The organism is Kribbella polygonati, from assembly GCF_050320105.1.
Taxonomy (GTDB): Bacteria; Actinomycetota; Actinomycetes; order Propionibacteriales; family Kribbellaceae; genus Kribbella.
Genome location: NZ_CP190129.1, coordinates 6254436 through 6309748 on the forward strand (window position 1 = coordinate 6254436; position 55313 = coordinate 6309748).

56 protein-coding genes and 1 pseudogene (2 of these 57 cut by a window edge) are annotated in these 55313 nt (G+C 69.3%); 28 read left to right on the forward strand and 29 right to left on the reverse strand.

Features of this window, described 5'->3' with window-relative positions; all coding sequences use genetic code 11:
- Positions 1-623, forward strand: the 3' portion of a protein-coding gene (locus tag ACQHIV_RS29635) for an alpha/beta hydrolase family protein (RefSeq protein WP_427887144.1). It extends 193 nt beyond the left edge of the window; the window shows 623 of its 816 coding nt (coding positions 194-816); its start codon lies beyond the left edge, outside the window; its stop codon occupies positions 621-623.
- Here the strand turns inward: ACQHIV_RS29635 and ACQHIV_RS29640 are convergent.
- From ACQHIV_RS29640 to ACQHIV_RS29650, 3 genes are all read right to left on the reverse strand, one after another.
- Positions 595-1500 carry a S66 peptidase family protein gene (locus tag ACQHIV_RS29640; RefSeq protein ID WP_427887145.1) on the reverse strand — a complete coding sequence of 302 codons (906 nt, stop codon included), beginning with the start codon at positions 1498-1500 and terminating at the stop codon, positions 595-597. The two genes, ACQHIV_RS29635 and ACQHIV_RS29640, sit on opposite strands and share 29 nt — an antisense overlap.
- Positions 1501-1510: 10 nt before the next feature.
- On the reverse strand, positions 1511-4840 hold the full coding sequence (locus ACQHIV_RS29645) for a phosphodiester glycosidase family protein (RefSeq protein WP_427887146.1): 3330 nt from the start codon (positions 4838-4840) through the stop codon (positions 1511-1513).
- Positions 4841-4975: 135 nt separating this feature from the next.
- Positions 4976-5299, reverse strand: coding sequence for a rhodanese-like domain-containing protein (locus ACQHIV_RS29650; RefSeq protein ID WP_427887147.1), 324 nt, complete (start codon positions 5297-5299; stop codon positions 4976-4978).
- Positions 5300-5429: 130 nt separating this feature from the next.
- On the opposite strand from ACQHIV_RS29650, the gene ACQHIV_RS29655 reads away from it, so the two are divergent.
- Both ACQHIV_RS29655 and ACQHIV_RS29660 read left to right on the forward strand, forming a co-directional pair.
- On the forward strand, positions 5430-6263 hold the full coding sequence (locus ACQHIV_RS29655; RefSeq protein ID WP_427887148.1) for a hypothetical protein: 834 nt from the start codon (positions 5430-5432) through the stop codon (positions 6261-6263).
- A 72-nt stretch (positions 6264-6335) separates the two neighbouring features.
- The gene (locus ACQHIV_RS29660; RefSeq protein ID WP_427887149.1) at positions 6336-7286 is read left to right on the forward strand and encodes a trypsin-like serine peptidase; all 951 of its coding nucleotides are present in this window, start codon (positions 6336-6338) and stop codon (positions 7284-7286) included.
- Here ACQHIV_RS29660 and ACQHIV_RS29665 read toward each other — a convergent pair.
- Entirely contained in the window at positions 7255-7704 is a 450-nt protein-coding gene (locus tag ACQHIV_RS29665; RefSeq protein WP_427887150.1) for a DUF2871 domain-containing protein, read from the reverse strand. The two genes, ACQHIV_RS29660 and ACQHIV_RS29665, sit on opposite strands and share 32 nt — an antisense overlap.
- A gap of 11 nt (positions 7705-7715) precedes the next feature.
- Positions 7716-8573, reverse strand: coding sequence for a DNA-formamidopyrimidine glycosylase family protein (locus tag ACQHIV_RS29670; protein ID WP_427887151.1), 858 nt, complete (start codon positions 8571-8573; stop codon positions 7716-7718).
- Positions 8574-8675: 102 nt separating this feature from the next.
- Between ACQHIV_RS29670 and ACQHIV_RS29675 the strand changes: the two genes are divergently transcribed.
- Entirely contained in the window at positions 8676-8816 is a 141-nt protein-coding gene (locus ACQHIV_RS29675; protein WP_344188875.1) for a hypothetical protein, read from the forward strand.
- Between the two features lie 62 nt (positions 8817-8878).
- On the opposite strand, the gene ACQHIV_RS29680 is transcribed toward ACQHIV_RS29675, so the two are convergent.
- A complete protein-coding gene (locus tag ACQHIV_RS29680) occupies positions 8879-9631 on the reverse strand; it encodes a class I SAM-dependent methyltransferase (RefSeq protein ID WP_427887152.1) in 753 nt (250 codons plus the stop codon).
- Positions 9632-9741: 110 nt separating this feature from the next.
- Between ACQHIV_RS29680 and ACQHIV_RS29685 the strand changes: the two genes are divergently transcribed.
- Positions 9742-10848 (forward strand): DUF418 domain-containing protein, encoded by a 1107-nt coding sequence (locus ACQHIV_RS29685; RefSeq protein ID WP_427887153.1) that lies wholly within the window; start codon positions 9742-9744, stop codon positions 10846-10848.
- Here ACQHIV_RS29685 and ACQHIV_RS29690 read toward each other — a convergent pair.
- Entirely contained in the window at positions 10836-11099 is a 264-nt protein-coding gene (locus ACQHIV_RS29690) for a hypothetical protein (RefSeq protein WP_427887154.1), read from the reverse strand. The two genes, ACQHIV_RS29685 and ACQHIV_RS29690, sit on opposite strands and share 13 nt — an antisense overlap.
- Positions 11100-11170: 71 nt before the next feature.
- Between ACQHIV_RS29690 and ACQHIV_RS29695 the strand changes: the two genes are divergently transcribed.
- From ACQHIV_RS29695 to ACQHIV_RS29720, 6 genes are all read left to right on the forward strand, one after another.
- Positions 11171-12124: a GlxA family transcriptional regulator gene (locus ACQHIV_RS29695; RefSeq protein WP_427887155.1), complete on the forward strand. Its 954-nt coding sequence runs from the start codon at positions 11171-11173 to the stop codon at positions 12122-12124.
- Positions 12124-12402, forward strand: a complete 279-nt coding sequence (locus ACQHIV_RS29700; RefSeq protein ID WP_427887156.1) for a hypothetical protein — start codon at positions 12124-12126, stop codon at positions 12400-12402. The genes ACQHIV_RS29695 and ACQHIV_RS29700 overlap by 1 nt, the downstream gene beginning before the upstream one ends.
- 149 nt (positions 12403-12551) lie before the next feature.
- Positions 12552-13568, forward strand: coding sequence for an acyltransferase family protein (locus ACQHIV_RS29705; protein WP_427887157.1), 1017 nt, complete (start codon positions 12552-12554; stop codon positions 13566-13568).
- A 57-nt stretch (positions 13569-13625) separates the two neighbouring features.
- Positions 13626-14321, forward strand: coding sequence for a PadR family transcriptional regulator (locus tag ACQHIV_RS29710; RefSeq protein ID WP_427887158.1), 696 nt, complete (start codon positions 13626-13628; stop codon positions 14319-14321).
- Between the two features lie 147 nt (positions 14322-14468).
- Positions 14469-15443 (forward strand): ATP-binding cassette domain-containing protein, encoded by a 975-nt coding sequence (locus ACQHIV_RS29715; RefSeq protein WP_427887159.1) that lies wholly within the window; start codon positions 14469-14471, stop codon positions 15441-15443.
- Entirely contained in the window at positions 15440-16207 is a 768-nt protein-coding gene (locus ACQHIV_RS29720; protein WP_427887160.1) for an ABC transporter permease, read from the forward strand. Before ACQHIV_RS29715 ends, ACQHIV_RS29720 begins: the two co-directional genes overlap by 4 nt.
- Here ACQHIV_RS29720 and ACQHIV_RS29725 read toward each other — a convergent pair.
- Positions 16199-17269 (reverse strand): adenosine deaminase, encoded by a 1071-nt coding sequence (locus ACQHIV_RS29725; RefSeq protein ID WP_427887161.1) that lies wholly within the window; start codon positions 17267-17269, stop codon positions 16199-16201. The genes ACQHIV_RS29720 and ACQHIV_RS29725 overlap by 9 nt on opposite strands.
- Between ACQHIV_RS29725 and ACQHIV_RS29730 the strand changes: the two genes are divergently transcribed.
- The 4 genes from ACQHIV_RS29730 to ACQHIV_RS29745 are packed head-to-tail and all read left to right on the forward strand — an operon-like array spanning position 17268 to position 21962.
- The gene (locus ACQHIV_RS29730; protein ID WP_427887162.1) at positions 17268-17438 is read left to right on the forward strand and encodes a hypothetical protein; all 171 of its coding nucleotides are present in this window, start codon (positions 17268-17270) and stop codon (positions 17436-17438) included. The genes ACQHIV_RS29725 and ACQHIV_RS29730 overlap by 2 nt on opposite strands.
- Positions 17439-17450: 12 nt before the next feature.
- A complete protein-coding gene (locus ACQHIV_RS29735) occupies positions 17451-18296 on the forward strand; it encodes a PDDEXK nuclease domain-containing protein (protein ID WP_427896591.1) in 846 nt (281 codons plus the stop codon).
- A gap of 50 nt (positions 18297-18346) precedes the next feature.
- On the forward strand, positions 18347-20188 hold the full coding sequence (locus ACQHIV_RS29740) for an ABC transporter ATP-binding protein (protein ID WP_427887163.1): 1842 nt from the start codon (positions 18347-18349) through the stop codon (positions 20186-20188).
- Positions 20175-21962, forward strand: coding sequence for an ABC transporter ATP-binding protein (locus ACQHIV_RS29745; RefSeq protein ID WP_427887164.1), 1788 nt, complete (start codon positions 20175-20177; stop codon positions 21960-21962). The genes ACQHIV_RS29740 and ACQHIV_RS29745 overlap by 14 nt, the downstream gene beginning before the upstream one ends.
- On the opposite strand, the gene ACQHIV_RS29750 is transcribed toward ACQHIV_RS29745, so the two are convergent.
- Positions 21959-22426, reverse strand: a complete 468-nt coding sequence (locus ACQHIV_RS29750) for a nitroreductase family deazaflavin-dependent oxidoreductase (RefSeq protein ID WP_427887165.1) — start codon at positions 22424-22426, stop codon at positions 21959-21961. The genes ACQHIV_RS29745 and ACQHIV_RS29750 overlap by 4 nt on opposite strands.
- A gap of 112 nt (positions 22427-22538) precedes the next feature.
- Between ACQHIV_RS29750 and ACQHIV_RS29755 the strand changes: the two genes are divergently transcribed.
- A complete protein-coding gene (locus ACQHIV_RS29755) occupies positions 22539-23225 on the forward strand; it encodes a TetR/AcrR family transcriptional regulator (RefSeq protein WP_427887166.1) in 687 nt (228 codons plus the stop codon).
- On the opposite strand, the gene aat is transcribed toward ACQHIV_RS29755, so the two are convergent.
- Positions 23218-23883, reverse strand: a complete 666-nt coding sequence (aat, locus tag ACQHIV_RS29760; RefSeq protein ID WP_427887167.1) for a leucyl/phenylalanyl-tRNA--protein transferase — start codon at positions 23881-23883, stop codon at positions 23218-23220. The two genes, ACQHIV_RS29755 and aat, sit on opposite strands and share 8 nt — an antisense overlap.
- 218 nt (positions 23884-24101) lie before the next feature.
- On the opposite strand from aat, the gene ACQHIV_RS29765 reads away from it, so the two are divergent.
- Complete coding sequence (locus ACQHIV_RS29765) at positions 24102-24797, forward strand: EcsC family protein (protein ID WP_427887168.1); 696 nt, start codon at positions 24102-24104, stop codon at positions 24795-24797.
- Complete coding sequence (locus tag ACQHIV_RS29770; RefSeq protein ID WP_427887169.1) at positions 24794-25180, forward strand: VOC family protein; 387 nt, start codon at positions 24794-24796, stop codon at positions 25178-25180. The genes ACQHIV_RS29765 and ACQHIV_RS29770 overlap by 4 nt, the downstream gene beginning before the upstream one ends.
- Here ACQHIV_RS29770 and ACQHIV_RS29775 read toward each other — a convergent pair.
- Together ACQHIV_RS29775 and ACQHIV_RS29780 are read right to left on the reverse strand one after the other, a co-directional pair.
- Positions 25172-26011, reverse strand: coding sequence for a helix-turn-helix transcriptional regulator (locus ACQHIV_RS29775; protein WP_427887170.1), 840 nt, complete (start codon positions 26009-26011; stop codon positions 25172-25174). The genes ACQHIV_RS29770 and ACQHIV_RS29775 overlap by 9 nt on opposite strands.
- 31 nt (positions 26012-26042) lie before the next feature.
- The gene (locus tag ACQHIV_RS29780) at positions 26043-26969 is read right to left on the reverse strand and encodes a hydroxymethylglutaryl-CoA lyase (protein WP_427887171.1); all 927 of its coding nucleotides are present in this window, start codon (positions 26967-26969) and stop codon (positions 26043-26045) included.
- Between the two features lie 56 nt (positions 26970-27025).
- Between ACQHIV_RS29780 and ACQHIV_RS29785 the strand changes: the two genes are divergently transcribed.
- Positions 27026-27670, forward strand: a complete 645-nt coding sequence (locus ACQHIV_RS29785; RefSeq protein ID WP_427887172.1) for a GNAT family N-acetyltransferase — start codon at positions 27026-27028, stop codon at positions 27668-27670.
- A 63-nt stretch (positions 27671-27733) separates the two neighbouring features.
- Here the strand turns inward: ACQHIV_RS29785 and ACQHIV_RS29790 are convergent, their stop codons facing one another.
- From ACQHIV_RS29790 to ACQHIV_RS29810, 5 genes and pseudogenes are all read right to left on the reverse strand, one after another.
- Positions 27734-29053 (reverse strand): hypothetical protein, encoded by a 1320-nt coding sequence (locus ACQHIV_RS29790; protein WP_427887173.1) that lies wholly within the window; start codon positions 29051-29053, stop codon positions 27734-27736.
- Complete coding sequence (locus tag ACQHIV_RS29795) at positions 29053-29886, reverse strand: hypothetical protein (protein ID WP_427887174.1); 834 nt, start codon at positions 29884-29886, stop codon at positions 29053-29055. Before ACQHIV_RS29795 ends, ACQHIV_RS29790 begins: the two co-directional genes overlap by 1 nt.
- A 92-nt stretch (positions 29887-29978) precedes the next feature.
- Positions 29979-30644, reverse strand: a pseudogene (locus tag ACQHIV_RS29800) (ABC transporter permease); the annotation flags it as partial.
- A 134-nt stretch (positions 30645-30778) separates the two neighbouring features.
- Positions 30779-31594: an ABC transporter permease gene (locus ACQHIV_RS29805; RefSeq protein WP_427887175.1), complete on the reverse strand. Its 816-nt coding sequence runs from the start codon at positions 31592-31594 to the stop codon at positions 30779-30781.
- Between the two features lie 102 nt (positions 31595-31696).
- Positions 31697-32713 (reverse strand): ABC transporter ATP-binding protein, encoded by a 1017-nt coding sequence (locus ACQHIV_RS29810; protein WP_427887176.1) that lies wholly within the window; start codon positions 32711-32713, stop codon positions 31697-31699.
- Between the two features lie 196 nt (positions 32714-32909).
- On the opposite strand from ACQHIV_RS29810, the gene ACQHIV_RS29815 reads away from it, so the two are divergent.
- Positions 32910-33461, forward strand: coding sequence for a MarR family winged helix-turn-helix transcriptional regulator (locus tag ACQHIV_RS29815; protein ID WP_427887177.1), 552 nt, complete (start codon positions 32910-32912; stop codon positions 33459-33461).
- 428 nt (positions 33462-33889) lie between these two features.
- Positions 33890-35359, forward strand: a complete 1470-nt coding sequence (locus tag ACQHIV_RS29820) for a molybdopterin-dependent oxidoreductase (protein ID WP_427896592.1) — start codon at positions 33890-33892, stop codon at positions 35357-35359.
- On the opposite strand, the gene ACQHIV_RS29825 is transcribed toward ACQHIV_RS29820, so the two are convergent.
- A complete protein-coding gene (locus ACQHIV_RS29825; RefSeq protein WP_427887178.1) occupies positions 35340-35951 on the reverse strand; it encodes a TetR/AcrR family transcriptional regulator in 612 nt (203 codons plus the stop codon). The genes ACQHIV_RS29820 and ACQHIV_RS29825 overlap by 20 nt on opposite strands.
- 56 nt (positions 35952-36007) lie before the next feature.
- Here ACQHIV_RS29825 and ACQHIV_RS29830 point away from each other — a divergent pair, with 56 nt between their 5' ends.
- From ACQHIV_RS29830 to ACQHIV_RS29845, 4 genes are all read left to right on the forward strand, one after another.
- Positions 36008-36712: a hypothetical protein gene (locus ACQHIV_RS29830; protein ID WP_380190216.1), complete on the forward strand. Its 705-nt coding sequence runs from the start codon at positions 36008-36010 to the stop codon at positions 36710-36712.
- Positions 36709-38772: a YhgE/Pip family protein gene (locus tag ACQHIV_RS29835; RefSeq protein WP_427887179.1), complete on the forward strand. Its 2064-nt coding sequence runs from the start codon at positions 36709-36711 to the stop codon at positions 38770-38772. Before ACQHIV_RS29830 ends, ACQHIV_RS29835 begins: the two co-directional genes overlap by 4 nt.
- 61 nt (positions 38773-38833) lie before the next feature.
- Positions 38834-40228, forward strand: coding sequence for a ricin-type beta-trefoil lectin domain protein (locus ACQHIV_RS29840; RefSeq protein WP_427887180.1), 1395 nt, complete (start codon positions 38834-38836; stop codon positions 40226-40228).
- Between the two features lie 9 nt (positions 40229-40237).
- Positions 40238-40726 carry a DinB family protein gene (locus tag ACQHIV_RS29845; RefSeq protein ID WP_427887181.1) on the forward strand — a complete coding sequence of 163 codons (489 nt, stop codon included), beginning with the start codon at positions 40238-40240 and terminating at the stop codon, positions 40724-40726.
- Here the strand turns inward: ACQHIV_RS29845 and ACQHIV_RS29850 are convergent.
- Positions 40713-41189 carry a YbaK/EbsC family protein gene (locus tag ACQHIV_RS29850; protein ID WP_427887182.1) on the reverse strand — a complete coding sequence of 159 codons (477 nt, stop codon included), beginning with the start codon at positions 41187-41189 and terminating at the stop codon, positions 40713-40715. The genes ACQHIV_RS29845 and ACQHIV_RS29850 overlap by 14 nt on opposite strands.
- On the reverse strand, positions 41165-42022 hold the full coding sequence (locus tag ACQHIV_RS29855) for a DMT family transporter (RefSeq protein ID WP_427887183.1): 858 nt from the start codon (positions 42020-42022) through the stop codon (positions 41165-41167). Before ACQHIV_RS29855 ends, ACQHIV_RS29850 begins: the two co-directional genes overlap by 25 nt.
- Positions 42023-42103: 81 nt before the next feature.
- On the opposite strand from ACQHIV_RS29855, the gene ACQHIV_RS29860 reads away from it, so the two are divergent.
- Both ACQHIV_RS29860 and ACQHIV_RS29865 read left to right on the forward strand, forming a co-directional pair.
- On the forward strand, positions 42104-42994 hold the full coding sequence (locus ACQHIV_RS29860; RefSeq protein WP_427887184.1) for a LysR family transcriptional regulator: 891 nt from the start codon (positions 42104-42106) through the stop codon (positions 42992-42994).
- 79 nt (positions 42995-43073) lie between these two features.
- Positions 43074-43745 (forward strand): hypothetical protein, encoded by a 672-nt coding sequence (locus ACQHIV_RS29865; protein ID WP_427887185.1) that lies wholly within the window; start codon positions 43074-43076, stop codon positions 43743-43745.
- 135 nt (positions 43746-43880) lie between these two features.
- Here ACQHIV_RS29865 and ACQHIV_RS29870 read toward each other — a convergent pair whose 3' ends face one another.
- The 8 genes from ACQHIV_RS29870 to ACQHIV_RS29905 all read right to left on the reverse strand — a co-directional run bounded on the left by ACQHIV_RS29870 (position 43881) and on the right by ACQHIV_RS29905 (position 53648).
- Positions 43881-44309 (reverse strand): hypothetical protein, encoded by a 429-nt coding sequence (locus ACQHIV_RS29870; RefSeq protein ID WP_427887186.1) that lies wholly within the window; start codon positions 44307-44309, stop codon positions 43881-43883.
- Between the two features lie 376 nt (positions 44310-44685).
- Complete coding sequence (locus ACQHIV_RS29875) at positions 44686-45927, reverse strand: hypothetical protein (RefSeq protein WP_427887187.1); 1242 nt, start codon at positions 45925-45927, stop codon at positions 44686-44688.
- Positions 45924-46820, reverse strand: coding sequence for a carbohydrate ABC transporter permease (locus ACQHIV_RS29880; RefSeq protein ID WP_427887188.1), 897 nt, complete (start codon positions 46818-46820; stop codon positions 45924-45926). The genes ACQHIV_RS29875 and ACQHIV_RS29880 overlap by 4 nt, the downstream gene beginning before the upstream one ends.
- 9 nt (positions 46821-46829) lie before the next feature.
- Complete coding sequence (locus tag ACQHIV_RS29885) at positions 46830-47720, reverse strand: carbohydrate ABC transporter permease (protein ID WP_427887189.1); 891 nt, start codon at positions 47718-47720, stop codon at positions 46830-46832.
- Complete coding sequence (gene ngcE / locus ACQHIV_RS29890) at positions 47720-49087, reverse strand: N-acetylglucosamine/diacetylchitobiose ABC transporter substrate-binding protein (protein ID WP_427887190.1); 1368 nt, start codon at positions 49085-49087, stop codon at positions 47720-47722. The genes ACQHIV_RS29885 and ngcE overlap by 1 nt, the downstream gene beginning before the upstream one ends.
- Before the next feature lie 90 nt (positions 49088-49177).
- Positions 49178-49846, reverse strand: a complete 669-nt coding sequence (locus ACQHIV_RS29895; RefSeq protein ID WP_427887191.1) for an N-acetylmannosamine-6-phosphate 2-epimerase — start codon at positions 49844-49846, stop codon at positions 49178-49180.
- Positions 49843-50730, reverse strand: coding sequence for an N-acetylglucosamine kinase (locus ACQHIV_RS29900; RefSeq protein WP_427887192.1), 888 nt, complete (start codon positions 50728-50730; stop codon positions 49843-49845). The genes ACQHIV_RS29895 and ACQHIV_RS29900 overlap by 4 nt, the downstream gene beginning before the upstream one ends.
- On the reverse strand, positions 50727-53648 hold the full coding sequence (locus ACQHIV_RS29905; RefSeq protein WP_427887193.1) for a hypothetical protein: 2922 nt from the start codon (positions 53646-53648) through the stop codon (positions 50727-50729). The genes ACQHIV_RS29900 and ACQHIV_RS29905 overlap by 4 nt, the downstream gene beginning before the upstream one ends.
- A gap of 127 nt (positions 53649-53775) precedes the next feature.
- Here ACQHIV_RS29905 and ACQHIV_RS29910 point away from each other — a divergent pair, with 127 nt between their 5' ends.
- On the forward strand, positions 53776-54861 hold the full coding sequence (locus tag ACQHIV_RS29910) for a glycoside hydrolase family 172 protein (protein WP_427887194.1): 1086 nt from the start codon (positions 53776-53778) through the stop codon (positions 54859-54861).
- Here ACQHIV_RS29910 and ACQHIV_RS29915 read toward each other — a convergent pair.
- Positions 54781-55313: the 3' portion of a hypothetical protein gene (locus ACQHIV_RS29915; RefSeq protein ID WP_427887195.1), read on the reverse strand. 139 nt of this gene lie beyond the right edge of the window; only the last 533 of its 672 coding nucleotides appear in the window; the start codon falls outside the window, past its right edge; it ends in the stop codon at positions 54781-54783. The genes ACQHIV_RS29910 and ACQHIV_RS29915 overlap by 81 nt on opposite strands.

Consider the following 55313-nt stretch of genomic DNA (forward strand, 5'->3'; position numbering starts at 1 on the left):
GGAGCCCGATCGTCTCGTCGCTGGCCGGCGAGGGGCACACGGTCGTCGTACCGAACGTCCGCGGCTCGGCCGGCTACGGCAAGCGCTGGTACTCGCTGGACGACCGCGAACTGCGGCTGGACTCGGTCAAGGACCTGGCCGCGATCAACGCATGGTTGCCGACGATCGACGCCGACCCGAAGCGGGCCGCGCTCTGGGGCGGCTCGTACGGCGGGTACATGGTGCTGGCCGGCGTCGCGTTCCAGCCGGAGCTGTGGGCGGCCGGTGTGGACATCGTCGGAATCGCCTCGCTGGTGACGTTCCTGGAGAACACCTCGGACTACCGCCGGGCGATGCGGGAGCGCGAGTACGGGTACCTGGCCACCGACCGGGAGTTCCTGGAGTCCGCGAGCCCGCTCAGCCGGGTCGACGACATCCGCGCGCCGCTGTTCGTCATCCACGGCGCCAACGACCCGCGCGTGCCGTTGTCCGAGGCCGAGCAGATCACCGAGGCGCTGACGCGGCGCGGCGTACCGTGCGAGCTGCTGGTTTACCCGGACGAAGGCCACGGCCTGGCGAAGCTCACGAACCGCCTGGACGCCTACCCGCAGGCGTTCAGCTTCCTGCGAGACCACCTGGTGTAAGGGTCCCGGCGGTCGCGTCGAGCCGTACCGGAAGCCCCAGCGGTACGGCGAGGTTCAACGGCTCGTGCCCGATCGCCGCACCTTCCACCATCGGTACGCCGAGCGGCTCGAGCCGCTCCCGGATGGTCTCGTCGAGGCCCTCCCCGCCCTGGCTGAAGTCACCCACCACCAGCCCGGTCACCTGGTCGAACCACCCGGCGCGCAGGAGCTGCGTCAACAGCCGGTCCGCCTGGTACGCCTCCTCGTTGACCTCCTCGAGTACGACGACCCCGGCCGGCGGCGCGTACGTCGGCGTACCGACGCTCGACGCCAGCATCGCCAGGTTCCCGCCGCGCAGCGGGCCCTCCGCGACACCGTCGACGACGGTACGCGCACCCAGCAGGAGGTCCGTGACGGTCTCCGGCTCGAACAGCAACGCCCGCAGCCGTTCGCGTCCGGTGTCGTCGGCCAACTGCTCAACCGCGGCAGCCATCGGCCCGTGCAGCGTTACGAGCCCCCGCGCATTCAGCGGCTCGTGCAGCGCGGTGATGTCGCTGAACCCGACAAACCACTTCGGTACGGCGACCAGCTCGTCGAAGTCGAGGTACTCGAGCATCCGCTGTACGCCGTAGCCACCACGCGCGCAGAACACTGCGGCGTACTGCGGGTCCAGCCACGCACTCTGTAGGTCGAAAGCACGCGCCTTGTCGTCGGCGGCCAGGTACTTGAACCGCTCGTGCCCGGCCAGCACCGACGGCATCACGTCCACGTCGAGACCCCAGGCGCGGATGTACTCCACCCCGGCCGCGAGCCGCGCGGCATCCACACGCCCCGACGGCGCCACCACAGCAACCCGGTCACCACTCTGCAGCCGCTGCGGCAGCACCACGTCGTTCATTCCGCTGACGCTACCAATCGATCTGGATGGTCGTGCTCTTGGAGACGCCGTTCACGGTCACGCCCAGCTCGGTGCTCCCCGGACGCAGGGCACTCAGCTGACCGGTGGCGGGGTCGTACGCCGCGACCGCCCAGAACGGCGCGCTCTTGGCCGGGCCGATGTACATCGTCGCCGAGCCCCACCAGTCGGCCGAGACCGGGAACGACACCGGCACGCGGCGGCCTTCCTGGACGACGGTCGCCGACGCGGGCGCGGTCTGGTCGCGGCGCATCGTGGTGGGCGCGGCCAGCTCGAGTGCGTCGACGTGCGGGCGCATCTCGACCTGGAACCACGGCCGGCTGGACTCGGTGGCGGACGTGGAGATGCCGACCAGGGCCCAGCCGGTGAAGCCGCCGGCGTCCGGTGCGGCGGCGGGGCTCTTGCCCGAGTTGCCGGTCAGCGGGAGCAGTACGCCGTCGGTCCGGGTCGCCGCGAACGTGCCCGCGTGCCCCGCCATGTAGGCGGCGCCCTTGCCGGTGGCCTTGCGGAAGTCGGCGAGCCACTTGACGATCATCGCGGCCTCCTTGCGGTCGCCGAGCTGCGAGTTCTGCGTCGGCGACGGGTCGTCGATCGGGTGGTGCGCGAACACCACGACGTTCCGGATCGACTTGTCCTGGGCTGCCTCGTTCAGCCGCGTGCGCAGGTCGGCGATCTGGTCGAACCCGCCGGCCCGGAGCGAGCCGAGCGACGAGTCCCGCAGTACGAACCGGGTGCCCTTGTGGTCGAACGTGCTGGTCGGGTTGCCGAACACCTTCTTCCACTCGGACAGGTCGCCCGGGCCGTACGTCTCGTGGTTGCCCGGGACGTAGTGCACCGGCACCTTCCCGGCGACCTCCTCGTCGATGATCTGCCTGGCCAGCGCGATGTCCGGCCCGAACGCCCGGTCGACGAAGTCGCCGTTGATCACCAGGAAGTCCGGGTGCTGCGCGAGCGCCTCGCGGATCGTCCGCCGGGCCTGCTTCACGTAGTCCGAGTTCGGGTCGTCGGCGGTGAACTGCGCGTCCGACATCACCGCGAACCGCCAGCGGCCGCTCGTCGTCACGGTGCCGTCGGTGACCACCATCGGGTCGATCACCTTCGGCGCCGGCTGGAGAGTCACCGGCGGCGCGCTGCGCACGGTCAGGTCGTCGATCACGATCCGGCCCGAGTACTGCCGGGTCGGCGAGGTCTCGACGACGTAGATCCGCCAGAACCGCAGCGGATACGTGAGCCCGGGCGGGATGTCCGCCTCGACGTACTTCCAGCCGGTCCAGTCGACGGCGGCCGCCAGGTTGAGCGTCTGCGCCGTACCACCCGCGGCGTCGTACGCGTTCGCGCGCAGCCAGGCGCCCTTGCCGTCGCCGTACACCCAGGCGCCGAGCTTCTGCGGCTGGCCGGGCAGCGTCTGCTGCGGGGTCTGCGAGAGGTACGCCGCCCGCGTGGCAGTGCTGCCGGTCAGCGAGTAGTCGAGCGCGATCGCCTGCCCGCCGTCATGTCCTTCCGCGGCGGACCGGGACGCGGTCGCGGCGCCTACCGGTACGGCGTTCGCGGCCCACTTGGTCACGTCGTCGAGGCTGTCGACGACGGTGCTGGTCAGGCCGGCCGTGACGCTGAGCTGCGTGCTGAGCGTGCCGACCGTCGCGGTCACCACCGTCGCCACGGCGTCGGTGCCCAGCGCGTTCACCTCGAAGCCGTTGCCCTTCGCAACCACCTTGACCTTGGTGCCGTCGTAGCTGAGCTTGACGTCGCGCGGCTCGATCCAGGTGGAGAACCCGTCGGCGTCGTACCCGTCGACCTCGAAGAAGCCCTTGGCGTTCGAGTCCGCGAGCGACACCTGGCGGGTCGACGGGGCCAGGCGGGTCGGGGCGCCGAGGACGGTCATCGGGAACCTTCCGTTCGCCGTACCGCGCGTCGCGGTGACGACCACGTCGCCCGCGCGGCGGCCGGTCACCACGCCCTGCTGGTCGACGCGGACGTTGCTGCCGGCATACCAGGACGGCGTACCGGCGGCGGGGGCGTAGGTCTCGTCGTACCCGGTCGCCTTCAGCACCCGGCTGAGGCCGGTGAGGACGCGGGAGCTGCGGGAGATGTCGGTGTCGGGGCTTTCGGCCGACGTGCCGACGGACTCGACCCGGAAGCCGTTCAGCCGGCCGCTGCCCTGGACCGGCAGCAGGCCGAGGCCGTTCGGGATCAGCCGCTCGTTGCCGTCGGACGGGTTGTTGACGACGTCCGGCGCGGCCTTGCCCGCTGTCCGGGCGAGCATCGTCGAGGAGCCGCCGCCGTCCAGGTTCAGCGCGTCGTCGGCGCCGAGGCTGATCATCAGCTGACCCATTTCCTTCAACGACAGGCCACGCGAACCGGTCGCCCGGCCGTCCACCGTCAGCAGGATCATCCGGCTGCCGTCGGCGTCGAACCCGATCGCGGTCCGCGGCGCCAGGTCGGCGTCCGGTACGTCGGCCGGAACCTTGCCGTCCTTCGCGAGCTGATAGTTGCCGCTGACCGCGGCGGCGACGTCCGCGGCGTCCGGGCGCAGGCCGTACGCGATGTCGACCTTGTCGCCGACGTGCAGCGCGGTCAGCGCGCCGGCGCCGGCCTCGCGGCCGATCAGCGCCTGCTCGTTGGCCGCCAGCGGGGTGGTGGCCGGAGTGGTGGCGGAAGAGACGACCACTCCGTCGCGAAGGATCACCTCGCGGACGGTCGGCAGGCCGTCGACGGTCCGGGTCCGGGCCGCGTCGCCCCACTCCGGGGTGTAGAGGCCGATCCCGCCGGCGTTCACGGCCGGCGAGTTCAGATTGGTCAGCTCGAGCTTGGCCGGTCCGTCGGTCGCGGTGCCCTGCAGGAACAGCTGGGCGATCTTGCCGAGGCCGTCCTTACCGATCACCGCGGTGTCGTTGTGCCCGGCGGCCGGCGCGTTCGTCAGCTTCCCGGACTCGACCCCGACGCCGAGCGGCGCGTTGGTGTCGTTGATGTCGAAGAAGTCGCCGTTCACGCCGGCGACCGCGCCCCGGCTTGCCAGCTGCTGGCTGAGCGGCTGGGCGCCGGAGACCTTCCCGGCCCGCACCAGGTCGACGGTCACGCCGTGCTTGCTCAGATCGGTGTCGAGGATGTCGCCGCGCTGCCAGCCCTTCGGGTCCAGCCGCTCGAACGACGTGTAGTTCACCCCGGGCGCGACCGGACTGTCGGACCGCGACGTCAGTACGCCGTTCTCCGCGATCGCCGCGTCGGGGATCCCGGTGGTCTGCCCGACCGCGGGACTGACCAGCACGCCGGCCAACAGGCCACCCACGCCGATCGCTGTGGTCAAGGGACGGATGAGCGACACAGGAGCCTCCCCACGGTGGACGGACGCGGTCATCCGACGCCGCGCGCGCTACCGCCTGATGAGCCGCAGGTGTACGCCGATCGACCGACCGGTGACAAAGTAACGCCTACGGTCACCCTGTGGAAGGTTTTCTTCTCAGTCGGTACTGACCGGGCGGCCGGAGATCTCCCAGGCGTGCATGCCGCCGTCGAGGTTGATCGCCTCCCGGCCGAGCTGGTTCAGGAACTGGGTCGCCATCCCGGACCGGCCGCCGACCGCGCAGACACAGAGCACCTTCTGGTCCAGCGGCACCTCGCCGACCCGGTCCTGGAGCTCGCCGAGCGGGATGTGGGTGGCGCCGTCGATGTGGCCGCGGTCCCACTCGTCCGGCTCGCGGACGTCGAGGACGAACGCCTCCGCCAGCAGCGCGTCATCGAGCTCGCTCACCACGACCGAGGGGATCTCCTGGTTCCGGAACATGCACCCAGCATGTCAGACACCCGGTAGGCGCCGCGTCACGACCGGTTCCGGACGCCGGTTTTCGGCCTGGACCGGATAAAGCCGTTGACCCCGGGAGGGCGATCCAGGACCGTAGGCGGAGGAGGTCGCGGTGGCGCAGATTCAGGGGATCCCGGGGGAGTTCGAACCGCAACCGTGGGGGGAGGCGGTCCTGCGGAGCCGCGAGTTGCTGCTGCTCCGGATCGCGTGCCGTCCCGCGGACCACGAAGTACGGCTGCCGGGGCTGGCGACCATGCCGCGGCACGTCGTCGAGGACCACAGCGGCCGGGCGCTGACCTGGCGCCGGGACGGGGACGACCTGGTCGTCCGGCTGCCCGCGGCCGGTGATCCGCCGGTCGTCCGGGTCGCGCTGGCCGGGAAGCTGCGGATCGTCCCGGAGGACACCGTCACCGCGAATGCCGACGGCGTCTGGGACCTGACCCCGGCCGGTCCGACCGCACACCTGGTGGCCCGGCGCGCGGCCGACGTCGCGGTCCGGTTCGTCGGCATGGTCGAGCCGGACAGCCACCACCAGATCCGGCTGGCCGGCCGCCGGTACGGCGTCACCAGTCACGAGCTCACCCGGCGGACGATCGGCCCGTTCCCGATGCCGGAGCGCCGCGTCGTACCGCTGCCGGTGCCGACCGGCGTACGGCGGATCCTGGTCGCACCGGTCGGCACCGTGCTGGCGTCGATCCACCCGGGCCGCGGTGAGTTGACGGTCGTGGTGACGAACTTCGGCCGTACGACGGTCCGCGGCGAGGTCGACCTGCCGCTGCCGGCCGGCTGGTCCGCCGCCGAGCAGACGTGGACGTTCGACGGCCTCGAACCGGGACGGTTGATCGGCTGGGTCACCCGGATCGCGGGGGCCGGCTCGGGCGAACTTCGCGCCCGGCTGGAGGCGGGACGGCGCTCGGCGTCCTCACCGTACGTCGTTCACCTGTGACCGCTTGCATTCTGAGAGCGCTTCCCCTCTACTGGCAGTGATCGATCTACCGCCCCGATCGAGGAGTCCTGCATGCGTACAACGCCCATCCGCCTGCTTGCCGCCGGAATCCTGCTCACCGCCGGCGCCACCGTCACCCCGGCCACCGCCGCCGTACCGGCCGCCGACGCGACCACCGCTGTCCGCGCGCCCGCCCTGCCCGCGAAGGCCCGGGCCGGCGCGCTCGACGCGACCGGGTACTGGACCGCCGAGAAGATGCGGACCGCGATCCCGGCCGACCTGCCCACCGGAACCGCCGGAACCGCCGCGAAACAAGCGACTTCGAGCGGTGTCGCGTCCAGGCCGGTCGCGCCGCGCGCCGGGTACAAGCTCGCCAACGACGCCGTACCGAGTACGGCGGGCAAGCTGTTCTTCACCGACAACGGGCTGAACTACGTGTGCTCGGCGTCGACGATCAACAACAGCTACAAGAACCTGATCATCACCGCGGGCCACTGCGTGCACAGCGGCCAGGGCGGCGGCTGGCACTCGAACATCGTGTTCGCGCCGGCGTACTACAACGGCCAGTCCGGGTACGGCCTGTGGAACTGGAGCCAGGCGCGGACGTTCAACTCGTGGATCAGCAGCAGCGACTTCACCCACGACCAGGCGTTCGTCACGCTCCAGCAGCGCAACGGCGCCAACCTGATCGACGCGGTCGGCGGGAACGGCCTGGTCTGGGGGAACGGGCAGAGCCAGGCCGGCACCCGGATCTGGGGCTGGCCGGCCGAGGCGCCGTACAACGGTGAGGTGCCGTACTACTGCGACGGCACCACGTACGCGTGGGGCGGCTCGGACGCGGCGCTGACCTGTTCGATGAACGGCGGCGCGAGCGGCGGGCCGTGGCTGAAGGACCGGATCGACGCGAACCTCGGGTACGTGTTCGCGGTGACGTCGCGCCGGACGACGAGCGGTACGCCGACGTTGCTGTCGACCCCGAACACGGCCGACGTCAAGACGATGTTCGATCAGATGACAACGTAGCTTCTTCGGTCTTCTTCGTGTCGGGCAGGCGCTTGCCGAGGTTGATGAAGAAGAAGATCAGGCCGAGGGTGATCGTGACGTGCCCCAGCCCGGAGATGCCGTCCAGCGCGGCGCCGGGCTGGTGGCCGAGCACGACCATCGTGCCGCGGAGCAGCATCATGCCGACGGTGAGCGCGAGGCCCGCGTTGTAGACCCAGAAGAAGGCGTTGAACAGCTTCCCGTCGGACAGCGTGAACAGCTTCTCCAGCGCGAGCACGATCAGGAAGAACAGCATCCCCAGCGCGAGGATGTGGGTGTGGACGACGCCGAGCTGGGAGTCCCCGGTGAAGTCCTTGGCCTTGGTCAGCTCGCGGTAGTACAGCCCGCTGATGAGCCCCAGAATCATGTAGACGTGCGCTGCCACGTAGATCTTCCGCATAAGGCGGGAACCTACTTCAGCAGCTTCGACATCCTCCGGTCGGCCAGCGGTTTGCCGCCGGTCTGACAGGTCGCGCAGTACTGCAGGGAGGAGTCGGCGAAGCTCACCTCGCGGACGACGTCACCGCAGACCGGGCACTTCTGGCCGGTCCGGCCGTGCACCCGCAGGCCGGACTTCTTCTCCGACTTCAGGTCCTGGACGGCCAGCCCGGCGGACCGGTCGACGGCGTCCTGGAGGGTCTCGCGCATCGCGTCGTACAGCGTCTTGAGCTCGTCGTCGGACAGGTTCGACGCGGGTTTGAACGGGCTCATCTTCGCGACGTGCAGGATCTCGTCCGAGTACGCGTTGCCGATGCCGGCGATGACGGACTGGTTCCGCAGGACGCCCTTGAGCTGGACGCGGCCCTCGCGTTTCAGGATCGCGCCGAAGTCGTCGAGCGACAGCGTGAACGGGTCCGGCCCGAGGCGCGCGACGCCGGGGACCTCGTTGACGTCGCGCACGACGTACACCGCGAGCTTCTTCTGCGTGCCGGCCTCGGTCAGGTCGAACCCGGCGCCGTCGTCCAGCACGGTCCGGAGCGCGATCGGGCCCTTCCCCGGCCGGACGAGCCCGGTGTTCTGCTCTTCCTTCCACCGCAGCCATCCGGCCCGCGCCAGGTGGATCACCAGGTGCACGCCCTGCGCCGAGATGTCCAGGAACTTCCCGTGCCGCCGCACGTCGTCGATCAACAGCCCGACCATCGCCGAGATCGGCGGATCGTACGTCTTCAGCGCGCTGATCGCGGTGATGTCCGCCCGCACGAACGCATGCCCCACCGCGCGCTCGCGCAGGAACACCGCCAGCGACTCGACCTCCGGCAACTCAGGCATACCCCTAGTGTGCCCGACGCCAGGGACAGTTCCGGTGGATCACCCATGGAAGAGGGTTGTCACGCCCGGTAGCGTCGAGGCCAACAGACTAGGGAGGCCCCGATGGGGTTCGTGAAGACATTGGTAAAGGGCGCCGTGGTCGCCAAGCTGGTCCAGGTCGCCCAACGCGAACTGAGCAAGCCGGAGAACCAGGCAAAGATCAAGCAGGCGTTCCAGAAGGTGCAGCAGCGCCGGGCGTCGTAGGTTTGTGCGCCTGCAGGGTGTAGGTGGCGGCCAGGCGGTGCGGCTTCTCCTTCAGGCGCCACTCACCGGTCGCATCCTCGGTCATCAGCCCGGGGAGCGCGTTCCAGGGGCGCACTGTCGTGCTCACTGAGTGAGTCGAACGTCAGCCCGGCCTGCTGCACGGCGCTGATCACCTGACCGAGCCCATGGTTCCACTCGTGCGTGGTGGTGGTGCGCAACTCGAGGTCGGTCTCGACGTACGTGCCGCCACCTTCCCAGACAACCGGCTCCGGCACCTCGAAGTACGGGTACCGCACCTCGGCGTAGTCCGTCCCGGGCTCCAGCGAGGCCAGCATCGGATGCCCCTCGCGCAGGAACAACCGCCCACCGGGCTTCAGCAACCCCGCCACGACAGACGCCCACCGCTCGATGTCCGGCAGCCAGCACAACGCCCCGATGCCGGTGTAGACGAAGTCGTACGACGCCGCGCCGAGCACACGCACCGCGTCGTAGACATCCGCGACGTGCGCGTCCAGCGACAACCCGAGCCTGCCGGCCAGCGACCGGGCATGCTCGATTGCCGGCGCCGAGAAGTCCAACGCGCTCATCCGCGCCCCCAGCCTCGCCAGTGACACGGTGTCGGTGCCGATGTGGCATTGCAGGTGCACGCCTCGCAGTCCGCTCACGTCACCGAGCCGGGGCAGGTCGAAGCGCACGACCCCGCTCAGGTACGACGGGTCCGCGAGGAACTGCTCCACGTGGTAGTCCGGCGACGCCACGTGCACCGGCACCCGCTCGTCCCAGTTGGCCTTGTTGTAGTCCCGGTAGTCAGCCATAGAGCTAAGTCCACCTTCGAGGAGGACTCAGCGCTACTGCGTTTCGGGTCCTGCGTTGGTGTGCTCGTATGCGGATTCGGGATGTTGATGCGCTGCGGGGGTTCGCCCTGTTGGGCATTCTGGTTGTGAACATCACGTTCGCGGCTTCCGGGTATCCGATTCACGGTGTGGAGGATCCGGCGTACGGGTCCTGGGTGGATCAGTCGGTGCGGTGGTTGTCGTCCGTGTTCGTGGATATGAAGTTCTACCTGCTGTTCTCGTTCCTGTTCGGGTACAGCTTTCAACTGCAGATGCGGGCTGCGCAGCGGGCGGGGGCCGCGTTCCGGCCGCGGATGTTGCGGCGGCTCGGTGGGCTGTTTGTGATTGGTGTGCTGCACGCTGTCTTCCTGATCACGGGTGACATCTTGAGCGTCTACGCGATCATCGGCCTGCTCCTGGTCGCCATGCGGCGCGTGAAGGACCGTACGGCGCTCCTGGTCGCCGGGGCGATCTACGCCTACCTGTTCATCACCCTGGCGGTCGCAGCGCTCTTCCTGGACACGTCGGCGGTGCTGGACCCGACCACAGCAGTAACGGCCGCACAGGGGACGGCCGCTAACCTCGCGGGCTCGTTCAGCGACGTCATCGGCGAGCACGTCCGCGCCCTGCCGACGTACGGACTCTCACTGCTCACCGTTCAAGGCCCGACCACTCTGGCCGCGTTCCTGGTCGGCATGGTGGCCGGCCGACGCCGGCTGCTGCAGAACGTCGACGGATCCGACGCCCTGCTCCGGCTGATCCAGCTGGTCGGCTTCGCCATCGGTATCACCGGCGGGCTCGTCTACGCATCCGGCGGCAACGGCGACACCAGGTCCGTACTGATGAGCGTCATGACCGCGCCGTTCCTGACCGCGGCGTACGTCGCCTCGCTGCTGAGGATCATGCACTCCGAGCGCGGCGAGGACATCCGACGGCTGTTCGCCCCGGCCGGGCGGATGGCGCTGTCGAACTACCTGGGCCAATCTGTGGCGACCCTGCTGATCTTCACCGGCGTCGGCTTCGGGCTGGTGGGACAGGTGTCGCCGTTGGAGACACTGGGCTTCGCGGTCGGGATCTTCGTACTGCAGGTGATGCTGAGCCACGCATGGCTGAGCAGCTTCCGCTACGGCCCGGTCGAAGGGGTGCTGCGAGCGGTCACCAACGCAACCGCTCCCAGCTGGCGTACTCAGGCCGCGTGACGGCCGTGCGTGATCCGGGCGGCGCGGATGGTGTGCACCGTTCCGGTGGTCGAGGCGGGCTTGGCGGTGAAGGGCTTGGCCGTCGCGCCGAGCGCGAGCAGGTCGAGCTTGGTCCGGGCCACGTCGCGGTCGTCGGCGATCCAGGAGCCCCGCGGTCCGGCCGAGGGACCGGTCGCGTGGCGGCGGTTGCTGATCTCCAGGGCCGCGATCACGGCCAGTACGAGAAGTACGAGAACTACGTATCCGGTCATGGCAGTAATGATTCTATGTTCCAGATCCTGCCACCAGTGGCGCTATTGACATAGTCCGATAAGATTCTGCCATGCTCCGGAAGATCGCGGTCGTACTGATGGAGGACATCGCCCTGTTCGAGTTCGGCGTACTCGCCGAGGTCTTCGGGCTGGACCGCACCGACGACGGTGTGCCGCCGTTCGACTTCAAAGTGTGCTCGACCACGCCGGGTGTCCCGATGCGGACGAGCAGCCACTCCCAGGTGATCGCGCCGTACGGCCTGGAGGAACTGGAGGACGCCGACCTGGTCGCCGTCCCGGCCACCAACTGGCGGCACGGCTACGACGAACGGATCCTGGACGCACTCCGGAAGGCGGAGGCGCGCGGCGCGATCATGCTCAGCGTCTGCTCCGGCGCGTTCGTGCTCGGCGCCGCCGGGCTCCTGGAAGGGCGCGGGTGCACCACACACTGGCGCTATGTCGACAGGTTCATGGCCGAGTTCCCGACCGCGAAGATCGACCCGGACGTGCTGTTCGTCGACGACGGAAACATCATCACCAGCGCCGGTACGGCGGCCGGCATCGACGCCTGCCTGCACCTGGTCCGCCGCGAGCTCGGCAGCGCGGTCGCGACCCGGATCGCCCGCCGGATGGTGGTCCCGCCGCAGCGCGACGGCGGCCAGCGCCAGTACGTCGAGGTGCCGGTGCCGGAGTGTTCCGCGGAGAGCCTGCAGCCGGTGCTGAACTGGATGATCGACAACCTGACCACCGATCACACCGTGCCCGCGCTGGCCCGGCGCGCGCAGATGTCAGAGCGCACCTTCGCCCGCCGTTTCGTCGCCGAGACCGGCACCACCCCGCTCAAGTGGGTCACCACCCAACGCGTCCTGCGCGCCCGCACCCTGCTCGAACAGACCCGGATGGGCATCGAGCAGATCGCCGGCGAATCAGGATTCGGAACAGCCGCCCTGCTCCGCCACCACTTCCGTAGGGTGGTGGGCGTGCCACCGCAGGACTACCGCCGCACTTTCCAGACCGCCGGCTGATGCTCAGCTACCGCCACGCGGTCGCTGCGGACGCCCCTGAAGTGATGGCGTTCTGGGCCACCGCCGCCGAGGACTCGCACCGCCCACCCGACTCGACCGAGGCCGTCCTGCGCCTGATCGCCCGCGACCCGCGCGCCCTGATGCTTGCCATGGACAACAATCAGGTGGTCGGCTCGATCATCGCCGGCTGGGACGGCAACGCCCAGGCACACCGGGTCTGGGCGACGGCCGGTTACGCGCCGCAGCCCGAGTGGTCCCGGTGGGTCAAGCCGTTGTGATGTGAGGAAGGCATCACCGGGCCGATTTGCATCGGCACCCCCGCGTCTGCCTAGGGTCACAAGGGGGTAACGAGCGACGCGTAGATGGAGTGGTTGTGACGACGCCGGACCGCCCTCCGGGAAGAACGGCCCGCAGGTTGAGCTGGGACGTGGTGCGCGTCCTGTCGGTGCTCGCCGTGATGTTCACCCACACGACCTACATGGGTCCGTTCCTGCACCCTGAGCTCGGCGCACCGCTCGGGAAGTACCCCTTTCAGGTCGGCGCCAGCATCCTGCTGGTGATCAGCGCGTACTTCGTCTGCGTGACGATCCGGAAGGGCTCCACACAGCGCTGGCTGTGGAGACGCGCCTGCCGGGTGCTCCCGCCGTACCTGGCCGCTGTCCTGATCACGTACACGCTGCTGCTCTTCTTCGGGCCGCGGAACTGGACCCTGCCGACGCGGCACGACCTATGGGGCAACCTGACGCTGGCCGCGTCGTTCGACCCGAGCGTGCAGCTGATCGACGGCTCGTACTGGACGCTGCCCCTTCAGCTGATGGCCTTCGCGACGGCCGCCGTGCTCTGGCCGCGTGGGATCGGGCCGCGGATCACCACGATGCTCTGGATCATGATCCTCGCGCCGGTCGCGCTGCAGTGGAACGGGCGGATCGACCACAGCCCGGTCTGGGTGATCCAACTCTGGAACGGGCTCGGCATCCACCGCCTGCAGCTGTTCGCGATCGGCATCGCGATCTGGCTCTGGTCGAAGCACCGGATCGGCGTCCTGCACCTCGGCGCGCTGATCGTCGCGACGGTCTTCGCGCAGAACGCGCACACGTCGGACCTGCCGTCCTCGCTCGGCATCGGCGTACTGCTGCTGCTCGTCGCGCTGGCCGCCCGCGGCCCGGACTGGACGGTGTTCGTGCGGTTCCAGCGGCCGATCCGGTTCCTGGCCCGGATCTCGTTCGCGCTCTACCTGCTGAACCAGGTGATCGGCTACCTCATCGCGTACCGCCTGATGGAGCTCGGCGCGGGCCGGCTGACCCAGATCGCCGGCGCAATGCTCGGCGTGGTCGGTCTCGCCTGGCTGCTCACGAAGTACGTCGAGGAGCCGACGTACCGCGCCCTCGCCGCCCTCCCGGTGCGCGGGCTCGGGGCTCGGGCGTTCGCCTGGCTGAATACTTGACATCGGATACCCGCAAGCTAATACTCGATTTCGAGTAATCGAGATCGAGGAGGTGTCATGGCCAGACGCAAGGTCGGCAATCCGCTGGCGTTCGCCGTGCTCGGCAGTCTCAGCGAGCGGCCGATGCACCCGTACGAGATCTCCACGACGCTCCGGTCCCGCGGCAAGGACCAGAGCATCAAGGTGAACTACGGTTCGCTCTACTCGATCGTGTCCAGCCTGGAGAAGCACGGCTTCATCGAGGCGCTGGAGACGGTCCGCGAGGGGAACCGGCCGGAGCGGACGGTGTACCGGATCACCGCCGCCGGCCAGGCCGAGTTCGAGGACTGGCTCACCGAGCTGGTCGGTACGCCGTCCCGTGAGTTCCACCCGCTCGAAGCGGGCCTGGCCTACCTGCCCGGCCTGCAACCGGACCGGGCCGTCGAGCTGCTCGAGCAGCGGCTGGCGGTCGTCGACGCGGAGATCGCCGACGCGGTCACGGCGCACGAGCAGATGGAGGCGGTCGGCTTCCCGCGGATCTTCTGGGTCGAGTCGGAGTTCCGGCTCGCGCTGCTGCGCGCGGAGTCGGCGTACGTCCACCAGCTCGCCGAGGAGATCCGTACCGACGAGCTCGGCGGGTCGAAGTTCTGGCGGATGGCCTGGAAGCGCTACCTGGAGGACGGCATCGCCCCGGGCGATCAGCTGAAGGATCCGGTGAAGTACTTCGGGGAGGAGTTCGCCTGGCTGCAGGCGATGCCGCCCGAATCGCGATAAACAGGGCGGCCCTCGCTCCACGGTGCGGCAACACCGGGACCAAGGGCCGCAGTTCCTCGAGTCGGTCCGAAGACCTGGCACCCAAGGCGCAACCATCAGGATAGCCAGCCCGACGACCGGCTCCCGCACCCACAAGGGAGTCATCTGATGGCTACGCATGCCGTCGAAGCGGTCGACCTGGTCAAGACGTACCCGGCCGGCCGGAAGAATCCACCACTGCGCGCGCTCGACGGCCTGTCCGTGAGCGTCCCCGAGGGCATGGTCCTCGGCCTGCTCGGGCCGAACGGCGCCGGCAAGTCCACCACCGTGAAGATCCTCACGACACTGTCCCGGGCCGACTCGGGCAGCGCCAGGGTCGCCGGGTACGACGTGAGCCGCGAGCAGGACAAGGTCCGGCACGCGATCGGGTATGTGCCGCAGAAGTCCAGCTCGGACCCGATGGCGACCGGGCTGGAGAACCTGGTGCTGAGCGGGCGCATCTTCGGACTGTCCCGATCCCAGGCCGTGCAGCGCGCCGGAGACCTGCTGCGAAGCTTCGACCTGGACGGGTCTCGCACCGTGAAGACGTACTCGGGCGGCATGCAGCGGAAGCTGGACGTCGCGCTCGGCCTGGTCCACCGGCCGCGCGTGCTGTTCCTGGACGAGCCGACGACGGGTCTCGACCCCGAGGCCCGCGCCGATCTGTGGAACGAAGTACTGCGGTTGTCCGGGCAGGAAGGGCTGACCGTCCTCCTCACCACGCACTACCTCGAGGAGGCCGACCGGCTGGCCGGGCAGCTGGCGATCGTCGACCACGGCAAGATCGTTGCCGAGGGCACCCCGGAGTCGCTGAAGGCCTCGTTGCGCGGCGATTCCGTGCAGGTCGAGCTGGTCGAGCCCGACACCGACGGTACGATCCGCGCGCTGTTGCGGCAGTTGCCGGGCATCGGGGAGATCGTTGTCGAGGGCAACACCTTGCGCGCTCGGGTCGACCGGGGCGCGACCGCCGTACCGGCGGTTCTGGGAGTGCTCGAGGACAAGGCGATCCCGGTGGTCGCGGTGACGGTGTCGCGGCCGTCGCTGGACGACGTGTACCTGCAGCACACCGGCCGGTCGTTCAAGGTTGCGGAGGCGGCGGCATGATCACGCACACGGGTCTGATCCTCGGGCGCTGGACGCGGGCGTCGTACCGGCAGCCGGCGTTGATCGCGTTCACGCTGATCCAGCCGGCGATCTGGCTGCTGCTGTTCGGGCAGCTGTTCCAGGGCGTCGTCCACCTCCCGGGGTTCGGGAACGCGACGTACATCGCGTTCCTGACGCCCGGGATCGTGATGATGACGGCGCTGATGACGAGCGGCTGGAGCGGTACGTCGTTCGTCCAGGACATGGAGCGCGGCGTCATGGACCGGATGCTCGCGTCGCCGATCAGCCGCGGCGGGCTGATGGCGGGGCAGCTGCTCAGCAACGCGTCGACCACGTTGATCCAGACGATCCTGGTGTTCGCGATCGGGTTCGCCGCGGGCGCGCGGTACGACGGCGGGATCGCGGGCTACCTGATCACGATCCTCGCGTCGGTGCTGGTCGGCCTCGGGTTCGGGTCGCTGTCGAACGCGGTCGCGCTGCTCACCCGGCAGCAGGAGGCGCTGATCGGGATCTCGCAGTTCGTCTCGCTGCCGCTGACGTTCATGTCGTCGATCATGATCGACCCGCACGTCGCACCGCACTGGGTGAACGTCGCGGCCCGCTTCAACCCGGTCGACTGGGCCACGATCGCCGCCCGGCAGTCCCTGGCCGCCTCGCCGGACTGGTCGTCGGTCTGGCGGCACTGCGGCTACCTGCTGGCCTTCACGCTGATCGTCGCCTGGCTCTCGACCCGAGCCTTCCGTACCTATCAGCGCTCAGTGTGAGTCGTACCAGGGCTTGATGACGTTGTTGATGATCGCGAGCCGCTCGTCGAACGGGAGGAAGGCCGACTTCATCGCGTTGATCGCGAACCAGCGCAGATCGGCGAGGTCGTAGCCGAACGCCTCCGACAGCAGGGCGAGCTCGCGGCTCATCGACGTACCGCTCATCAACCGGTTGTCGGTGTTCACCGTGACCCGGAACCGGAGCTTGGTGAGCAGGCCGATCGGGTGCTCGGCGATCGACGCCGCCGCGCCGGTCTGCAGGTTCGAGCTCGGGCACATCTCCAGCGGGATCCGGCGGTCCCGGACGTACGCCGCGAGCCGCCCGAGCTCGACCTTGCCGCCGTCGAGATCGCCGTCGTGGGTGATGTCGTCGATGATCCGTACGCCGTGCCCGAGCCGGTCCGCGCCGCACCACTGGATCGCCTGCCAGATCGACGGCAACCCGAACGCCTCGCCGGCATGGATGGTGAAGTGCGCGTTCTCCCGCTGCAGGTACTCGAACGCGTCCAGGTGCCGGGTGGGCGGAAAGCCCGCCTCGGCCCCCGCGATGTCGAACCCGACCACGCCGGCGTCCCGGTACGCGACCGCCAGCTCGGCGATCTCCATCGACCGCGCCATGTGCCGCATCGCGGTCAGCAACTGCCGTACGACGATCGGCCGCTCGGCCACCGCCATCCCGTGCTCGAAGCCCTCCCGCACCGCGTCCACGACCTGCTCGAGGGTCAACCCCTGGTGCAGGTGCTGCTCGGGCGCGTACCGGACCTCGGCGTAGACCACCCCGTCCGCCGCCAGGTCCTGCACACACTCACTCGCGACCCGCTTGATCGCCTCCGCGGTCTGCATCACCGCGACGGTGTGGTCGAACGTCTCCAGGTACCGCTCCAACGACCCGGAGTCCGCCGACTCCACGAACCAGGCCCCCAGCTCAGCCGCATCACTGCGCGGCAACCGATGCCCGATCTCCCGCGCCAACTCCACGACCGTCCCCGGCCGCAGCCCCCCATCCAAATGGTCATGCAGCAAAACCTTCGGCGCCGCAACCAACTCCCCGGGACTGATCATGCGGCCATCTTCGCACCTTCCCGACCGGTACCCGGACCTCCTCGACAGCATCTCCAGCCACATCGCCACCGGCCACCGGCGGGCCGTCACCGCGGCCAACCAGGAGACTCTCAGGAGCTACTGGGCGATCGGGCAGGAGATCCTGGACCGGCAGCACGAAGAAGGCTAGGGCAGCAAGGTCATCGACCGGCTCTCGACCGACCTCAAGTCGCGCTTTCCCGGCGCGACCGGCTACTCACCCCGCAACCTGAAGTACATGCGCGCCTTCGCAGCCGCCTGGCCGCGAGAAGCAATTGTGCAAGCGCCGCTTGCACAATTGCCCTGGTACCACCACCTGGCGCTGCTGAAGGTCGACGGCGCCAGGCTGCGATCGTGGTACGCCGCCGCGGCCGTCGAGCGGGGGTGGAGCCGGGACGTGCTCGCGTTGCACATCGACGGCCGGTTCCACGAGCGTGCCGGCAAGGCCGTGACCAACTTCGCCTCCGCGATGCCGCCGGAGGAGTCCGATCTCGCGCAGCAGGCCACGCGGGATCCGTATCTGTTCGACTTCCTCGGTACGACCGACGGCTGGCACGAGCGTGAACTGGAGCAGAAGCTCGTCGAGCACGTCGGGAAGTTCCTGCTCGAGCTCGGCCAAGGTTTCGCCTTCATCGGTCAGCAGGTCCGACTCGAGCTGGACGGCGAGGAGTTCTTCTGCGACCTGCTCTTCTACCACCTCGAACTGCGCTGCTACGTCGTCGTCGAGCTGAAGGCCGTCAAGTTCAACGCCGCGTACCTCGGTCAGCTCGGGCTGTACATGGCGGTGGTGGACGACGTACTCGCCAAGGACGGCGACAAGCCGACCATCGGTCTGCTGCTCTGCCGGAACAAGAACCAGGTCGTCGCCGAGTACGCCCTGAAGGGATTCAAGGCACCGATCGGAGTCGCCGAGTGGACGAACGCGATCAACACCTCGCTCCCGGCGGAGTTCCGATCCGCGCTGCCGAGCGTCGAGGAGTTGGAGGCTGAGCTCACCACTGAGGACTGATCCGGCAAACGTTCAAGACTTCTGTCGGCGGCCGGTGTCATCGTGAGGAGATGGTGAGTCGGCTGCGGGCGCGTGCTGAGTGGCAGTTCTTCGGGGTGTTGCCGCGGGCTGATCGTGGGCTGGCGGCGGCTTGGTGGGGGCTGCTGGTGGCGCGCGGGGTGTTGCCGGCGGTGTTCGCGGTGGCCATGGGGTGGTTGGTGGGGGCGGTGCAGCACCGGGAGGGGTTGGCGCGGCCGTTGGTGTTGATGGGGGTCACGTTCGTGCTGTTGCAGGTGCTCACCCCGGTACACCAGGCGGTCAGCGCCAACCTCGGGAATCGGGTGTCGGCGTACCTGAACGACGCCTTGGCGAAGGCGTGTGTCGGGCCGCCGGGGATCGGGCATCTCGAAGACCCGGGGCTGAGCGAGGACCTCACGGTGGCACGGGAGTTCGACCGCGGACAGACCGGGCCGCCGATGTACCTGAACGTCGACTTCGTCGCGGGGAGTCTGGTGGAACTGGTCGGCGGGGTCGCGTCCGCGATCGTGCTGTTCGGGTTCACCTGGTGGGCGCCGTTGGTGCTGGTCGTCGGATGGGTCGCGACGCATTGGCTGCTGCGCGAGAGCGGCGTGTGGAAGGACCGCAACACGGCGGAGGTCCGCTCGGCGCAGCGGCATGCGACGTACGCGTACGAGCTGGCCGTGGAGCCTGGTGCGGCGAAGGAACTGCGGCTGTTCGGCCTGGCGGACTGGACGGTGCAGCGGTTCACCGAGCGGCGTCGGCGGTTGTTCGAGCTGCAGTACGCCGCGACGCGACTGCGGGAGCGGCCAATGATCTGGAGTCTGCTGATCATTGTGGTCGCCAACGGCTTGGTGTTCTGGGCGCTGGGTGCGGCCGCGATCGGCGGGAGTCTGCCGCTGGACCGGCTGGTGGTGTTCGCGCAGGTGGCGATCGGCGTCGGGATGATCGCGTTCGGCGGCCTGAACTGGGCCCTCGACGGCGCCGCGGCACCCGTTGCGGCCGTACGTCGCTTACAACCAGCGATGGCTCCCGCCGGAGCGTTGCCGCCCCGCACACGTGCGGTCGGTTCTGGCGAGGCGGCAGGGCGTGGAGTGGGCCGGGCAGGGGCCGCCCAAGGGGCGGTGGAGGTTGTGCTTCGGGGGGTGCGGTTCGGTTATCCACAGGGGGATCGGCAGGTGTTCGACGGGCTGGATCTGACGATCCCGGCCGGTTCCTCGCTCGCCGTCGTCGGGCAGAACGGGGCCGGGAAGACCACGCTGGCCAAGCTCTTGTGCCGCCTGTACGACCCCGGCGCGGGCGCGATCCGCGTCGACGGCACCGACCTGCGCGACCTCGACGTCGACGCCTGGCGGACCCGGGTGACAGCCGTCTTCCAGGACTTCCTCAAGCTCGAGCTGCCGTTGCGGGACAACGTCGCACCGGCCGGCGCGCCCGAGGACGACATCCGCGCCGCACTCGAAGACGCCGGCGCCGCGGACCTCGCCGATCTCGACACCCGGCTGGCCACCGGGTACGGCGACGGCACCGACCTGTCCGGCGGTCAGTGGCAGCGGGTCGCCCTGGCGCGCGCGTTGTGCGCCGTACGCCAAGGTGCCGGGCTCGTCCTGCTCGACGAGCCGACCGCGCAACTCGACGTCCGCGGCGAGGCGGCGATCTTCGACCGGATCCTGACCGCGACCCGGGACGTCACCACGATCCTCATCTCGCATCGGTTCTCGACCGTCCGGCATGCCGACCGGATCTGCGTACTCGAGCACGGCCGCGTCGTCGAGCTCGGCAGTCACGACGAACTGATGGCGCTCGGCGGCCGTTACCGGACCATGTTCGACCTCCAGGCGCAGCGCTTCACGGCCGAGGTGGACGAGGAGGGGCTCAGCTATGACACGCTCTGACGACATGCCTCGCGCGCTGCCGGCGATGTGGCGGCTGTGCAAGCTCGGCTATCAGCACGAGCCGTGGCTCCTACTCGCCGCATTCTTCATGACGTTGCTGGCCGCCGTACCGGACGCACTGCTGGCGTTGTGGCTCAAGATCCTCGCGGACGGCGTACTGCACGACGACCGTCGTGCCGCTTTGCTGGCCGCGGGCGGGCTGGCGTTGTCGGTGACCGCGACCTGGTTCCTGCGGACGCTCTCGACGCGGATCTCCCGGCGGTTCCGGGACCGGGTCACGATCATGCTCGAGGCGCATGTGGCCCGGCTGCAGGCGTCGGTCGCCACGGTCGAGCACCACGAACGGCGCGACTACCTGGACCGGCTGTCGGTGCTGCGCAAGCAGGTGTTCGTGCTGGACCACATGTACATGTCGCTGTTCTCCACCTGCGGCTGGATCCTGCGCCTCGGCGTCACGGTCGCGCTGCTGGTGTCGATCCACCCGGCGCTCGCACTGCTCTTGCTCTTCGCTCTACCGACCGTCCTCAGCTCCAGCTGGCGCCCCGGCGTCGAGCGTGCGATCGAGGAGCGGTACGCCGCTCACTTCCGCCTGGCCGAACACCTCTTCAAGACCGCGACCACACCAGCCCCGGGAAAGGAGGTCCGGGTGCTCGGCATCGGGCCCGACCTGATCACGGGTCGGCGCCGCGAGTGGGAGCAGTGGTACCGCCCGATGGCCGCCGCTCGCTGGGCGAGCGCGGTGTGGCACGGGATCGCCTGGGCGATCTTTGGGGCGGCGTACGTCGGTGCGGTGCTGTTCGTCGCGGTCGGGCTGCACGGGTCGGTCGGCAACGTGTTGCTGATCCTCGCCGCCGGTGCTCGGCTGTCGTCGTACATCGGTGCGACGGTCGGCGAGATCGGGTTCCTGCGCGGCATCTGGCTGGACGGGTCGCGGCGGCTGGTCTGGCTGGAGAACTACGCGGCCTCGTTCGACAGGTCGGCGGACCAGCCCGCCCCGGAGCGGCTCGTCGACGGCATCCGGCTGGAGAACGTGTCGTTCGCGTACGCCGGTGCCGATCGGCCGGCGCTGGAGAACGTCGACCTGCGGCTGCCGGCCGGCAAGGTGATCGCGGTCGTCGGCGAGAACGGCGCCGGCAAGTCGACCCTGGTGAAGCTGATCTGCAAGCTGTACGAGCCGGCCGGCGGACGGGTGTTCCTCGACGATCAGCCGCTCGACCGGATCCCGGCGGAGGCGTGGCGGGCGAAGATCGCGGGCGCGTTCCAGGACTTCTTCCGGTTCGAGTTCCGTGCGGCGCACAGTGTCGGGCTGGGTGACCTGCCGCGGCTGGACGACGTACCGGCGGTGACGACGGCCGTCGGGCGGGCGGGGGCGGAGGACGTACTGGCGCGGCTGGAGTCAGGGCTGGACACGCAGCTCGGCGCGACCTGGCCGGACGGTGCGGAGATCAGCTTCGGGCAGTGGCAGAAGCTGGCGCTGGCGCGCGGGTTCATGCGCGACCGGCCGTTGCTGCTGGTGCTCGACGAGCCGACCGCGGCGCTGGACGCGGAGACGGAGCACGCCCTCTTCGAGCGGTACGCCGCTGCCGCGCGGGACGGCGCCGACGGGCGGATCACGATCCTCGTGTCGCACCGGTTCTCGACGGTCCGGATGGCCGACCTGATCGTCGTACTGGACGGCGCTCAGGTCGTCGAGACCGGGACCCACGAGGAGCTGATGGCCCGCAACGGCCATTACGCCGAGCTGTACCGGATCCAGGCGACGGCGTACCACTAGTTGATCTTGAAGACCGGGACGCCGGGGGCGACGTGGCGCAGCACCTCGTCGGGAGAGTTCTTGGTGACGTCACCGCTGAAGAACGTGCCGACCTCCCAGGCCCACTCCTTGAGGTACATCCGGAGCGCCGGGATCTTGTCCGCGTCGGCGAGCTCTTCGGCGGTGAAGGTCTCGACCTTGCGTCCCAGCTGCAGCCGGCCGGTCTTGCTGGCCCGGAGGTTCTTCACCCACTGGGTGTGACCGCGCGGCGCGACCAGGTACTGCTGACCGTCGACGGTCAGCAGGTTGACCGGGGTGCTGCGCCACTCGCCGGACTTGCGGCCCTGGACGGAGAGCACCCGGCTGCCCATCACGCTGAGCCCGAGCTTCGTCAGCCGCGCGACGATCCGGTTGAACACCCGCATGCTGCCCTCGTTGGCGGTGATCACGCGCTTGCTGTCGTAGGTCTGCTTGTACTCGGTCATGGCGAGCTTCCTCCGGCTTGGCGAGAGCGGTGCTCTCTGTTGTGATCAGTGAACATCGGATCGCTGCTCACTGTCAAGAGCACTGCTCTCGGTTTTGTGGCAGACTGGCCGCATGAACGCCGGACGTACTGCCCGTGAACGCGCCCGGGCCGAGCTGACCGACGAGATCAAGACGGTCGCCAGGCAGCAACTGGCGACCGTCGGCGCCGAGGCGCTCTCGCTGCGGGCGATCTCCCGCGAGCTCGGCATGGTGTCGTCGGCGCTCTACCGGTACTTCGCGAGCCGCGACGAGCTGCTCACCGCGCTGATCATCGACGCGTACAACGCGCTCGGCGCGGCGGCCGAGAAGGCTGTGACCGGGGGCGATCCGGTCGAGGAGTGGCTCGCGATCTACGCCGCCGTCCGCGGGTGGGCGCGGACTTATCCACAGGAGTACGCGCTGATCTACGGGTCGCCGATCAGCGGGTACCAGGCGCCGCAGACGACCGTCGAGCCGGCGGCGCGGGTGCCGCTGGTGTTGCTCGGATTGCTGCAGCGGGCACACGCCGACGGGCGGCTCGCCGTACCGGTGGACGCGCCGGAGCCCGAGGGCGCGTTGGCCGAGCAGACGAAGGTGTTGCTCGCGCTGGCGCCCGATGTACCGCCGGCGGTGCTGGTGCGGGCGGTGATCGTGTGGACGCAGCTGTTCGGGATGATCAGCTTCGAGCTGTTCGGTCAGCTGGTCGGGTCGATGGACCCGGCGGACGAGTTCTTCGCGTCGACCGCCCGGCAGATGGCGGCGTTCGCCGGGCTCAGGTGAAGGCCTTCGGCAGCGGTACGTCGACGGCGCGGGCGACCCGTCGTACGTAGGTCTCGCGCGGGATCGACACCGCGCCGAGGGTCGCGAGATGGTCGGTCACCCACTGGATGTCGAAGACCCGGTCGGCGGCGTACTCGTCGTTCAGCAGCTCGATCGTGCCCGCGACGGCCGCCTTCGAGCCGTCGGTCTGGTGGTGGAACATCGACTCGCCCGCGAACAGCCCGCCGATCGCGACGCCGTACAGCCCGCCGGCCAGCTGGTCGCCGTTCCACGCCTCGACCGAGTGCACCCAGCCGAGCCGGTGCAGCTCGGTGTACGACGCGATGATGTCGCGGTCGATCCACGACCCCGGCCGCCGCGGGTCCGCGCAGGCCCGGATCACCTGGTCGAACGCGGTGTTCACCCGGATCTCGAACTTCGCCCGCGCCCGCCGCAACGTCCGCGTCGGCCGGTACCCGTCGACCTCGATCACGCCCCGGTCGACCGGCGACCACCAGAGCGTCGACCCCCGGTGGTCCGGCATCGGAAACAGCCCCCGCCGGTACGCCGCCAGCACCGTCCCCGGCGCGAGGTCGGCACCGCCCGCGACCACGTCACTGCTCCCGGCAACGCTCACGGGCGGGAACTCCCACTGAGTCGGAGCAGGTTCGATCGGCACGCAACCATCCTGAACCATGCGGACCGCCAGGCCATCACAACCGCCCCGTGGCGGCGCTCTCACGCGGCGGCGCTCTCGAGTCGCCGCGATTGTGATGGCCTGGGCGTCCACCCCTAGGGGACACCTCGGGGTTCTCCCGAGTGGCGAGGGGCCCGGAGCCACGTACAGTTGAAGCACGTCCGGGTTCTGACGCGTGGGGCCGGGCGGGAAGGAGCACCGTGGCCGGAGTAGCCAGGTTCGTCGCCAGTAGTCTCGCGCCCGCGGCCCAGCGGTTCGCCCCGACGGCGGCGGGCGGCGTGTTGCGTCAGATCCTCGAGATCGCGATCGACGGGTACCAGCGGTTCCCGGGCGCGGAGCGGATCGCGGACCACAAACTCGAGCGCTGCGACGGCGACGTCACGCACGCGATCGACGCGGTCATCGACCAGCACATCCGGCTCGCCGGCGTGCAGGGGTTCGCGACCAGCATCGGCGGTCTGGTCACGCTCCCGGTCGCGCTGCCCGCGAACCTGACCGGGCTCGCGGTCGTCCAGTGCCGGATGGTGGCGGCGATCGCCCATCTGCGCGGATACGACCTCGACGACCCCCGCGTCCGTACGGCGGTGATCACCTGCCTGCTCGGCGAGGACGGCGTGACCGCACGGCTGAAGAAGTCCAGCCTGGTGTCGTCCCCGCTGGCGATCGCGACCGCGCCGGTGTTCGACCCGGAGCTCGACCGGCAGGTGTCCGGCGAGGTCGTCGCGGAGCTGATCGGCCGGATCAGCGGTAAGCGGATGGCGCTGACCGTGACCCGGCGGGTCCCCCTGCTCGGCGGTGCGGTGGGCGCCGGCGTCGACGGCTGGTCGACGTACCGCGTCGGTCAGTTCGCGGACAAGAGCCTGATCCGCCGGATTCCCCGACCGATCGAGCCGTGACGGCGCCGTTCTGGGGGCCGACGCTCGACTGCCCGGATCCGCTGCGGCTCGGCGAGTTCTACCAGCGGGTGGCCGGCGGTGAGCTGACCGTGGTGACCGAGTCGTTCGTGGAGCTGCGGTTCGAGGCCTTCAGCCTGGGGTTCCAGCGCGACCTGAACTACCGGCAGCCGACGTGGCCGGACCCGCGGGTGCCGCAGCAATGTCATCTGGACTTCAGCGCGGCCGACCTCGACGCGGAGCAGGAGCGTGTCGTCGCGGCCGGCGGTACGCCGACCACGGTGCAGCCGTCGCCCGACGTGTTCCGGGTCTTCCTGGACCCGGCGGGGCATCCGTTCTGCCTGACCACCTGGCGGACGCCGAGCGGTCCGCCGGAATCACGCTGACCGGTCGGCCGGCTCCCGGCGGGTGAGCGGGAGTTTGGCGCGGGTCTCCTCGTCGGCGGGGGTTTCGACGTACAGGACCAGGTCGGGATGGGCGGAGACGGCGAGTTCGGTGACAATCAGGTTCAGCTCGCCGGCCCGCGGGTTGTTGATCCGGCGATGCCGCGACATACAGGCCGACACCTCGTGCCGCGACCAGAGCTGCTCGAACTCGGGGCAGATCGACCGCAGCCGGGCGAGATCGGTCTCCCAGTCCGGGTCGCCGACGTGCTCGCCGTACGCCGACCGCAGCCGGCCGACCAGGTACGGCACCTCGGTGTCGTAGTTGAGCAGCTGCTCGCGGGCGGACGGCTCGGTGATGATGCACCAGAGCAGGTTCTGATGGATGCAGGGCAGCTGGTGCCAGTCGTGGAACAGGTCGTGGTACGCGCGGTTCGCCCGGACGATGTCGAACCGGGTGTTGGTGATCACCGCCGGCAGCGGATCGAGCCCGTCGAGGATCTCCTCGAACACTGCCTCGCTCACGCAGTCCGTCACGCGCGGCAGCCGCACCGGCGTCGCCTCGGCCAGCCGGTACAGGTGCTCGCGCTCCACCGGCGTCAACCGCAACGTCGACGCCACCGCGTCCAGCACCTGCCCGCTGGCGTTGATCGGCCGCCCCTGCTCCAGCCACGTGTACCAAGTCACGCCGACACCGGCCAGCTGCGCCAGCTCCTCCCGCCGCAGACCCGGCGTACGCCGTCGTCCACCGCCGGGCAGCCCGACGTCCTCGGGTGCAACCCGCGCCCGCCGCGCCTTCAAGAACTCGCCAAGCTCAACCCGCTGCGCACTCACCCACCCAGTTTCGCTGCCCCCACCGACACTTTCAGCCGGCGAGCGCCTGGACCGCTCGGCTCGGGGACGGCTTGCCCAGCTGCTCGGCCATCCAGGCGGACGTGGTGACGAGCTTCTCGAGGTCGACACCGGTCTGGATGCCGAGGCCGTTGAGCTGCCAGAGCAGGTCCTCGGTCGCGAGGTTTCCGGTGGCGCTCTCGGCGTACGGGCAGCCGCCGAGGCCACCGGCCGAGCTGTCGACGGTCGTGACGCCTTCGCGGAGAGCGGTCAGCGTGTTCGCGAGAGCCTGGCCGTACGTGTCGTGGAAGTGCACCGCGAGTTTGTCCACAGGTACTCCGGCCGCCGTGAACGCCCTGATCAGCGCGGTGACCTGGCCCGGTGTGGCGACGCCGATCGTGTCGCCCAGCGAGAGCTCGTGGCAACCGAGCTCGACCAGCCGCACCCCGACCTTGACGACCTGGTCGATCGGTACGTCGCCCTCCCACGGGTCGCCGTAACACATCGACACGTACCCACGGACGGTCAGCCCGGCGTCGAGCGCCCGCTGGATCGTCGGCGTGAACATCGTGAACTGCTCGTCCAGCGTGGAGTTCAGGTTCTTCGTCGCGAACGTCTCGGTCGCGCTCGCGAAGATCGCGATCTCCCGGACGCCGGCCGCCAGCGCGCGGTCGAGGCCACGCTCGTTCGGCACCAGGACCGGGGCGCGGACACCGTCGGGCAGGTCGAGCTGTTCGAGGAGCTCGGCCGCGTCGGCCAGCTGCGGGACCCACTTCGGGTGCACGAAACTCGTCGTCTCGACCGTGGTCAGGCCGGCCTCGACCAGGCGCCGGATGAACTCGGCCTTGACCGCCACGTCGACGATCGCGGACTCGTTCTGCAACCCGTCCCGCGGGCCGACCTCGTAGATCGTGACCCGGTCGGGCAGTCCCTCGGCCGTGACCAGCTGCGGTTCGCGCATCCTGCTGCCTCCTCGGCGGTCGAGCCGGTCGCGGGATCTCCGCGACAATGCTCCTGATGACAACTCTTGCTGCCATTCTGCGTGCCGCCGAAAGTGGCGTCTTCCCGCCCCCGGATCTCGGCGTCTCGGTCGTCCCGCCGCCGTCGGAGCGGGAGTCGTGCGTGGTGTCGTTCACCGGCCACATCGTGATCGCCGCGGATGTCGACCCGGCCTGGGTCGCGGACCGGGTACCGGAGGGCGACCTGTGCGCTCCGACCAACCCGCCGTTCCTGTCCGCGCTGGAGGAGCTCACCGGCCGCCGGGTCAGCGCCCTCGACGCGATGCTCCTCGCCCCGGCCCTCACCGACCCGGCCGAGCGCTCCGCCGCCACGGCGGGCCTCACCGAGCTCCAGGATCTCGACCACCCCCGCGTCGACCGAGCCTGGCAGTACCGCGACGACGTTCGGGTGCACGTCGACGCACACGACGGCCTCGTACTGACCGGGCGCGGCCTGGCGGACCGCCTGGAGTGCGCCGTCGAAGTACCTCCGGATGCCCGGCAGCAGGGCCACGGTCGCCGGCTCGCGCTGGCGGCCCGCGCCCTGATTCCGCCGACCGCCTCGATCTGGGCCCAGATCACCCCGGGCAACGCTGCCTCCCTGCGCACCTTCCTGGCGGCCGGCTACAAGCCGGTCGGGTCCGAGGCCCTGCTCCTCAAGTAGCACCACAGAAATCCACAGCTGTGGAAAACCCTGGGGAAAGCGCTCACAAGCGCCCATTTCGCCTCACCGAGCCCCCGGCGGGCCGACTGGTTCCGGAGTGCTGTGCTGAGCCGTTGAACTGTGGGCCGTCGAGTCGTGGCCGCGGCTGGATCTCGAGGCCCGGTGACCCGAGCGGCCGGCCATCGGGCCGCTCGCGGACGGTGGCGTCACGGCACCGCCTCCCGATTCACCGGCCGAATGGGACGCCGCTCCGGCGACTCCGCCGGCGGCCTTCCGGGCGGCGGCGAGGCCGACCCCCGCCGAGCTCGCGGCTGCCCCGGCGGCCTTCCCACCGGCGAGCGCTGCCCCTGTCGCACCCCCGTCACCACCTGCCGAGCCGCCGGTCGCACCCCCGGCGCCGCGGGCCGATCCAGCGGCGGAACTGCCGACGTTCACCGCCCCGGTCGCCATACCGCCCGGATCCGCGACCGAGCTGCCCATCGCGGAACCTCCACCGGCCACGGCTGCGGTCACCGGCACCATGAAGCGCAGCAACGCGGGCAGCGCGACGATCGCGAGCAGCAGCATCATCATTCCGGTCATCGCCGGCATCACGCCGTTACTCGTACTGCCGTCGCCGGATCCGTTGGCGACATGGTCGTGAGCCAGCTTCATCGCAGCGGCGTAGACCAGCGCGGCCGCCGGTTTGTACGCGATGAACGCCAGGGACCAGCCGCAGAACTTCCGAAGCCAGTTGCGGCCGATCTCGGTGTTCGTCGCCGCGGCGGCCAGCGGGAACGCTCCCGCGAGCAGCACCAGCAGCGCCGACCGCACCAACATCAGCACGATCTGGATCAACGAGGCGACGATCACCCCGAGACTGCTGAGAATCGCCAGCACCGCGGGCATGCTGTCGGCGACGAGGCTCCGCACCTTGCCTTCCGAGTCCCTCGGGCCACCGAACGAGGCCGCCAGCGACATGTCCTTGGCCACCTGGTTGATGATGTCCACCGAGAACTGGTCCGACCATGAGATCAGCAACTGCAGGGTGGCCGTCCCCATCCCGGCCACGACCACGAACGTCAGCATCGTCTTGAGCAGGTCCTGAAGGGGCTTCGCCCGCTGCTCCCAGGCGATCCGCAGGCCGGCGATCACGATCGCGAGCGCGAACACGGCGCCCGTGACCCCGAGCAGGTTCGAGTGCAGGAACTCGACGGTCGAGCTGTTCGCCCAGGTTTTGTCGTTGGCCACGGACGGGGTGTTTGGCTGGAGCCAGAAGGTCATCGAGTCCAAAGTGCTCAGCGCACTGTCGGAAACCTGCTGCCGGAGTTGGTCGATCACGTTGGTCGCGACCGACTGAAAGCCGTCCTTGATGTAGCAGGCGACGTCCATCTTTCCGCACATCAGACACCACTCCAGGCAACGAAGTCGGACAGGTCACGGTGCTGGGCGAACGGCGCTCCGACCGGATCGCCGGGGGCCGGCGGTTGCAGATGCCAGTCACCCGCTTGCCAGACGAGAGTGAGCGTGAGGCTCATGTACGCCGTGTCGACCGGCGTGGCCAGCATCAGGCTGACCCGATCCGCGCCGGCGTCGATGATGCGGTATCCGGCGAGCTGCGGCACGCTGTAGCCGCTGGTCGTGTCGTCGGACTGGAGCTCGCGCACCAACGCGTCGGTGTCCGGGCCCGGGACCATCAGCCGGCGCGCGGTGGCGACGACCTTGGTCTGGTCGGCCATCGCCGCGTAGGCGTTGTACGCGGCGAACACCGCACCGGTCGGCGAGTGCGCGAAGCACCGGCGGAAGCCGTCCCCGTCGATCGCGGCCGGGCCGTACTTCGACGCACGCGGCACGACGATCCGGCTGCTGACCTCCCAGCTGTCCACAGCCGGCGCCTTTCCGGGGACCGCCTGGTCCGCGGCGACCGGGCCGCAACCGCCGGAGCCCTGCGAACGATCCCCGGTCTCCGAACCTGCAGGCTGCGCGGGCCCGGTCGCCTGCGCGGCTCCGGTCGGCTGCGCGGGCGCGGGCGGGTGCGCGGGTCGCGGCGTACCGGATTCCGCGGCGGCGGCGCTGGTCGAGCCTGCGGCTTGCTGCTCGGCAGCGGGCGCGGCGGTGGACCTCGACCGGCCGCCGACGAGCAGCGCGACGCCGCACAGCACCACGGCCCCGATGACGATGCAGGCCGCGATGAAGCCGCGCCCGAACGGCGACTGTTCCTGGCTCGTGTCGCTCATCTGACTCCCCGATCCGCCGGTTGAGAACCTCACGGATCAAGGGTGGCAAAAATCGGGAAGGCACCGCGGAAGTTATCCACAGGCCCGAATCGTCAGCTCCCGGGGCTCGTGTATCTCGGCATCATCTTGGCAAAGAACGCATAGCCGAGCGCCAGGACGACAGGCCCGGCCAGTGGAGAGGCGGTGGTGAGCCAGGTGGGGAGTGGGACGTCCGAGCTGCGGTCCAGCAGGACGGTTGCCGGCAGAAACGAGATGTATGCCATCGGGAAGACAGTGCAGAAGGCGTAGAAGGTGGTGCGACCGAACATGGTGAGTGGATATCCGGAGAACTGGGTGATCGAGCTGTCGGCGAAGATCCGCAGCGAGAACGTGGAGGTGGCGACGAACGTGAGTCCGCAGAAGAAGGTCGCGATGCCGGTCTCGATCAGGCTGCCGCCGAGCACCGCCAGCAGCAGATAGGCGACCTTGACGGCGTCCCAGTCGACGGGTGCTTGCCGGCTGAAGATGATCAGCGCGCCGAACCCGAGCAGCGCGTCGCCGAGCGACATCAGCGAGAACCGCCGGCTGACCAACTGCAGGAACGGGTTCACCGGACGCAACAGCACCCGGTCGAACTCGCCGTCGCGGACCATCTCGTCGGTCAACATCAAGGCCCCGAACGGTACGACGTACAGCGCGTGCGATGCCAGCCGCATCGCGAACACGAAGGCGACCTCCGGGAAGCCCCAGCCCGCGATCACACCGAACTTTCCGAGGAGGACCCCGAGGAAGCAACTGCGTGCCCTGAAAGGCGACGCCGCCCATCAACGTGGTCCAGAAGTTCACGCGGTACTGCAACTGCGCCCGCAACGCCGCGCGCTCGAGGATCAGGTACTGCCGGAACCACGACTGCTCAGCCACCCTGCACCACCACCTTGTGCCGCGCGCGCCGCCACACCAACTCGAGGAGGAACGCCAGTACGACGACCCACACCAGCTGTACGCCGACCAGCGCCAGCGCCTCGCCGTCCTGCAGCCGGCCGAGGTAGATCGACACGGGGGTGTAGACCTGCGCCTGGAACGGCAGCCACTCGACCGTCGCCCGCAGCCAGCCGGGCATGAACCACAACGGGATCAGCGACCCGGACAGGAATGCGCTCCCGAACCGGTACACGATCAGCGGCCCGCTGACCTCGAGCGTCCAGAACGTCACCATCGACACGATCAGGTTGCACAACATCGCCACGGCGACGCCGGCCACCGTGGCCACCAGCGAGAGGAGGAACGCACCCGCACTCGGCGGCAGCACGAGCGCACCGATCACGCCCGCCGCGGCGAGACCGATCGCGCCGAGCGGCAGCCGGCCGAGCATGACGCCGAGGTTCTGGCCGAGGACCTGCCCCATCAGTCCGAGCGGCCGGGTCAGGTCGGTCGCGATCTGACCGTTCCGGATCCGCATCGGCAACGACGAGAACTGCCACGGAAGGAGCACCGACTGCAGACACGCCGCAATCGCCGCGTACGCGACCGCGGTACGCACGTCCACACCGGCGACCGGCCCACGGCCGCCGTACACGATCCGCCAGACCGCGATCGCGAGCACGACCTGGATCACCAGCGTCACCGCGCCGGTGAGCAGATCGCCGCGGTAGATCAGCACGGATCGCGTCCCGGCCCGGGTCATGCCCCGGAACGCCCGCATCCGCCCCGCCTGCTCCGCCACGCTCACGCCAGCAGTCCGCCCTGCTCCGTCCCGCTCTGCCGCACTCACGTCACTGGTCCGTCCTGATGCGCCGTGCTCACGTCGGTGGTCCGTCCTGATGCGTCGTGTTCACGTCAGTAGGCCGTCGTACAGCTGGGAGATCACGTCGGTGAGCCGTGGATCCACGATCGACAGCTCGTCGACCTGGTAGACCTGCGACACCCGCGCGATCAGCTCGGGCGTGGTGATCTCCCGAGGGTCGAAGCGCAGTACGACGCTGCGGTCCGGGTACGGCAGCACCGTGCCGACCGCGGCGGCCTCCACCTCGGTCGCGAACGGGATGTCCGCCACCCGGCGGATGCTGCGTTCGGCCAGCGTGAGGACGAGGAACCGGTACGGCATGAAGCGTTCCTTCAGCCGCGACAGGTCCCCGTCGTACAGGACCGTGCCGGAGTCGATCACGATGATCCGCTGGCAGAGCCGCTCGACGTCGTCCATGTCGTGGGTGGTCAGCACGACGGTCGTGCCCGCGGTCCGGTTGGTCTCCGCGATGAACTCGGTCAGCCGCGCCTTGGCGACCACGTCCAGGCCGACGGTCGGCTCGTCGAGGAAGAGGATCGACGGCTCGTGCAGCATCGCCGCGACCAGATCGCCGCGCATCCGCTGACCGAGCGACAGCGAGCGCACCGGCGTGTCCAGGAAGTCGGACAGGTCGAGCAGTTCGGTGAAGAGCCCAACGCGGTTCCGGTACGTCGTACGGTCCACGTTGTAGAGGTCCGCGAGTACTTCGAACGAGTCGCGGAGCGGGAGGTCGTACCAGAGTTGCGTCCGCTGACCGAACACCACGCCGATGTTGCGGGCGTTCCGGGCGCGGTCGCGGGACGGCTCCAGGCCGGCGACCCGGCAGACGCCGGAGGTCGGGGTGAGGATCCCGGTCAGCATCTTGATCGTCGTCGACTTGCCGGCGCCGTTCGGGCCGAGGTAGCCGACGAGCTCGCCCGGCTCGACCTCGAAGTTCACGCCGTTCACCGCGCGGGTGATGTCGCGTTTGGTGCTGAACAGGGCGCGCAGGCGGGGCAGGCGGCCCGGGAGAACCGTGGGCCGGGAGAACTCCTTGACCAGATCGGCCGCCTCGATCACTGCCATTCGGACCCTCCCCAGCGAGCGCGAACGGTCATCCTCCCACTGTTCCGGCGGGATCGCAGTACGAATTTCACCGTACTAGACCGGATATGGTTCAGGTTGTCCGTTACGCTCGGGAGGTTTGCGGTTCTGGGTCGATCTGTAGCCGAAAGGTCACCCCGTGTAGCGAAGTGAACTGGTCAGCTAATAGAGTCCGCGCATGACCATCGCGCCTTCGCTTTGCTCGCCCCTAGCGCTCGCCGATGCAGAACCCACTCGCGCCGCCGAACCCTGGGAAAGCGACGTGCTGACGGCCTACGGGCTGCTGCGAGAAGCAGCAGCCGAGCTGGATCACCTGATGCGCCATTCCTTGAAGCGCAGTGGACTGCAAATGGCAATGTTCGAACTGTTGCTGCGGCTGGCCCGTAGCAACGGGGAGAAGCAGCGTCTGACCTCCCTCGCGAGGGAGCTGACCGTCACCACTGGTGGCATTACCCGTCTGGTCGACCGAGCCGAGAACCTCGGCCTGGTTCGCCGGGAGCCCTGCCCTGACGATGCCCGCGGCTCGTTCGCCGTCCTGACCGAGGAGGGGAAGCGGCGGCTGCGCGACGCACTGCCGGATCACCTGCTCGAGATCGACAGCCTCTGGATGTCCCAGTTGGCGGACGACCGCGACCTCGTTCTCGGCAAGCTCCGCCGGGTCCGGGACAACGCCCGCCGCTGGCCGAACGGCCGGCCGGGTCTGGGGCCGATCACGCCCGACCGGATCTGACCAGCACCACAACTTCACCAACCGTATTACCCGCGACTAACGGATGGGGCGCCCGACTGGTGTCGGGCGCCCCTTCGCGCAATCGTTGAGAAGTGAACCAGCGCCACCCCGGCTCCCCCGACCACTGGCCGACCTACGCCCCGGCTGACGCCGAACCACCCACGAGCGGCCGCCCGAGCACGACACCGACACCGGACGGGACAGACGGACCCGCGAGTCGCCCACGGTGGCAGAACGGGGAGAACGCTCCCACCAGCGCGCCCCCAGGGCCGGGCGGCTCCACAGGGCCGGGCGGGGCCGGCGCTTCCGGGCACGATTCGGCGGGGTCAGGTGCGTTGCGTGGGTCGACGGGCGGGCCTCCGGGGACGAGGCCTGTGGGTGGGCAGGTGGGGCGGCGGGGGTTGTGGTGGCGGGGGGCCGTGGGTGGGGTGTTGGCGGCTTTGGCGGGGTTGGCTGTTGGGGGTGTGGTCGCGGGGGTGTTGGGGACGCCGCAGACGCCGGTGGTGGCGATCGGGTCGGCGTTCATCGATCGGGTGCCGCCGTGGTTGAAGGATCTGGCGATCTCCTGGTTCGGGACCCATGACAAGACCGCGCTCCGGATCGGCATCCTGATCGTCGTCGCGCTGCTCGCCGCGGTCGGCGGGGTTCTCGCCGTACGCCGCTACTGGGCCGGCGCCCTCATCACCATCGCGCTGAGCGGTGTCGCCGTGGCAGCAGCGTTCACCCGCGCCGACTCCGGCCAGACCGGCTTCCTCCCGTCCGCGCTCGCGGGCATCACCGCGCTGCTGATCCTGCGCCTGTTCAGCCGCCGTCTCGAGCCGCTCGTCGACTTCCCCGACGACGCCGTCAGCCGCCGCGGCTTCCTCCAGCTCTCGGCCGGCGTAGCCCTCGGCTCCGTCGCGCTCGCCGGACTTGGCAAGGTGGTCGGCGGGAACCGCGCCGCGGTCGCCGACGCCCGCAAGCAGCTCCAGCTCCCGAAGCCCCCGACCGTCGCGCCACCACCCGGCGTCCAGGCGCAAGGCGCCGTACCGTGGGCGACCGCGAACGCGGATTTCTACCGCATCGACACCGCCCTGTCGGTCCCGCAGATCGTCCCGGCGGACTGGAAACTGCGCATCCACGGCATGGTCGCCCAGGAGCTCAACCTGAACTTCGACGACCTCCTCAAACGCCAGGTCATCCACAAGTGGGTGACGCTGACCTGCGTGAGCAACGAGGTCGGCGGCGACCTGATCGGCAACGCGCTCTGGTCGGGCGTCGTACTCAAGGACCTCCTCCAGGAGGCCGGCCCGTCGAAGGACGCGGACGCGATCAAGTCCACCTCGAAGGACGGCTTCACCGCCGGTACGCCGCTGCCGACGCTGCTCGACGACCGCCAGGCGATGCTCGCGTTCGCGATGAACGGCGAGCCGCTGCCGGTGGAGCACGGTTTCCCGGTGCGGATCGTCGTACCCGGGCTGTACGGCTACGTCTCGGCGACCAAGTGGCTGGTCGACATCGAGGTGACGCGGTTCGACCAGTTCGAGGGGTACTGGACGCCGCGTGGATGGTCGGCGCTCGGGCCGATCAAGCTGTCGTCGCGGATCGACACCCCGCAGAACAAGAAGGTCGCGCCGGGCCCGGTGACCGTGGCCGGCGTCGCCTGGGACCAGCACGTGGGTGTGTCCAAGGTCGAGGTCCGCGTCGACGGGGGCCCTTGGCAACAAGCGACGCTGGCCGCGGACCCGTCGGTGGACACCTGGCGGCAGTGGCACTGGACGTGGAACGCGTCGCACGGCACGCACATGCTGCAGGTACGGGCGTTCGACGCGCAGGGCAATCCGCAGGTCGAGTCGTCCGCGCCGCCGGCCCCGAACGGCGCGACCGGCCTGCACACGGTCAGTGTGAAGGTCGGCTGACCGCCGCCAGCACCATCGGCAGGAACGTGTGCTCCAGCGTCCCGGCCGGTACGTCGTCCGGCTCGAGCAGGCTCTGCGACCGGGCCCCTTCGTGTACGGCGATGACCATCCGGACGAACTGTTCCGCCGGGACGGTCAGCTCGAGGCCGCTCGTCTCGGTGATCTGCTCGACGAGCCGCGTGAGGCTCTCGCGGAACATCGCGCGCTGCTTGTTCAGCGCCTCCGCGGCGTCCGGGTCGCGGAGCGCGTGCAGCGTGAACTCGGCCGAGATCAGGTGCCACTGCCGCTGGTCCGGCGCGGTCTCGTCGAGCAGCCCGAGTACGGCGTCGAGCAACGACCCGGGCTGCGTCGCGAGCTCCGGCAGCAGCGCCTCGATCTGCTCGAGCAGCCGATCGGTCGTGGCCTGGAACAGCGCGAGCACCAGCTCGTCCTTGGAGCCGAAGTTCGAGTAGAAGGCGCCGCGGGTGAACCCGGCGCGCTCGCAGATGTCCTCCACCGACGCGCCGTGGAACCCGCGCTCGGCGAACACCTCGAGGGCGCCTTCGAGAAGGCGGGCCCGCGTGTTCGAACGGCGGCGCTTGGGAGGTTCCATAGGAGTAGGATACAGTTCTGTATTGAATACACAACCGTATTGAACGGGGATGCAGGATGGAGCTCGAGGCCGTCGGGATCAGTGTGCGTGGCCCGCACGCACCGATGCTGCTCGCCACGTCGGTGTCGGTCGCCGATCATCAGGTGGTGCTGCTGACCGGTTACCCGGGCGCGGGGCACGTGGCCGCGGCGCTAGGACTGTCCGGTCGGCTGAAGCCCGACACCGGCACAGTCCGGTTCGACGGCAAGGCGGACCTCGCGCTGCTGCGCCGACGGGTCGCCGTGGTCGACGCACCCGGCATCACCGAGCCGGACGACGCACTGCCGGTTCAGACGGTCGTCGGCGAGGAGCTGGCGATCGCCGGCCGCAAGGCGGGGCGTAAGGCCGTGCTGGAGTGGCTGAACGAGCACGACGCCGCGGAGCACGCCGACAAGCGGTTCGAGCACCTCCCGGTCGCCGTACGGACAAGACTGCTCACGGAGCTCACCGTTGCGCGTCCCGACGTACAGGTGGTGATTCTGACCATGCCTGATCGACATGGCGGCGATCCGCACGACTGGTACGAGCTAGGGCGCGGGCTGGCGGCAGAGGGGTACGGCGTGATCATCACGTGCGCGGACGCGTCAGCGCGGTTGCTGGACATCAAGGCCGCCCGAATGGGCGAAACGGACCAGCCTGACCCGGTGCAGGTCGCACCTATCGCTCCTGTTGAGCCCGTAGCTGCAATTGAAGAAGAAGACGAAGAGGAGACAGAGGCGTGACCGCGCTGCGGATGGCCCTGAGTGAGTTGCGGCGCCTGACGGCCGGACGGCTGCCCAAGCTGGCCGTGGTCGCGCTGCTGCTGGTGCCGGTGCTGTACGGCGGCCTGTACCTCTACGCGAACCACGACCCGTACGGCCGGCTGAACAAGATCCCGACCGCGGTCGTCGTCGAGGACCAAGGTACGACGCTGGCGACCGGCGAGAAGCTCAACGTCGGACCGCAGGTCGCGGACGAACTCGTGAAGTCGAAGAGCTTCGACTGGCACCAGGTGGACCGGGCCGACGCGACGCAGGGCGTGTCGGACGGGAAGTACGAGTTCGCGCTGGTGCTGCCCAAGTCGTTCTCTGGCGACCTGGCGTCGAGCGCGGACTTCAAGCCCCGGCAGGCGGAGCTGGAGCTGCTGACGAACGACGCCAACAACTACATCGCGCACACGATCGCCAACCAGGTCGTCGCGCAGGTGACGAAGACGGTCGCGTCCCAGGTGAGCGAGACGGCCGCGTCGCAGCTGTTGGCCGGATACAACACCATCCACAAGCAGATCAGTACTGCCGCCGCCGGAGCCGCCCAACTGCAGACCGGCCTGACTTCAGCCGCGACGGGTGTCACGAAGCTGCAGACCGGCGCGACGCAGCTCAACACCGCGCAGAAGCAGCTGTCGACAGGTGCGACGCAGCTGGCGACTGGCGCAACGCAGGCGTCGCAAGGCGCGTCGTCGCTGGCTACCGGTGCCGCGCAGCTCGACAGCGGTCTGGGGACGTTGAAGGACAAGACCGCGTCGCTGCCGAGGCAGACCAAGCAGCTGGCCGACGGTGCGGGACAGGTTGCTGACGGCAACGAGAAGATCGCCGGTGTCGGTAGGCAGGTGGCCACCGCGTCCAGCACGCTGGTCCAGGACCTGAAGACGTTCGACGCCCAGCTGGCCGCGAAGCTGAAGGAGCAAGGCCTCAGTCAGCACCAGATCCGGGTGATTCTTCTGGAGACGGCGAAGCTGCGGACTCCCGTCGTACAGGCGAACACGAAGATCCAGTCGACGTCCAAGCAGCTCAACCAGCTCGCGACCGGTGCGCGGAAAGTGTCTGACGGCGCGTCCGAGCTGGCCAAGGCGACGCCCGCGCTGACCAACGGGATCAGTACGGCGGCCAACGGTGCGCACCAGCTCAACACAGGCGCTACCCAGCTGAAGACCGGGCTCGGCACGCTGCAGACCGGTGCACAGAAGCTGGCTGCCGGTGAGCAGCAGGCCGTGACCGGCCAGGGCCAGTTGCTGACCGGTGTGAACAGTCTTGCGACCGGGATGGGTCAGCTGAAGACCGGTGCGACCCAACTGAACACAGGGCTGCAGAACGGCCTGAAGCAGATCCCCAACCCGACCGCTGACCAGCGCAAGGCCGTTGCCGAGACGCTGGGCGCTCCGGTGACGCTGCAGAACGTCTCCCAGGCCACGGCGGACAGCTACGGTGCGGGCCTGGCGCCGTTCTTCCTCAGCCTGGCCTGCTGGATCGGGGCGTATGTCCTGTTCCTGCTGGTCCGTCCGCTGTCGCCGCGTGCGCTGGCCGCGCTGCAATCGCCGTTCCGGGTGGCGCTCGGCGGTTGGTTGCCGCCGGCGCTCTTCGGTGCGGTGCAGGCGACGCTGGTGTTCGTGGCCGTCGTACTCGGCCTCGGCATCAACGCCGCGCACCCGTGGTTGACGGTCGGATTCCTGATCCTCACGTCATTCACCTTCGTCGCGATCCTGCACGCACTGTCGGCGTGGTTCGGTGCGGTGGGTAAGTTCCTCGGCCTGGTGCTGATGGTGGTCCAGTTGGTCAGCGCCGGCGGCACGTTCCCGTGGCAGACGATCCCGGAGCCGCTGTACTTCTTCCACCACGCGCTGCCGATGAGCTACGCGATCGACGGCGTCCGGCACCTGATGTACGGCGGGCCCGGCGCGTCGCTCGGGCGGGACCTGCTCGCGCTGGGGGCGTGGTTCGTGGTCGCGATCGCCGCGTCCACCCTGGCGGCCCGCAAGCAGCGGGTCTGGCCGGCGAAGAAGCTGCAGCCGGAACTCGTCCTGTAGTCGCGCGGCAGTCGGCGCCGAGGCATTGACGGGGAGAAATGTTTGCGTGAACATCGGCGGCATGAGATCACCAGCCCGGCGCCTCGCCGCCGCGACGCTCTCGGTCGCCGCCGCCGTCACAGCGCTCACCGTCCCCCCGTCCACGGCGGCTCCGCTGCCCGGCAACACCGGCGCGTTCCGCGGTGTGAACTGGGCCGATCCGCGGGACAACTACGCCCACGACGCGGTCGTCCCGTCCGGCCTCAGTACGGCGGACGACTACGCGACGACGTACCGCAAGGCGGACGGGATCGTGGGCGAGTTCCGCAAGGAGCTCAAGGCGAACACGGTCCGGCTGCCGATCAACCCGTCCAGCGTGGGCACCGCCTGGTGGACGTCGTACCGCGGCGCGATCGACGCGGCGGTCGGGCGCGGGTTCAACGTCATCCTCAGCTACTGGGAGGCCGACAACGCCAAGGACGGCCGGGTCGACGACACGGCGGCGTACGGCGCCATGTGGGACACCGTGGTCAAGGCTTATGCCAAGAACCCGCACGTGTACTTCGAGCCGATGAACGAGCCGTTCGGGTACTCGCTGCCCGACTGGGTCTCGCTGACGTCGGCGTGGATCGCCCGGCACAGCGACGTACCGCGGAACCGGATCGTCATCTCCGGCACCGGGTACAACGACAACGTCACCGGGGTCGGCGCGGCGCCGCAACTGCAGGGGACACTGCTCTCGCTGCACTTCTACGGGTTCTGGGCGTCCGACACGACCGAGGCGGCCTGGCTGGCGAACATCCGGCCGCGGATCGGGTCGTACGGGTCACGGACGATCATCGACGAGGCAGGGTCGCCGATGACGATCGGGCTGAACTACGGCAACCACGAGGGCAACGTGTACACGGCGTACCTCGGTGCACTCACGCAGGTCGCCCGTGAGAACGAGATGGGCATCGTCTACTGGCCAGGGCTGCGTACTGGCGATTCTTACTCAATGACGACCCAGGTGGGCCCGGCTGATCTCCAGGTCAACAGCCGGAGCGGCCTGGACCAGCTGTGGTGGGGCTGGCGGTTGCTGAAGGACGAGCCGACCAACACGCTGCCGCCGAGCCCGCCGGGCCAGCCGCTGCGCGGTGTCGCCAGCGGCCGGTGCACCGACGTACCCGGGTTCTCAACAGCGCCTGGTACGTCGCTTGACCTGTGGGACTGCAACAACGGCGGCAACCAGTCCTGGAACTACACGGCGACCAAACAGCTCACGGTGTACGCCGACAAGTGCATGACGTCCGGTACGTCTGTGACCATCGAGAACTGCACCGGGGCAACCAACCAGGCGTGGGAGCTCAACGCAGACCAGACCGTGACCAGCGTTGCCGACCCGGCGCGCTGCTTGACCGCAGCAGGCACCGGCAACGGCGCCGCGGTCGTAACGGCTGCCTGTAATGGATCTGACGACCAGAAGTGGACCCGTTAGAGTCCTTGTGTGGACGACTTGGTACGTACTGCGGGAGAACGTGAAGTACTAGAGGCCTTTCTCGAATCGCATCGGCAGGTCGTGGTGGAGAAGCTCCGCGGCCTGTCCGAGCAGGACGCCCGACGCCGGCTGGTGCCTTCGTCGACCACACCGATCGGTCTGGTCAAGCACCTGACCGGCGTCGAGCGCAACTGGTTCCAGCACATCGTCGCCGGGCGGCCGCGGTCCGAGATCGCGGGCGAGTCCGCGGGCGGGCCGGGCAGCTGGGAGATCTCCGACGACGAAAAGATCGACGGGATCATCGCCGCGTTTGAAGAGGCCTGCGCCGAGTCGCGGCGGATCGCCGCCGGGCTGGCGCTCGACGACGCCGTACCGCATCCGCGCGGTGGTGAGGTGTCGCTGCGGTGGGTGTACGTGCACCTGATCCGCGAGCACGCCCGGCACGACGGGCACGCGGACATCCTGCGCGAGCAGATCGACGGCGTCAGCGGGGCGTGATCGGTTCGACCCGCGGACGCGCGAGCGCCTGGTAGTCCGGGCCGGAGATCATCACCGAGCGGTCGAGGCGGGCGGCGTTGAAGTACAGCTCCGGCTCGGCGACGACGGCCGGGTCCGCGATCAGTTCCAGTTCCGGGTCGAGGCTGAACGGCAGGACGGTGCCCGGGACGGTCCGGGCGAGGCGTTCGGCGGTCGCGGCGTCGGCGAATCCGACGTACTTCGCGGCGTACAACCGCTTGATCGCGGCGAGGTCGACGCGGCGGTCGCCGGGGACGACGGCGAGCACGTACTTCGTGGTGCGTTTGTCGGGCTTGACCAGCAGGATGATGCACTTCGCGGCCTGCGCGACCGGGTGACCGCGGAGTGCGCTGACCGTCTCGGTGGTGCCGTCGGGGGCGTGGTCGATCAGCTTGTACGGGACGCCCTCGAGCAGGGCGATCAGACGGTCGTAGGTGTCAGGCATGCGGTCTCCCGGTGGCGGCGTTCGATGGATTGGCCCCACGTGGTGCCGGCCAGCATGAGTACGGCGCCGAGCGCGGCCGGTACGGTCAGCCGCTCGTCGCCGAGACCGATGCCGATGGCAACGGCCCAGATCGGCTCGGTGCCGAGCAGCAGACTGGCACGGCTGGCCGACGTACGCTGCACGGCCCACGTCTGCGCGAGGAACGCGAACACGCTGCAGAACAGGGCTAGGTACGTCACCTGCAGCCAGGTCGCCGGCGCGGTCGGCAGGTGGGGCAGGCCGGGTACGACGAACAGCGCCGTACCGACGACGGACTGGATCGCGGTCAGTTGGAGCGGGCGTACGTCGTGCGCGAGGCGGCCGACGAGCGCGACGTGACCGGCGCGTACGACGGCGGCCGCGAGCATCAGGAGGTCGCCGATGCCCGGTTCGTGCAGGCCGTTGCCGGACATCAGCAGACCCACGGCCGCCACGCAGATCGCGGCGGCCAGGTAGAACCTCGGCGGCAGACGGCGGCGATCCAGCAGCGGCGTCAGGACGAGGGTGAGGCTGATGATCAGGCCGGCGTTCGCGGCGGTGGTGTGGGTGACGCCGTACGTCTCGAGGATCAGTACCGCGGCCTGGGTCAGGCCGAGGACGAGGCCGGTACGTCGCTCGGTGCGGTTGGCGCGTCGGGCGGCGGGGAGCAGGGCCAGGGCGGAGATGGCGTAGCGGAGGAAGAGCACGGTGAGTACGGGCAGGGTTGCGGTCGCGGTCTTCGCCGCGAGGTAGCTGGAGCCCCAGACGATCGCGACCATCAGCAAGACGAGGTCGATACGGCGGGATCCGGGCACGGGTCCACGGTGACCGATTCCGATGTTGTAGCCAAGACCGAGGTTCTTCAACGAGGTTGTAGCAGGCCTACAGTGTTGTCCGTGGACGAACGGCAGTTGCGGGTGCTTCGGGAAGTCGGCGAGCTCGGCAGTGTGACCGCTGCCGCGGAGGCGTTGCTGGTGACTCCGTCGGCGGTGTCGCAGCAGTTGCGGTTGCTGCAGCGTTCGATCCCGGTACCGCTGACCGAACGCTCCGGGCGCCGGGTCGTCCTCACCGCCGCCGGTCAGGCACTCGCGAGCGCTGCGGCGGATGTGGAATCGGCGCTGGCCCGGGCGAGGCACGCCGTCGACGAGTTCGTCTCGAGGCCCCATGGTTCGGTCTCTGTCGCCGCGTTCCACAGTGCGGCGGCCGCGTTCTTTCCGTTGATCCTGCAGGCCGCTCCCGAGCTGCACCTGCACGACGAGGACGTACCGCAGGACGAGTTCCCGCCGCTGACCCGCGAGTACGACATCGTGCTGGCGCATCGCCTCGACCACGCGGCAAGCTGGCCGCGGACGGTCACCGTCACGCCGCTACTCCGCGAGCCGCTCGACGTCGCCGTACCCATCGACCACCCGCTGGCCGCCAAGCGCGTCCTCACTCCGCGCGACGTCGCCCACGAACCCTGGATCACCGTCCACGACGGCTTCCCCCTGATGGCCACCATCGAAGCCATCGGCGCCGCCGCCAACCACCGCCTCAACCTGGCCCACCGCGTCAACGAGTTCACCGTCGTCACCGAACTCGTCGCCGCCGGCGCCGGCCTCGCCCTCATCCCCCGCTGGACCGCCCGCCCCCACCCCGCCATCTCCCTCCACCCCCTCCGCGGCGTCCACACCCTCCGCCACATAGACGCCCTGCACCGCCCCGAACACACCCCCCGCACCGCCGTCCGCACCACCCTCACCGAACTGCTCAAAGCCGCCCGAACCATCCGCACAGCGGGAGGTTGAGCGTCGGCTCCATACCCAACTGCGACCGCCTCGTCGCGGTCAGTTTGCACACCCCGTGCGATTCCCCGAAGATCACGAGATGACTCCGCCCGCCGGTCCAGGGCAGCACCACGTCTTGAAGCTTCATTACGAACGCGTCGGCACGGGTCCTGTTGCCTATCTGGACGAGACTTACCACGTCGAGCGCGGCAGCCATCGCCGCTTCTACGTGATGGCTGCCGTGGTCGTACTCGAGCACGATCGCGACCCACTCAGAAACGAACTGGACTCACTGGTGCCATCAGGGTGGTGGCACACGACCGACCAACTGCGGAGCGCGGATGGCCGCGAACAGACGCGCGAACTCCTGCGGACCTTTCGCGTTCCGGACGAGACCTGTGTGATCGTGGACAAGGTCGCCGTTGAGCCGGCCGACACCGACGGTACCGACGCCCGCAGGCAGGTTCTTGCCCGGCTTCTTACGGCGCTGCATACCGCCGAACACGGCAGCCATCCACCGGTCGAACTCGCCGTCATCGAAGAACACCGGATTGCCCGGATCAACAACTCCGACCGCGCGGTCCGTGCTCAACTCATCGCATCCGGCGCGATCGCCGGGACGGCGCCGTTCCTCGCGGTCTCTCCAGGCACCGAGCACCTGCTCTGGCTGCCTGACCTGGTCTGCAGCGCCTACCGCCAGAAGGCCGTCTTCCGCCGCAACGAGTTGTTCGAGATCATCGAGGACCTCACTCACGTTGTGCAGTTGCGGTGAAAACAGCAAACCCCCGGCTGCCGTAGCTACACCGAGGGCCAACCTGGCTCACGAATCACAAGGACAAGAAGCCGAAGTCTTTGCTCCCTGAAGACTACTAGTGCCTTCAGACACTGTCCACCGAGACCCCGAGATCTATCCGCCGGTTGCAGCGCGGGGTTCGCCCCAAATGCGGGCAACCGCGACTATCTGGTTCGGCAGGTCGAGGGTGTCTACCTGGATGTGATGGTCGGCGTACGGCGGGTTCGCCGCGTCCGCCTCGTGGAGCAGTCGGAACTCGGCGTCGGTGAGCCACATCTGGCGTGACCTCGCGCGCCGCAGCGCTTCGGGTAGGCCGACCACGAGGTGCACGATCAGGCATTCGGGTAGTTCTCGCCTGTACAGCTCGGAGGTCTCGGGCGTCAGCACATCGGCGATGACCACTTCGATGTTCGCAGCCAGAAGGTTTCGCGCGATGCCGCAGGCGTTCATCACACCGAGTCGTTGCTGCCTGCCCCCTTCTTCGCCGTCCCACGGCGCCGCGGCACCCGACACAACAAACTGCCGCACGTCATCCACATCCACGAACGCACACCTCGCGCGCCCTTCGGCGAGAGCTTGACCCGTGACACTTTTCCCGACCGCGGGCCCACCCGTCAGAATCAACGGCGGAAGCTTCATCGTTCCTCCGATCGGCGACTCACGACTGTTCGTTATCGTTGCATTTGGCAACAGAATTTCCGCTGGGCGAGGCGTATGTGCGGCCGGTGGGGCCTCGGCGTTTGCTGATGCGTGGAGCCGGTAGTACGGGGCGGTCGGTCGCGGGCGCTAGCCCGCAGGAGCCCGGCGGTAGCCGGAAGGGGCTACCGGCGCTAGCCGGGGGTGGGTGGGTAGCGCGCGTAGTGGGTGCGGGAGGGAGCGGAGCGACCGGAGCGCCCGCGTAGCACGCGGGGGGATTTCCTCAGCTGTTGACGAAGTTGGCGGTTTGGGTGAGGAGGTGGTTGGTGGTGGGTTGGTCGAAGAAGGTGATGAGGGCTTCGTAGGTGCCGGCTTCGGCGGCGGAGGGGTCTACTACGTAGCCGTAGTAGCCGTCGGTGTAGCCGACTACTCGGGTGATGGGGTGGGTGCTGTCGGACTGGAGGCAGGCGCCGTGGACGGCGAAGAGTTCTACCGGGAGGTTGATCCAGCAGACGTCGCCCATGGTGACGGCGCTGATCGGGAGGTCGAAGGCCGGGGGGAGGGCGGCGGCGGCCATCAGGGCCTGGCCGCGGGCGCCGTCGAGGCGGGTTTGGGAGATGCGGCCGGAGGGGTCGTCGGTGCCGTTGAGGTGGATGGCGGCGGCGGAGACAACCTTTTCGGCTTCGGCGGCCGGTGGGATGGTGCGGACCGGCAGGGTGAGCGTCGTACGGCGGATGGCCGGCGGCGACTGGGGGAGTTCCAGGCCGGGGTGGGCGAGGGCTTCGCGGACGCGGCCGGCGAGGAGGGCGCCGAGGCGGGTGACTTCGGCGGCGCCGCGGCCCTGGCGGGTGAAGCGGGGGCTGACGTCGCCGGCGGCGCCTTGGAGGAAGCCGACGACGGCGGGGGCGAGTTCGGCGCGGGCGGCGCCGGGCCAGTCGGCGGAGTACTTCATGTTCTCGGGGCCGTACGTCGTGGGGTGGCAGGCGAAGTCGAGCAGCACCGCTTCGAGGGACCCGGACCGCGAGTGCAGCGCGAGGATGCCGGCGGTGTTGTCGTGCGGGCCGTTGCGGCGGTGCCGGTTGGTGCCGACGCCGACGACCTCGACGGATCGCCACGACGCGGTCACCGGCTGCCGTTCGAGCCGGACCGACCTGACGGCGTCGAGCAGCGCGTCGACGAGGTCGCGTTCGCGGGCGGCCGGGATCACCGGGTGGATCTCGCCGGTCCAGCCGGACGGGCCCGAGTGGGTGTGGGACGCGGACACGACGACGTGCGACGGCGGGATGCCGGCTGCCTCAGCGGCCGCCGAGGCGAGTTCGGAGACGAGTTCGCAGCCGACGGCGATCGCGTCCAGCGTCAGCCACAGGACGCCCGGGTCGTCGGTGCTCGACAGCCAGATCAGGCTCGCGTTCAACGGGTCCGCCGTACCGGTGGCGACGCCCGCGCGGGCGGCGTACCCGTCGAGGCGGTGACCGGGTGGCGGGGTGACGTCCAGGGACTTCGCTGCCAGGAGGAGTTCGGTCACTTGAGGGCTCCCGCGGTCATTCCGGCGCTGATCTGTCGATGGAATCCAAGATATACGGCCAGGACCGGAATTATCGAGATGGTCAGTCCGGCGAACAATCCTGAGAAGTCGCTGTGATAGCCCTGGGTGACCGCGATGTTCGCCAGCCCCTGGGTCACCAGGTAGCGGCTCTCGTCGGTGTTCAGCACCAGCGGCAGCAGGTACTCGTTCCACATCCCGAGGAACTGGAAGATGCCGATACTGACCAGGCCGGGCCGGGCGAGCGGCAACATGATGCGAAAGAGCACACCCCAATGAGAACACCCGTCCACAAGTCCCGCCTCGGCAAGCTCCTTCGACTGGGTCTTGAAGAAAGCCGTCAGGAAGAACACGGAGAACGACATCCCGTGCGCGGCGTACACCAGGATCAACCCCAGGTACGTGTTCAGCAGCCCCAGGTTCTGTACGACGAAGAACAGCGGCACCAACGCCAGGAACCCCGGGAACACCATCCCCGCGACGAACACGTAGTACAGCACCCGCGACCCCGGGAACTCGAACCGCGCCAAAACGTAAGCGACCGCTGACGACAGCAGCAACGTCAGTACGACGCCGCAGCACACGACGACGACGCTGTTGAAGAAGTACGCGCCGATGTGCGACTCGTTCCACGCGCGCGAGAAGTTGTCCCACCGCCAGCGCGACGGCATGCTCCACGGGCTGGTGAAGATGTCCTGGTCGGACTTGAACGAGCTGAGCACCGCCCACAGCAACGGGAACACGACCATGGCGCCCCACACCAGCAGGAACCCCTGCGACACCCCGCCGAGTACTCGTGAGCCGGCCCGCGACCGAGCAGCAGCAGGCGGTATGTCGGGCGCAACCGTCGGCGACGGAGACGTCAGAAGAGCCATCGTGCCCCCTCAGTACTCGACCCGCTCGCGGCGGGTCAGCCGGAACGTGAGCAGGGTCAGGATCATGTTGATCAGAAACAACGTGACTCCGATCGCGGACGCGTAGCCGAACTTCCCGTACGAGAACGCGTTCGTGTACATGTACAGCGAGATCACCTGGGTGGCGTCGTCCGGACCGCCCGGCCCGACGGACAGGATCTTCACCAGCGCGAACATGTCCAGCGCCCCGATCACCTGGAACGCGAGCGCGGTCTGCACCGTGTTCCAGATCAGCGGCAACGTCACCCGGAAGAAGGATTGCACCGCGCCGGCTCCGTCGAGCAGCGCCGCCTCGTACAGCTCGCGGGGGATCGCCGCCATCGCGGCCGTGAACAGTACGACGTAGAACCCGACGCCGCCCCACACCACCACGGCCATGATCGAGCCCAGCGCCGTACGGCCGTCACCGAGCCAGAGGCGGGTCAGACCGTCCAGCCCGATCGCGCGCAGGAACCCGTTCAGCAGCCCGTTCCGCGGCTCGAAGACGAACTGCCACAGCACGCCGACGATCGCGATCGACAGGACGCCGGGGAAGAAGTACACGACCTTGTAGATCCGCGAACCCGGTACGCCGCCGCGGTAGTTGAGCGCGGCCGAGAAGAACAGCGACAAGGTGACGATGATGATCGGCAGCGACACCAGCAGGAACAGGTTGTGCCGCAACGCCACCCAGAACACCGAGTCGTGGAACAGCGTGACGAAGTTCCCGAACCCGATGTACTGGTAGCTCGCCGACAGCCCCTCCCAGTTGGTGAACGCGATCGGGAACGCCTGCACGTACGGCGAGATCACGAACACCGCGTAGACCGCCAGCGGAACCACCAGGAGGCTGACGACGAAGCGGTACTTCCCGTGGTGCATCAGACGTGGAACTTCTTGATCGACGGGTCCTTCGCGGTGTCGTCGGCGTACTTCTGCATCTGCTTGCTCCACCCGTCCGGTGTCAGCTCGCGGTTCATCAGCGCCGCCATCGCCTTGTCAGAGTTGTCGAGCAGCTTCTTGTACCAGAGGCGCCACTGCCAGTCGGCGAACATGTTGGTGCCGGCCGCGGTGATCACCGCCTGCATCGACTTGTTCGCCGAGGACAGCTCGACGCCGTCGCTGGCGCCCTTCACCACGGTCAGCGACTTGGTCACCTTCGTGAAGTTCGTCATGCACTGCTTGGACAGGATGATCCGCAGCAGCTCCAGCCCGCCCTGCGGGTTCTTCGCCTTGGACGGCACGATCAGCGCACCGCCCGGCCCGCCGGTGACGGTCTCGAACGGCGCCTTGTCCGCGGACGACATGCCCGGCACCGGGACCATCGTCATCCCGAGGTCCTTCGGCGCGATGTCGCCGAGCTCGTTCTCCAGCCAGCCGCCGCACGGGATGAAGACCGCCTTGCCCTGCGCCCAGTACGTCTGCGACTGGGTGTGCGTGAGCGCCTGCGAACCCTCCAGCAGGTACCCCTTCGCGGCCAGCTCCTGGTAGCCCTCGGCGGCGGCGATCAGCGCCGGGTCGCGCCACGCGTTCGGCTCCAGGTTGTCGACCTTCTTCTTCAGGTCGGGACCGGCCGCCTTGTACGCGGTCATCAGCATCGGGTTGGTGAGGTACCCGGGGAACTTGCCCTGGTACGTCCACGGCGCGATGTCGGTCGTCTTCTTGATCTCCGCGCAGAGCGCGAGCATCTCGTCCCAGTGCTTCGGGTACTCCCAGCCGTGCTTGTCCATCATCGGCTTGCTGTACCAGATCCCGCCGACGCCGAAGACGTACGGCATCTCGTACTTCACGCCGTCGTACCGGCCGGCCTCGGCGACACCGGGGAGAAGCGTGTCGCGGACCTTCTTGCCGGGCTCGTCGTACGCGTCCATGTCGAGCAGCGGGCCGATGTCCATGACCTGCTTCTGCGCCGCCAGCGTGGCGCCGTCCAGGCCGACGTTCTCGATCAGGTCCGGCGGGTCGCCCTGGATGAAGCGCGGCTGCAGCTGCTGCTGGAGCTGCTGCCCACTGGTCAGCTTGACCTGCGCCTTCGGGAACTCCTTGCGGTAGAGATCCAGCGGCATCGTGGTCCATTCCTTGCCGTAGCCGCCGTCGAAGTTGAAGAACTCCAGCGGCTTGCTGCCGTCCACCGCGCTCCCCGACGCGGCGGCGGTCTTGTCGGCGACGGGCTTCGCGCAGGACGCGAGCGTGGCGACGGCGGATCCGGCCAGAGCGGCACGGAGGAGGGTACGGCGGTCGACCTCGATCATGACCAGTCCTCTCAGGGCGTTGACTGGGTCATGGATACGCCGGGCGGACACCGGTCCGGAAGACCGGCGCGCAACCTCGTCTAGACCACTCTAGTTGGTCGGGATGGCACCGACCAGGCGTGCGGTCAGATCCATCGGGTTGGTGATCGCATGCCCGACCACGACGGCGTACGCGCCCGCGGCACACACCCTGCGGACGTCCTCCGGGGTCCGGATGCGGCCCTCGGCAACGATCGGGCAGTCGAGTTCGGTCGCGAGCCGCCGGACCAGTTCGACGTCAGGTCCGGTCGGCGGGCGGCCATTGGTATAGCCGGACAGCGTCGTCGCGACCACGTCGGCGCCCGCGTCCCGGGCCGCCAGACCGGCGTCGAGGGTGTCCACGTCGGCCATCACCGGTACGCCGAGCTCCGCGTGGATACGGGCGATCTGCTGCGCCACCGACCGCCCGTCCGGGCGCGGTCGCAGGGTCGCGTCGAGCGCGATCAGGTCGGCGCCCGCGGCCACGATCCCGACCGCGGCGTCGTACGTCGGGGTGATGAAGACGCCCGCCGGGTCGCCGAGCTTGTGGATGCCGATGATCGGCAGGTCGGTGACCGCGCGGATCGCCGCGACGTCGTGCGGCCCGTTCGCCCGGATCGCGCCCGCGCCGCCGGCCTCGGCCGCCTGGGCCATCAGCGCCATCCCGGCCGGCCCGTACAACGGGTTCTCCGGACCTGCCTGGCAGGACACCACAAGGGTGCCGGGGGCAAGGGTCCTCATCGACGGTGCGTCACAATCAGGTCGGCGTACGTCCCGGCGGGCCCGGTGGCGAGGCGTACGGCGCCGTCGAGCGAGTTGCCGGCCGCCGGGGTGAGCTCCGCCCGCACCGGGAGGGCCGCGCGGACCGGGGTCAGGAGTTGTTCGCCGGCGCCGGCGAAGAGGCCGCCGACGCAGGCGACCGGCACGGGGCCTTCGCCGGCGAGCTGGGCGACCGCGGCGGAGATGGTCTCGGCGATGTCGGCGGCGGCGCGTACGACGAGCTCGTGCGCGACCGGATCGCCTTCGCCGGCACACCGCAGTACTTCGGGAGCGAACCGTGCGACGTCGTCGACCAGCGTCGACGAGCGGTAGAGCGTCACCGGGTCGAGCGACGTGTCGGCCAGCTTCGTCGCGGGCCCGCGCCCGTCCCGGGCCCGCTGTACGGCGACCAGCCCGGCGCGGCCGATCGCGAACGCACTGCCCGCGTCGCCGAACAGGTACCCGTGCCCGTCGAGCTTCCGCCACGTCCCGTCCCGGTCGACCGCGAGACAGACCAATCCGGTGCCGGCGGCAACCACTACGCCGTACCCGTCCGGGAGCGCGCCGGCGTGCGCGGTGACCATGTCCTGCGTCAGCCGTACTTCGCCCGCGTCCAGCAGCCCGGCGACATCCGCCGCCAACTGCTCGGCGGCACCCGGCGCCTGTGGATAACCGGTGAGCCCGAGCGCGACAACCTCGACCGGCCCGCTCAGCCGAGCCTCAGCCGCGGCTACGCGGACCGCGTCGAGCAGCTTGGGCATCGCATCCGGCCCGTGGGTGTAGCCGGGGCCCGTGCCGGTCCGGCCGGACGGGAGGACACGGAGGCGGAGGGCGGACTGCCCGCCGTCGATGGCGATCTGCGTCATGCGGTGATCCAGTGCGAATAGTCTTGCCAGGGAAGGTGCCAGCGGTTCACTTTGCGGGTGCGGCGGTCCTGGCCGGCGGTGTCGTTCGCGACCAGGCGGACCGAGCCGAGGGTCTCGTCGTACATCACGGCCGGGGAGCCGGTGAAGTGCAGCGTACCGACAGGTTCCCACGGGGTGTGGCCGCCGCGGACGTCGATCATCGAGCAGTGGTGGATGCGGCGGTCGGCGCCCAGGACGTAGACCTCGATCGCGTCCGCGCCGGGGTTGAAGGCGACCACCGGGTCGTCGGCGAGTTCGAGGTCGCCGAGCTGCTGCCAGCGGCCCTGGCCGACGCGGTCGTCGAGGTAGGTGTGGTGCAGGTGGTTGTCGGCGCCGCGGACGTAGATCTCGTACGAGTTCGCCGGCTCGTTGCGTGCCGACGCCGGTTCGCCCGCGGTCCGTAGGTCTCCGAGGATCGCCCGCACCCCGCCCTGGACCCGGACGATCCGTCCGTCCGCACCACGGTGAAAGGAGGGAACGGCGGGCTCGCCACGCTGGATCGAGTCGAACTCGGCCCGCACCGAGGCGACCACGCCGGCGAAGCCGGCCGCCGACGCCCCGTCAGCCGGGGCGGACGCGGCCTGCCCGGCAGGCGTGGCAGGCACGGCAGGCACGGATGGCGCGGGCGGCGAGGACGGCACGGACGCCACGGACGCCACGGACGGCACGGGCGGCGAGGACGCCACGGACGCCACGGGACGCGCAGGCTGCTCGGCCGGAGCGGCCGGAGCGGGTGCACCGGGCGCAGCGGGCGCAGCGGGTGCACCGGGCGCAGCGGGTGCACCGGGCGCAGCGGGTGCAGCGGGTGCAGAGGGTGGAGCGGGTGGGAAGAAGGGGGTGGGTTCGAGGTATTGCATGGCGGCGATCAGGCTTGGGGCGACCGACCAGCCGGTTTCGACGCAGTAGGGGCCCCAGCCGATGTCGGCGTTCGAGCCGAAGTACTCCCAGGCGTCGAAGTCGAACGCGCGCTGCCAGGTGCCGTGGAGCTGGTCGTCGTCCGGGTCGTCGATCTGGATCCGGCTCAGGTAGTCGAGGACGCCGTGCGCGAGCTCCTCGAAGACCGGTTCGCCGGTGATCTGGTGCACGATCGGCAACGCCCACGCGGCGAACGGGGTGCCGTACAGCTGGTCGGTGACCGGGTCGCCGTTCGCCTGGAAGATCGACGCCTCGTCGACGCCGTACGCCTCGTTGCTCGGCGGGCACTTGCCGTCCCACTCGGCGAACCCGCCGTCCGGGCCCTGGCGGCTCTTCAGGTACTCGGCGAGGTCGAGCATCGTCTGCAGGTACAGCGGTTTGCGGGTGTAGAAGTACCCGCCGGCGAGCGGGAGGAGGAAGCGTCCGGCCTCGCAGGTGCGGCTGGTTTCGAGGCGGGCGCGCGGGTGGTGGGATGCCATGTGGTCGAGCCCGCGTTCGGCGATCTCCAGGTACGACGGTTCGCCGGTGACGCCGTACGCGTAGAGGTACGCGCACAACGCCGAGCTCTGCCAGTGCGACGTGAGGTCGAGGCCGTCCTCGATCGGGCTGCGGCCGAACTCGTCCCAGCCCTTCACCATCAGCGTCGACGGTGTCCGCCAGGGATCGACCTGCAGGCCGAGCTCGGTGTTGGCGGTGCGGATCAGGGACTCGACGCCGCGGAGGCCGGCCTCGAGGTCGCCGGAGATCAGCGCGAAGAGCGAGATCCAGCCGCCGTCGTCGGCGAACAGGTTGTTGGTGGCGGTGAGGTCGGTGCGGGCGCCGCGCGGTTCGAAGGCGCCGTACAGGTTGTTGCGGTCGGTGAGTTGCTCTTCCTCGACGACATGGCGCATCAGGTTCTTGGCGATGGTGTGGCCGCGGGGGTCGGCGGTCAGGTCGGCGTACATCCGGAAGGCGTGGGCGGTCTGGGTGTAGCAGTCGCCGCGGGGTACGGGGCGGAACGGGAGTTTGCCGTCGAAGCCGATCTCGTTGGAGAACCCTTCGGCGACGCCCTTGGAGCCGTCGGGGGCGTCGTAGAACATGCCGGCCCGGTCGAACCAGGCGATCCCGCGGTCGACCATCCGGCGGTACCGCTCGGGGCGCGGGCCGACGGTGATGGACGTCGTTTGGTTGCCGACGGCGAAGGTGTGTACGCCGTCGGGGAGCACTAGTGGCCTGGACTCGTATCGACCGGGTGCGACCTCGGTCAGCTCGAGCTGGCGGTCCTGGTGGGTGACGGGTGGGGGTTGGATGGTGGTGCGCACGACGAGCTTCGTGGGTTCGCCTGTTGCGATCCAGACGTGGGGTTCGGTGAAGAGTTCGAGGTCGGGTGGTGCCTCGGTGCCGGTGATTTCGGCAGAGATCAGCTGGAGGAGGCGGTGCCAGCGGCGTACCGGCTTGTAGCGACCTTGGATGTGGTGGCTCAGGGCTGTGGTCGCGTAGAGGAGGCGGCCGTCGCCGACGGGGATGCCGAGGAGAGCGGGGAAGGTGTGCTCGGGTGGACCGAAGACGGCCTTGTGGGTGCCGGCGACCGAGCCGTAGGTGAGCAGCTCGGTGGAGCCTTCCACGGGAACCACTTCCTGGGCGCGGGAGAGGTGTTCGTCGAGGATGCTGAGCGGTTCGATCCCGGTCAGCGCGTCCCGGGTGAAGATGCGTTCGATGTGCGCGTCCCGCACTGGCCCGCTCGGCAGGAAGCCGTCGTCGACCGCGAACTCGACGTACGCCGTCCCGCCCCCGCGCACGTACTCCGCGAGCGCCGTCGTGTCGAGCCGCGCCGGTTCCGGGTAATCCCCCGCGAGGACGACCACCGCCCGGTACGCAGCGAGGTCTGCGGGCAGCTCGTCGTACCGGACGAACGCGAGACCTGCGGTGGCGAACGCGGTCGCCGGGCCGGGTGGACCGATCAGCGCGACAGACGAAGCAGACACCGGTTCACTGTTGCCGACGAAGCGCGGCCGGTAAAGCACCTTGGGTAGACCACTCGCCCGGAACCGGACAGGGCGGTCTCATGCGACCAGGTGTGGCGCGGCGGGCGGCGCCCTAGGGTCGTCGGGTATGGGTGACTTCAACGGTCTCGACGTACATCTCGGCAATCTGGCGCGGCTGTCGTCCGCGCGGTCCTACTCGATCAGCGCGGAGAACCCGGACGGCGCCAAGGCCGGCGGCGCACGGGCGACCGAGGGCGTGCTGTCCCGGCAGGCGCGCGATCTCGGCCCGGGCTGGAAGATGCAGCCCTGCATCAACCTCGCACCGGAGTCGACCACGACGCTCGCGGAGATCGACGGCGCGGGCGCGATCACGCACCTCTGGATCACCGTCGACTCGAAGACATGGCGTTCGCTGGTTCTGCGGATGTACTGGGACGGCGAGGAGACGCCGTCGGTCGAGGTGCCGCTCGGCGACTTCTTCTGCAACGGCTGGGGCCGGCACTGCCAGGTCAGCTCGGTGCCGATCGCGGTGAACCCGAAGGGCGGGTTCAACAGCTACTGGCAGATGCCGTTCCGGGCCGGCGCCCGGATCACGATCGAGAACCTGCTGGAGACCGAGATCGAGGGCTTCTTCTACCAGGTCGACTTCGTCCGTACCGAGGTCCCGGCGGACATGGCGTACTTCCACGCCCAGTTCCGCCGCTCGAACCCGGTCCCGTACGGCGAGGTGCACACGCTGCTCGACGGCGTCCGCGGCCAGGGGCAGTACGTCGGCACGTACCTCGCGTGGGGCTGCAACAACACCGGGTGGTGGGGCGAGGGCGAGTTCAAGTTCTACCTCGACGGCGACGACGAGTACCCGACGATCTGCGGCACCGGGACGGAGGACTACTTCGGCGGCGCGTGGGGGTTCGAGCACCCGGCCGGGCAGTACGCGACGTTCACGACGCCGTACCTCGGGATGCCGCAGGTGATCGAGCCGGACGGCTTCTTCGACAACCAGCAACGCTTCGGTCTCTACCGCTGGCACATCCAGGACACGATCCGCTTCACCGAAGACCTCCGCATCACCGTCCAGGCCCTCGGCTGGCGCCGCGACGGCCGCTTCCTCCAACTCCAGGACGACCTGGCCTCAACCTCGTACTGGTACCAAACCGAACCCCACGCCCCGTTCCCCACCCTCCCCACCAAGGACCACCTCGAGGTGGTCTAGCGGGACACCGGTGAGGTGGAGGTTGGGGTGGGTCCAGTCGTTGAGGATGGGGGTGTTGGTGAGGTGGGCGGACAGTTCGGCGCGGCTCAGTTCGAAGACGTGGGCGGCGTTGCCGGTGAGGTCGACGACCGTCTGCATGAGGTGGCTGACCTGGGCGGTCCAGAGGGCGTCGTCGGCGGCGAGGTGGTCGGGGCGGATGAGGAGCAGGTCGACGTCGCTGTCCAGGTCGCCGTCGGCGCGGGCGATGGCGCCGTACAGGCTGGCGTGGACCGGTGGGAGGTGCCAGCTGGTGAGCTCGGCGGCGAGATGGGTGGTCAGCGTGCCGCGGAGGTTCGCGAGTTGCTCGACGATCGGGGCGAGCAGGTGTTTGCGGTTGAGGCGGTACAGCAGCGAGTTGCCGAAGTCGTCGCCGTGGACCAGGCCGGTCGCGGCCAGGCGCTGGAGGACGAGCC

Excerpts from the sequence above, each read along its gene's own strand:
- ACQHIV_RS29895 (WP_427887191.1), bottom strand. The coding sequence starts at position 49,846 with ATGAGGACCCTTGCCCCCGGCACCCTTGTGGTGTCCTGCCAGGCAGGT.
- ACQHIV_RS29795 (WP_427887174.1), bottom strand. The coding sequence starts at position 29,886 with ATGAGCGACACGAGCCAGGAACAGTCGCCGTTCGGGCGCGGCTTCATC.
- ACQHIV_RS29880 (WP_427887188.1), bottom strand. The coding sequence starts at position 46,820 with ATGGCTCTTCTGACGTCTCCGTCGCCGACGGTTGCGCCCGACATACCG.
- ACQHIV_RS29740 (WP_427887163.1), top strand. The coding sequence starts at position 18,347 with ATGGTGAGTCGGCTGCGGGCGCGTGCTGAGTGGCAGTTCTTCGGGGTG.
- ACQHIV_RS29730 (WP_427887162.1), top strand. The coding sequence starts at position 17,268 with ATGCGGCCATCTTCGCACCTTCCCGACCGGTACCCGGACCTCCTCGAC.
- ngcE (WP_427887190.1), bottom strand. The coding sequence starts at position 49,087 with ATGATCGAGGTCGACCGCCGTACCCTCCTCCGTGCCGCTCTGGCCGGA.
- ACQHIV_RS29815 (WP_427887177.1), top strand. The coding sequence starts at position 32,910 with ATGACCATCGCGCCTTCGCTTTGCTCGCCCCTAGCGCTCGCCGATGCA.
- ACQHIV_RS29885 (WP_427887189.1), bottom strand. The coding sequence starts at position 47,720 with ATGCACCACGGGAAGTACCGCTTCGTCGTCAGCCTCCTGGTGGTTCCG.
- ACQHIV_RS29825 (WP_427887178.1), bottom strand. The coding sequence starts at position 35,951 with ATGGAACCTCCCAAGCGCCGCCGTTCGAACACGCGGGCCCGCCTTCTC.
- ACQHIV_RS29670 (WP_427887151.1), bottom strand. The coding sequence starts at position 8,573 with ATGCCTGAGTTGCCGGAGGTCGAGTCGCTGGCGGTGTTCCTGCGCGAG.
- ACQHIV_RS29690 (WP_427887154.1), bottom strand. The coding sequence starts at position 11,099 with ATGACCGGATACGTAGTTCTCGTACTTCTCGTACTGGCCGTGATCGCG.
- ACQHIV_RS29710 (WP_427887158.1), top strand. The coding sequence starts at position 13,626 with ATGGCCAGACGCAAGGTCGGCAATCCGCTGGCGTTCGCCGTGCTCGGC.
- ACQHIV_RS29910 (WP_427887194.1), top strand. The coding sequence starts at position 53,776 with ATGGGTGACTTCAACGGTCTCGACGTACATCTCGGCAATCTGGCGCGG.
- ACQHIV_RS29700 (WP_427887156.1), top strand. The coding sequence starts at position 12,124 with ATGCTCAGCTACCGCCACGCGGTCGCTGCGGACGCCCCTGAAGTGATG.
- ACQHIV_RS29830 (WP_380190216.1), top strand. The coding sequence starts at position 36,008 with ATGGAGCTCGAGGCCGTCGGGATCAGTGTGCGTGGCCCGCACGCACCG.
- ACQHIV_RS29755 (WP_427887166.1), top strand. The coding sequence starts at position 22,539 with ATGAACGCCGGACGTACTGCCCGTGAACGCGCCCGGGCCGAGCTGACC.
- ACQHIV_RS29720 (WP_427887160.1), top strand. The coding sequence starts at position 15,440 with ATGATCACGCACACGGGTCTGATCCTCGGGCGCTGGACGCGGGCGTCG.
- ACQHIV_RS29695 (WP_427887155.1), top strand. The coding sequence starts at position 11,171 with ATGCTCCGGAAGATCGCGGTCGTACTGATGGAGGACATCGCCCTGTTC.
- ACQHIV_RS29745 (WP_427887164.1), top strand. The coding sequence starts at position 20,175 with ATGACACGCTCTGACGACATGCCTCGCGCGCTGCCGGCGATGTGGCGG.
- ACQHIV_RS29810 (WP_427887176.1), bottom strand. The coding sequence starts at position 32,713 with ATGGCAGTGATCGAGGCGGCCGATCTGGTCAAGGAGTTCTCCCGGCCC.
- ACQHIV_RS29640 (WP_427887145.1), bottom strand. The coding sequence starts at position 1,500 with ATGAACGACGTGGTGCTGCCGCAGCGGCTGCAGAGTGGTGACCGGGTT.
- ACQHIV_RS29780 (WP_427887171.1), bottom strand. The coding sequence starts at position 26,969 with ATGCGCGAACCGCAGCTGGTCACGGCCGAGGGACTGCCCGACCGGGTC.
- ACQHIV_RS29790 (WP_427887173.1), bottom strand. The coding sequence starts at position 29,053 with ATGTGCGGAAAGATGGACGTCGCCTGCTACATCAAGGACGGCTTTCAG.
- ACQHIV_RS29665 (WP_427887150.1), bottom strand. The coding sequence starts at position 7,704 with ATGCGGAAGATCTACGTGGCAGCGCACGTCTACATGATTCTGGGGCTC.
- ACQHIV_RS29865 (WP_427887185.1), top strand. The coding sequence starts at position 43,074 with ATGACTCCGCCCGCCGGTCCAGGGCAGCACCACGTCTTGAAGCTTCAT.
- ACQHIV_RS29675 (WP_344188875.1), top strand. The coding sequence starts at position 8,676 with ATGGGGTTCGTGAAGACATTGGTAAAGGGCGCCGTGGTCGCCAAGCTG.
- ACQHIV_RS29840 (WP_427887180.1), top strand. The coding sequence starts at position 38,834 with ATGAGATCACCAGCCCGGCGCCTCGCCGCCGCGACGCTCTCGGTCGCC.
- ACQHIV_RS29900 (WP_427887192.1), bottom strand. The coding sequence starts at position 50,730 with ATGACGCAGATCGCCATCGACGGCGGGCAGTCCGCCCTCCGCCTCCGT.
- ACQHIV_RS29650 (WP_427887147.1), bottom strand. The coding sequence starts at position 5,299 with ATGTTCCGGAACCAGGAGATCCCCTCGGTCGTGGTGAGCGAGCTCGAT.
- ACQHIV_RS29715 (WP_427887159.1), top strand. The coding sequence starts at position 14,469 with ATGGCTACGCATGCCGTCGAAGCGGTCGACCTGGTCAAGACGTACCCG.
- ACQHIV_RS29725 (WP_427887161.1), bottom strand. The coding sequence starts at position 17,269 with ATGATCAGTCCCGGGGAGTTGGTTGCGGCGCCGAAGGTTTTGCTGCAT.
- ACQHIV_RS29850 (WP_427887182.1), bottom strand. The coding sequence starts at position 41,189 with ATGCCTGACACCTACGACCGTCTGATCGCCCTGCTCGAGGGCGTCCCG.
- ACQHIV_RS29785 (WP_427887172.1), top strand. The coding sequence starts at position 27,026 with ATGACAACTCTTGCTGCCATTCTGCGTGCCGCCGAAAGTGGCGTCTTC.
- ACQHIV_RS29680 (WP_427887152.1), bottom strand. The coding sequence starts at position 9,631 with ATGGCTGACTACCGGGACTACAACAAGGCCAACTGGGACGAGCGGGTG.
- ACQHIV_RS29660 (WP_427887149.1), top strand. The coding sequence starts at position 6,336 with ATGCGTACAACGCCCATCCGCCTGCTTGCCGCCGGAATCCTGCTCACC.
- ACQHIV_RS29750 (WP_427887165.1), bottom strand. The coding sequence starts at position 22,426 with ATGACCGAGTACAAGCAGACCTACGACAGCAAGCGCGTGATCACCGCC.